The organism is Arthrobacter sp. MAHUQ-56, from assembly GCF_019710585.1.
Lineage (GTDB): Bacteria > Actinomycetota > Actinomycetes > Actinomycetales > Micrococcaceae > Arthrobacter.
Map to the genome: position 1 here is coordinate 1 of NZ_JAIFZQ010000007.1, position 57,671 is coordinate 57,671.

Annotated in this window: 46 protein-coding genes and 3 pseudogenes (1 of these 49 running past the window's edge); 17 read left to right on the top strand and 32 right to left on the bottom strand. The window is 63.1% G+C overall.

Annotated elements, in window-relative coordinates:
• The 6 genes from K4G53_RS03395 to K4G53_RS03420 all read right to left on the bottom strand — a co-directional run.
• The coding region (locus tag K4G53_RS03395; RefSeq protein WP_221383443.1) for an ROK family protein at window positions 1-760 on the bottom strand (760 nt) is incomplete at its 3' end.
• A 373-nt stretch (window positions 761-1,133) separates the two neighbouring features.
• Window positions 1,134-2,063 carry an NADP-dependent oxidoreductase gene (locus K4G53_RS03400; RefSeq protein WP_221384103.1) on the bottom strand — a complete coding sequence of 310 codons (930 nt, stop codon included), beginning with the start codon at window positions 2,061-2,063 and terminating at the stop codon, window positions 1,134-1,136.
• A 29-nt stretch (window positions 2,064-2,092) separates the two neighbouring features.
• Window positions 2,093-2,509, bottom strand: coding sequence for a biotin-dependent carboxyltransferase family protein (locus K4G53_RS03405; RefSeq protein ID WP_221384104.1), 417 nt, complete (start codon window positions 2,507-2,509; stop codon window positions 2,093-2,095).
• A gap of 182 nt (window positions 2,510-2,691) precedes the next feature.
• Window positions 2,692-3,315: an NADPH-dependent F420 reductase gene (locus K4G53_RS03410; RefSeq protein WP_221384105.1), complete on the bottom strand. Its 624-nt coding sequence runs from the start codon at window positions 3,313-3,315 to the stop codon at window positions 2,692-2,694.
• Window positions 3,316-3,320: 5 nt separating this feature from the next.
• Window positions 3,321-4,532 carry an FAD-dependent monooxygenase gene (locus tag K4G53_RS03415; protein ID WP_221384106.1) on the bottom strand — a complete coding sequence of 404 codons (1,212 nt, stop codon included), beginning with the start codon at window positions 4,530-4,532 and terminating at the stop codon, window positions 3,321-3,323.
• A gap of 114 nt (window positions 4,533-4,646) precedes the next feature.
• Window positions 4,647-6,023, bottom strand: coding sequence for an MFS transporter (locus K4G53_RS03420; protein ID WP_221384107.1), 1,377 nt, complete (start codon window positions 6,021-6,023; stop codon window positions 4,647-4,649).
• A 143-nt stretch (window positions 6,024-6,166) separates the two neighbouring features.
• On the opposite strand from K4G53_RS03420, the gene K4G53_RS03425 reads away from it, so the two are divergent.
• The gene (locus K4G53_RS03425; RefSeq protein ID WP_260323167.1) at window positions 6,167-7,072 is read left to right on the top strand and encodes a LysR family transcriptional regulator; all 906 of its coding nucleotides are present in this window, start codon (window positions 6,167-6,169) and stop codon (window positions 7,070-7,072) included.
• A gap of 364 nt (window positions 7,073-7,436) precedes the next feature.
• Here the strand turns inward: K4G53_RS03425 and K4G53_RS03430 are convergent, their stop codons facing one another.
• The 7 genes from K4G53_RS03430 to K4G53_RS03455 all read right to left on the bottom strand — a co-directional run bounded on the left by K4G53_RS03430 (window position 7,437) and on the right by K4G53_RS03455 (window position 14,410).
• Window positions 7,437-8,186, bottom strand: coding sequence for an SDR family oxidoreductase (locus K4G53_RS03430; protein ID WP_221384109.1), 750 nt, complete (start codon window positions 8,184-8,186; stop codon window positions 7,437-7,439).
• A 254-nt stretch (window positions 8,187-8,440) separates the two neighbouring features.
• Complete coding sequence (locus K4G53_RS03435) at window positions 8,441-9,049, bottom strand: DUF4352 domain-containing protein (RefSeq protein WP_221384110.1); 609 nt, start codon at window positions 9,047-9,049, stop codon at window positions 8,441-8,443.
• Window positions 9,050-9,665: 616 nt separating this feature from the next.
• A complete protein-coding gene (locus K4G53_RS03440; RefSeq protein WP_221384111.1) occupies window positions 9,666-9,893 on the bottom strand; it encodes a hypothetical protein in 228 nt (75 codons plus the stop codon).
• 135 nt (window positions 9,894-10,028) lie between these two features.
• Entirely contained in the window at window positions 10,029-10,742 is a 714-nt protein-coding gene (locus K4G53_RS21505) for a hypothetical protein (protein WP_374226143.1), read from the bottom strand.
• 880 nt (window positions 10,743-11,622) lie between these two features.
• Window positions 11,623-13,281: a thiamine pyrophosphate-binding protein gene (locus tag K4G53_RS03445; protein ID WP_221384112.1), complete on the bottom strand. Its 1,659-nt coding sequence runs from the start codon at window positions 13,279-13,281 to the stop codon at window positions 11,623-11,625.
• A gap of 109 nt (window positions 13,282-13,390) precedes the next feature.
• Complete coding sequence (locus K4G53_RS03450) at window positions 13,391-13,816, bottom strand: SRPBCC domain-containing protein (RefSeq protein ID WP_221384113.1); 426 nt, start codon at window positions 13,814-13,816, stop codon at window positions 13,391-13,393.
• A gap of 90 nt (window positions 13,817-13,906) precedes the next feature.
• Window positions 13,907-14,410, bottom strand: a complete 504-nt coding sequence (locus K4G53_RS03455) for an Lrp/AsnC family transcriptional regulator (protein ID WP_221384114.1) — start codon at window positions 14,408-14,410, stop codon at window positions 13,907-13,909.
• A 93-nt stretch (window positions 14,411-14,503) separates the two neighbouring features.
• Here K4G53_RS03455 and hisC point away from each other — a divergent pair, with 93 nt between their 5' ends.
• Both hisC and K4G53_RS03465 read left to right on the top strand, forming a co-directional pair.
• The gene (gene hisC, locus K4G53_RS03460) at window positions 14,504-15,601 is read left to right on the top strand and encodes a histidinol-phosphate transaminase (protein ID WP_221384115.1); all 1,098 of its coding nucleotides are present in this window, start codon (window positions 14,504-14,506) and stop codon (window positions 15,599-15,601) included.
• A 53-nt stretch (window positions 15,602-15,654) separates the two neighbouring features.
• Complete coding sequence (locus K4G53_RS03465; protein ID WP_221384116.1) at window positions 15,655-17,067, top strand: amino acid permease; 1,413 nt, start codon at window positions 15,655-15,657, stop codon at window positions 17,065-17,067.
• A 408-nt stretch (window positions 17,068-17,475) separates the two neighbouring features.
• On the opposite strand, the gene K4G53_RS03470 is transcribed toward K4G53_RS03465, so the two are convergent.
• Together K4G53_RS03470 and K4G53_RS03475 are read right to left on the bottom strand one after the other, a co-directional pair.
• Window positions 17,476-19,662: a DEAD/DEAH box helicase gene (locus K4G53_RS03470; RefSeq protein WP_221384117.1), complete on the bottom strand. Its 2,187-nt coding sequence runs from the start codon at window positions 19,660-19,662 to the stop codon at window positions 17,476-17,478.
• Window positions 19,647-20,498, bottom strand: coding sequence for a DUF1837 domain-containing protein (locus tag K4G53_RS03475; RefSeq protein WP_221384118.1), 852 nt, complete (start codon window positions 20,496-20,498; stop codon window positions 19,647-19,649). The genes K4G53_RS03470 and K4G53_RS03475 overlap by 16 nt, the downstream gene beginning before the upstream one ends.
• Before the next feature lie 364 nt (window positions 20,499-20,862).
• On the opposite strand from K4G53_RS03475, the gene K4G53_RS03480 reads away from it, so the two are divergent.
• Both K4G53_RS03480 and K4G53_RS03485 read left to right on the top strand, forming a co-directional pair.
• Complete coding sequence (locus K4G53_RS03480; RefSeq protein WP_260323204.1) at window positions 20,863-23,982, top strand: DUF3427 domain-containing protein; 3,120 nt, start codon at window positions 20,863-20,865, stop codon at window positions 23,980-23,982.
• A 482-nt stretch (window positions 23,983-24,464) separates the two neighbouring features.
• Window positions 24,465-24,719: a helix-turn-helix domain-containing protein gene (locus K4G53_RS03485; RefSeq protein WP_221384120.1), complete on the top strand. Its 255-nt coding sequence runs from the start codon at window positions 24,465-24,467 to the stop codon at window positions 24,717-24,719.
• Between the two features lie 30 nt (window positions 24,720-24,749).
• On the opposite strand, the gene K4G53_RS03490 is transcribed toward K4G53_RS03485, so the two are convergent.
• The gene (locus K4G53_RS03490) at window positions 24,750-25,208 is read right to left on the bottom strand and encodes a helicase associated domain-containing protein (RefSeq protein ID WP_221384121.1); all 459 of its coding nucleotides are present in this window, start codon (window positions 25,206-25,208) and stop codon (window positions 24,750-24,752) included.
• 588 nt (window positions 25,209-25,796) lie between these two features.
• Here K4G53_RS03490 and K4G53_RS03495 point away from each other — a divergent pair.
• Window positions 25,797-27,608: an N-6 DNA methylase gene (locus K4G53_RS03495; RefSeq protein ID WP_221384122.1), complete on the top strand. Its 1,812-nt coding sequence runs from the start codon at window positions 25,797-25,799 to the stop codon at window positions 27,606-27,608.
• On the opposite strand, the gene K4G53_RS03500 is transcribed toward K4G53_RS03495, so the two are convergent.
• Both K4G53_RS03500 and K4G53_RS03505 read right to left on the bottom strand, forming a co-directional pair.
• Entirely contained in the window at window positions 27,600-28,478 is an 879-nt protein-coding gene (locus K4G53_RS03500; protein WP_221384123.1) for a hypothetical protein, read from the bottom strand. The genes K4G53_RS03495 and K4G53_RS03500 overlap by 9 nt on opposite strands.
• A gap of 806 nt (window positions 28,479-29,284) precedes the next feature.
• Window positions 29,285-30,232, bottom strand: a complete 948-nt coding sequence (locus K4G53_RS03505; RefSeq protein ID WP_221384124.1) for an FRG domain-containing protein — start codon at window positions 30,230-30,232, stop codon at window positions 29,285-29,287.
• A 163-nt stretch (window positions 30,233-30,395) separates the two neighbouring features.
• Here K4G53_RS03505 and K4G53_RS03510 point away from each other — a divergent pair, with 163 nt between their 5' ends.
• Together K4G53_RS03510 and K4G53_RS03515 are read left to right on the top strand one after the other, a co-directional pair.
• Window positions 30,396-31,088, top strand: a complete 693-nt coding sequence (locus K4G53_RS03510; protein ID WP_221384125.1) for a hypothetical protein — start codon at window positions 30,396-30,398, stop codon at window positions 31,086-31,088.
• A 220-nt stretch (window positions 31,089-31,308) separates the two neighbouring features.
• Window positions 31,309-35,553, top strand: coding sequence for a DUF3883 domain-containing protein (locus K4G53_RS03515; RefSeq protein WP_221384126.1), 4,245 nt, complete (start codon window positions 31,309-31,311; stop codon window positions 35,551-35,553).
• A 636-nt stretch (window positions 35,554-36,189) separates the two neighbouring features.
• On the opposite strand, the gene K4G53_RS03520 is transcribed toward K4G53_RS03515, so the two are convergent.
• The 4 genes and pseudogenes from K4G53_RS03520 to K4G53_RS03535 form a co-directional block, all read right to left on the bottom strand.
• Window positions 36,190-37,287: a HigA family addiction module antitoxin gene (locus K4G53_RS03520; RefSeq protein ID WP_221384127.1), complete on the bottom strand. Its 1,098-nt coding sequence runs from the start codon at window positions 37,285-37,287 to the stop codon at window positions 36,190-36,192.
• 13 nt (window positions 37,288-37,300) lie between these two features.
• Window positions 37,301-37,603, bottom strand: a complete 303-nt coding sequence (locus tag K4G53_RS03525; protein WP_056393993.1) for a type II toxin-antitoxin system RelE/ParE family toxin — start codon at window positions 37,601-37,603, stop codon at window positions 37,301-37,303.
• Between the two features lie 271 nt (window positions 37,604-37,874).
• Window positions 37,875-38,342, bottom strand: a pseudogene (locus tag K4G53_RS03530) (GNAT family N-acetyltransferase); the annotation flags it as partial.
• Between the two features lie 20 nt (window positions 38,343-38,362).
• Complete coding sequence (locus K4G53_RS03535) at window positions 38,363-39,232, bottom strand: ribokinase (RefSeq protein ID WP_221384129.1); 870 nt, start codon at window positions 39,230-39,232, stop codon at window positions 38,363-38,365.
• A gap of 149 nt (window positions 39,233-39,381) precedes the next feature.
• On the opposite strand from K4G53_RS03535, the gene K4G53_RS03540 reads away from it, so the two are divergent.
• The 6 genes from K4G53_RS03540 (at window position 39,382) to K4G53_RS03565 (ending at window position 43,828) form a co-directional block, all read left to right on the top strand.
• Window positions 39,382-40,827 (top strand): MFS transporter, encoded by a 1,446-nt coding sequence (locus tag K4G53_RS03540; protein ID WP_221384130.1) that lies wholly within the window; start codon window positions 39,382-39,384, stop codon window positions 40,825-40,827.
• A 30-nt stretch (window positions 40,828-40,857) separates the two neighbouring features.
• On the top strand, window positions 40,858-41,874 hold the full coding sequence (locus tag K4G53_RS03545) for a nucleoside hydrolase (RefSeq protein ID WP_221384131.1): 1,017 nt from the start codon (window positions 40,858-40,860) through the stop codon (window positions 41,872-41,874).
• Window positions 41,875-41,999: 125 nt separating this feature from the next.
• Window positions 42,000-42,152 carry a nuclear transport factor 2 family protein gene (locus tag K4G53_RS03550; RefSeq protein WP_221384132.1) on the top strand — a complete coding sequence of 51 codons (153 nt, stop codon included), beginning with the start codon at window positions 42,000-42,002 and terminating at the stop codon, window positions 42,150-42,152.
• 8 nt (window positions 42,153-42,160) lie between these two features.
• Window positions 42,161-42,397: a hypothetical protein gene (locus K4G53_RS03555; RefSeq protein ID WP_308287809.1), complete on the top strand. Its 237-nt coding sequence runs from the start codon at window positions 42,161-42,163 to the stop codon at window positions 42,395-42,397.
• 141 nt (window positions 42,398-42,538) lie between these two features.
• Entirely contained in the window at window positions 42,539-43,276 is a 738-nt protein-coding gene (locus K4G53_RS03560; RefSeq protein WP_221384134.1) for a hypothetical protein, read from the top strand.
• 36 nt (window positions 43,277-43,312) lie between these two features.
• Window positions 43,313-43,828 (top strand): SRPBCC family protein, encoded by a 516-nt coding sequence (locus K4G53_RS03565; protein WP_221384135.1) that lies wholly within the window; start codon window positions 43,313-43,315, stop codon window positions 43,826-43,828.
• On the opposite strand, the pseudogene K4G53_RS03570 reads toward K4G53_RS03565, so the two are convergent.
• From K4G53_RS03570 to K4G53_RS03580, 4 genes and pseudogenes are all read right to left on the bottom strand, one after another.
• Window positions 43,825-44,606, bottom strand: a pseudogene (locus K4G53_RS03570) (GntR family transcriptional regulator). The gene K4G53_RS03565 and the pseudogene K4G53_RS03570 sit on opposite strands and share 4 nt — an antisense overlap.
• 289 nt (window positions 44,607-44,895) lie before the next feature.
• Window positions 44,896-45,438: a DUF559 domain-containing protein gene (locus tag K4G53_RS21425; protein WP_308287811.1), complete on the bottom strand. Its 543-nt coding sequence runs from the start codon at window positions 45,436-45,438 to the stop codon at window positions 44,896-44,898.
• Window positions 45,439-45,459: 21 nt separating this feature from the next.
• Window positions 45,460-46,353 (bottom strand): annotated as a pseudogene (locus K4G53_RS21510) (zinc-ribbon domain-containing protein); the annotation flags it as partial.
• 132 nt (window positions 46,354-46,485) lie between these two features.
• Window positions 46,486-47,061 (bottom strand): HNH endonuclease, encoded by a 576-nt coding sequence (locus tag K4G53_RS03580; RefSeq protein WP_221384137.1) that lies wholly within the window; start codon window positions 47,059-47,061, stop codon window positions 46,486-46,488.
• 239 nt (window positions 47,062-47,300) lie between these two features.
• Between K4G53_RS03580 and K4G53_RS03585 the strand changes: the two genes are divergently transcribed.
• Window positions 47,301-48,539, top strand: coding sequence for an FHA domain-containing protein (locus tag K4G53_RS03585; protein WP_308287812.1), 1,239 nt, complete (start codon window positions 47,301-47,303; stop codon window positions 48,537-48,539).
• Between the two features lie 16 nt (window positions 48,540-48,555).
• On the opposite strand, the gene K4G53_RS03590 is transcribed toward K4G53_RS03585, so the two are convergent.
• From K4G53_RS03590 to K4G53_RS03610, 5 genes are all read right to left on the bottom strand, one after another.
• A complete protein-coding gene (locus K4G53_RS03590; RefSeq protein WP_221384139.1) occupies window positions 48,556-49,038 on the bottom strand; it encodes a DUF4231 domain-containing protein in 483 nt (160 codons plus the stop codon).
• Window positions 49,039-49,064: 26 nt separating this feature from the next.
• Window positions 49,065-50,204 (bottom strand): toll/interleukin-1 receptor domain-containing protein, encoded by a 1,140-nt coding sequence (locus K4G53_RS03595; protein ID WP_221384140.1) that lies wholly within the window; start codon window positions 50,202-50,204, stop codon window positions 49,065-49,067.
• A 56-nt stretch (window positions 50,205-50,260) separates the two neighbouring features.
• Complete coding sequence (locus K4G53_RS03600; protein WP_221384141.1) at window positions 50,261-51,562, bottom strand: ArgE/DapE family deacylase; 1,302 nt, start codon at window positions 51,560-51,562, stop codon at window positions 50,261-50,263.
• 91 nt (window positions 51,563-51,653) lie between these two features.
• Window positions 51,654-52,982 (bottom strand): MFS transporter, encoded by a 1,329-nt coding sequence (locus tag K4G53_RS03605; RefSeq protein WP_221384142.1) that lies wholly within the window; start codon window positions 52,980-52,982, stop codon window positions 51,654-51,656.
• 168 nt (window positions 52,983-53,150) lie between these two features.
• Entirely contained in the window at window positions 53,151-54,344 is a 1,194-nt protein-coding gene (locus K4G53_RS03610; RefSeq protein WP_260323175.1) for a helix-turn-helix domain-containing protein, read from the bottom strand.
• Window positions 54,345-54,504: 160 nt separating this feature from the next.
• Between K4G53_RS03610 and K4G53_RS03615 the strand changes: the two genes are divergently transcribed.
• Together K4G53_RS03615 and K4G53_RS03620 are read left to right on the top strand one after the other, a co-directional pair.
• Window positions 54,505-56,199, top strand: coding sequence for an amidohydrolase (locus K4G53_RS03615; protein WP_221384143.1), 1,695 nt, complete (start codon window positions 54,505-54,507; stop codon window positions 56,197-56,199).
• A complete protein-coding gene (locus K4G53_RS03620) occupies window positions 56,196-57,449 on the top strand; it encodes a M20 family metallo-hydrolase (protein ID WP_221384144.1) in 1,254 nt (417 codons plus the stop codon). Before K4G53_RS03615 ends, K4G53_RS03620 begins: the two co-directional genes overlap by 4 nt.
• A gap of 34 nt (window positions 57,450-57,483) precedes the next feature.
• Here K4G53_RS03620 and K4G53_RS03625 read toward each other — a convergent pair whose 3' ends face one another.
• Window positions 57,484-57,671, bottom strand: the end of a protein-coding gene (locus tag K4G53_RS03625) for an SDR family NAD(P)-dependent oxidoreductase (RefSeq protein ID WP_221384145.1). It continues 598 nt past the right edge of the window; 188 of the gene's 786 nt are visible here — the last part of the coding sequence; the start codon falls outside the window, past its right edge; the stop codon is at window positions 57,484-57,486.

Here is a 57,671-nt window from a genome sequence, read left to right on the forward strand (position 1 = left end):
TGGCTATCGTTTCAAGCCGCTGCAGGCGGCCGCCGCCGATGCGCGGGCGGCTCAAATCTCCCGCACCTCCGCGTGCTCCGCGGTAGACGGCGCCGTCGAGGACGAAGCCCAGCCCGATCCCGATGCCCGCTTTGACGCCCACAATGTCCCGGTATCCCACACCGCCGCGCCTTGCTTCGGCCATCGTCATGACGTTGACGTCCCGGTCGACCGCAAGGACGGCATGTTCGTATCTGCTTGCGAAGTAGTCGCGGACAGCGACGCCGTCCCACTGCCCATCGACTTGCGGGGATGCCAGGCGGCCGGTTGTGACATCGACCGGACCGGGGACTCCCACACCGATCCCCAGGACGTCGGCCCTGGTCTTTCCGAGGCGTTGCAGCATGAGGTCAAAGACCTGGCCGGCCCACTCGAAAATCTCAGCCGGGCCCTGGCTTGGACCGATGTCCGCTTCGTCCACGGCGAGGATGGTGGACACCAGGTCCGTAATGGCCACCTGGCTGTGTGAACCGCCGATGTCCAGGGCCAGCAGCACGCCTGAATCCGGCTTCACGGCAAACTTTTCAGGCGGGCGTCCTCCCCGTGAATCGAGCTGGCCTACGCTCCTGATGATGGACGCGTTCAGCAACTCCTCGAGCCGCCGGGCAAGGGTGATGCGCGACCATCCCAGCCGCTCCAGGAGGTCGGTCCTGGTGGTGGCCTGCCCGGACCTGATCAGATCCAGGACAACACCTGATCCTGTCGAAAGTGATTGCGCCATTCCAACCTCTCGTGATTCGGTCGCTGCCCGGGGATCCTTACCGACCCGAATTATGCATACTGGTATTCGAAAGCCTACCCCGTCTTTACCCCGGCTACTTGAGCTCAAACAGTGGCGGCAGGCCTAACCTTCCAGTTCCGATTGTGACTGGTCAGCGCCGTTGTTTGCGCCAGTACGCGTTCATGGCCTGCCTCATCGTGGGGGCACTCAACTCGGTCGCGGCGCCGCCCCTGGCCGGTGCGATGATCCCAGGCCGTGATTAGCCGATGGCCTCGATGCTCTGCCGCTTGAGGCGAGCGAGGCTTTGTACGAGGGCTTTGTACCAGGAAGGCTCCGTCCCACGGGACGGAGCCTTCCGCAACCAGCAGTCGGATCAGGAATCCTGGTCCACCGCAACCACGATCTTGCCGCGGGTATGCCCTTCCATGTTGGACCGGAAGGCATCCGCGGCCTTGTCGAGCGGGAAGACTTCGGCAACTTCCACATGCATGTCCCGGTTGTCCACCAGGTCCGCGAGTGCCTGCAGGTCGGCCGCCACCGGATTGACCCACATCCACTCGCCGCCATGCTCTTCAACTTCGCTGTCGGCGATCGAGGCGTGCCGGCCTCCCTCAGCCAGCACGGCCAAAGTCGCTTCGAGATTGCCGCCAACGAAATCGGCAACGACGTCCACGCCGTCGGGACGAAGCGCGCGCACCCGGACGGCGAGTCCGTCCCCGTAGGCGACCGGTTCGGCGCCCAGGGAGCGGAGGAATTCGTGGTTCTTCTCAGAGGCGGTGGCAATGACGCTGGCGCCGAGCGCCACCGCGATCTGGATGCCGAGGGAGCCCACGCCTCCTGATCCGCCGTGGATCAGGACACTTTCACCGGCCTTCAGGCCCAGCCGGTTGAGGACCTGGTAGGCGGTGAGGCCAGCCAGCGGCAGGGCCGCCGATTCGTTCCAGCCAAGCGAGGCAGGCTTCCGTGCCAGGAGGCGCTCCGGCAACGCGATGTACTCGGCAAAGCTTCCCCCGTGGACGTAGTCCTTGCGGCCGTAGGCGATGACCTCGTCGCCGGGCTGGAACTGCCGGGAATCGATCCCCACCGATTCCACAACCCCCGCTACGTCCCAGCCGGGGATCGCGGGAAACTGCAGGTCCATGACGGCGTCCAGGTAGCCCGCCATGATCTTCCAGTCCACAGGATTCACCGCGGCTGCCTTGACTTTGACCAGGACCATCCCGGGACCCACCTTTGGCATCGGCTGGTCGCCGTATTCCAGGACGTCGGGGTTTCCGTATTCGCTGTAAGTGATTGCCTTCATGGTTGCGACAACGGCGTGGTCACGTCTGGCTATTCCGAATACAGCGGGGGAGTGTCGTATCGCACGCCAAACAGGCCGGCATCCCCTGCGGGACGCCGGCCTGCTTTCTGATTCGAATCCGCTTCAATGATGCGCTGGACCGCCGCTACCTCGTCAGCGGGGCTGGCATCCAGTGCCGCCCATGCATTGTTCCGGTCGTACCCGCCAATCGTGCCGACGCCATACGTGGACCGGCTGCCGAGCACCTCGGGGATGTCTACGTGCCTCCGGGAACGCTCCACCGCCTCCTCAATCTTGCCGGCCCGGAGGGCTGTCAGCAGCGTGATCTGGTTGAGGCTTGATGTGTGGAGCTTTTTGATGGGGTAGGGGATGAAGTAGTGGTACAGCTCGGCGGCGGTGCCCAAGCATGATGCCGTGCCCACCAGTTGATGGAACTGCTCGTCCACCGGGTGGCCAGGCGCCTTCCACCACCAATATTTCGCCGGCCCGGCCGCGCCTCGAACCACGGCACCCTGCCCGCCGGCCTCGCCAGTGTACGCGGGGTCGTTATCGGGCTGACCCCACTAGTGAGATTCTGTCCTCATGAGCCAGATTTCTCCTACATTGTGTCCAGTTAGGTTCTGGACTTTCACGGCAACAGTGCGAAGCCGGACTCGTAGCGCGTCTTCCCGATTGCTGCCAAAACGATCTGGAGAAAACCCATCGCCTCGAGTTCCCTCGCGCGGGAAAGAGGGCCAGCGTCCACCGCGCCGAGTCCTGCCGCTTCAAGGAGCGCAGCCAGTGCTATTTTCGCCTCTGGATCGTCTCCCGCGAACAGGACGGTGGTGCGCGTTGTGCCATTGGTGCCGGTGCTGAGCGTGTCGCCGAGATTGACGTTGAAGGCTTTCACGACTGACACGCCAGCCGGGAGGGCCTTGGAAAGTTCAACTGCAGTGGAGGAGTTAGACGGGACCAGTAGCTCATCGTAGGTGGTGAAATCGATGGGGTTGCTGATATCGATGACGACCTTGCCGCTGAGTCGATCCCGGTAGTGATCAATGATGTCCGGGTACGCCTCGTACGGAACTGCGAGGACGACAAGGTCACCTGTGAGTTCGTCACCGACAAACCCATATTCGGCATCCGAACGCTCCGGGGCCGAGCCAGCGCCCGCCCTGCGCCTGATGATTTGGATGCCCGCTCCGGCCCGGGCCGATACTTCGGCAATTGCTGAACCCATCTTGCCGGTGCCAATGATGCTGACCGATGTCATGTGCACTAAATCCTCCTGAATCGTTTGAGTGCCTTTTCCGCGGCTGCCACCGCGTCGAAGTCGAAGAGCACGCTTCGACGGAAATCACGTCCTGCGCGCAAGTCAGCATCACGCTTCTCGGTGTCCTCAAATTCATTCCGCGCGTCGAACTGAGAGCCGCTTCTGCGGGAGCTGTTCTGCAAGATCGCTGTGCGTTGCATTCGAACGGCGGTGTAGCGCTTGAAGGCTTCGGCAATCTCATCGGGGCCTTCGGCTTCCCTGAGAAAAAAGGCAAGAGTTATGCTGTCCTCCATTGCCTGGTTCACTCCTTGGCCTGCGTGCGGCAGCATGGTGTGTGCTGCATCGCCGAGCAACGTCACGCGACCACGAGACCAATTAGTGAGGGGCTCGTGGTCGTAGAGGCCCCACCAGAAGGTCTTGTCAATGAGACTGATGAAGTGACGAAGCCTCGGGTCCCATTTCGCACCCGCAAACTCGGCGGCGATCTCGCCCACGTCGCCGGGGGCCGACCAGGTTTCCTTGAGGGGCCTGTCACTGGGTACGAACCCGACATAGTTGAACAACTTCCGCTGCTGCAACGGATAGCACATGAAATGCTTTCCCTCCCCCATCCACACCTGGCTGATCATCGGCCAGTCTTCGGGAAGGAGGGTCGCGTCGATTACCCCTCGAAATGCGATGAATCCGGAATAGACGGGGGCGGGGGGTTGCATTAGGGAATCCCGCACCACCGAGTGGATGCCGTCCGCGCCGACCACAGCATCAAACTCATCGTGTACGCCGTTTTCGAATTCGAGGCAGACGCCCGTGGGGAGCGTCTGAATTGACGTCAGGCGGTGGCCAAGATGGATCGTGCCGGGCGGGACCTCCCCAGACAAAACGTTGACCAGGTCGGGCCTGTACATGCCGATATTTCGATATTGCTTTGCTGAGTCTTCCCAGGCTGCTTCGGCTACCAGGTTGCCCATGGCATCCTGGTAGACGCCGTGTCCGTCTGGGGTCGCGCCTGCGCGCTTGACCTGTTCAAGCACACCGAGTTTGTCGAGGACGCGTTGGCCATTCGGGGCGACAGTGACGCCTGCGCCCACGTCGCCCAGCTTTCTTGCTTGTTCGAATACCGTGACCTGGACGTTGGCGATCCTCGTAAGGGCAACCGCCGCGGTGAGCCCGCCCATCCCTGCGCCAATGACCGCGACTCTGGTGGTGTGATTTACCAATGGTTCTCCTCGACTACTTTGCGTAATCCTCGAATTTGCCGGCCATTACGGGCCATTAGGGGGCATGGCGGCATGCTGAATAGTTGCCTGAACGCCAAGATGGGACGAGGGTTGCTACGGCTTGGCGGCAAGTTTCCTGTGGGCCACATTCGGGGCGAACATCGTGGCGCCGCTGGCCTGTTCGGCCTCGTGGTCAGGTCCGAGGGGGATACCTGGACGGTCGCGCAGGCACAGCGTCGCGGTGGCACCGATGAGTGTGGCTGCGAGAATGTACCACGAGACCGCGGACGTGGTGCCGGTGGCCTCCAGCAGGGCCTGCGAGATGGTGGGCGCGAACGCCCCACCCAGGATCGACCCGATGGCGTAGGTGACGGCCACGCCCGAGAAGCGTACGGAGGCCGGGAAGATCTCCGCGTACCATGCGGCCAGTGGCCCGTATGTGAGGCCGAGGCCGATCGAGAGCAGGACCAGGCCGGCGTAGAGCCCGGGGAGCGTGGCGGTGTTGACGAGCCAGAACAACGGGAAGGCCATGACCGCCTGCACCGCGAAGCCGATGAGGAAGGTGTTCCGCCGGCCGAGCGAGTCCGCGAGGCGGCCCGCGACGAGTGTCGCCACGAACCACACCGCCGAGGCGACCACGGACCCCATAAGTACCACTGTGGTGTCCATCCTGAGCCTGCCGGTCGTGTAGCTCTGGAGGAAGCCGCCGGTGGTCATGTAGCCTACGGCGTTGTTGCCCACAAAGACGAGCGCGGCGAGGATTACGAGGTGCCAGTGCTTGCGGAACAGCGCCACGACCGGGACCTTGGCCTGCTGGCCACGCTCGGCGATCTCGGTAAACACCGGGCTCTCCTCGACGGCGCGGCGGACCAGGTAGCCGACGACGATAAGCACGACGCTCAGCAGGAACGGCACCCGCCAGCCCCAGTCGAGGAAGGCCTTGCCAGGAGAAACGAGGCCGGTCATGAGGGCCATCATCCCCGAGGCGAGGAGAAAGCCGAGCGGGACGCCGAGCTGCGGGAAGGAGCCGCGGCGGCCGCGGCTATCCGTAGGGGAATGTTCCACGATCATGAGGACCGCCCCACCCCACTCTCCGCCTGCGGATACACCCTGGAGGATGCGGAGCAGGAGCAGGAGAATCGGCGCTGCGATGCCGATCTGGGTGAACGTGGGCAGGACGCCGATGAGTGTCGTCGCAGCACCCATGAGCAGGAGCGTGATGACCAGCATCGCACGGCGGCCGATCCTGTCACCGTAGTGACCGGCGAGGAACGCGCCGAGCGGGCGGAAGAGGAAGGAAATGCCGACCGTGGCGAAGGAGAGCAGGAGCCCGATGTCCTCGCCGGCAGGCTTGAAGAAGAGCTGGGCGAACACCAGTCCGGCCGCGGTGCCGTAGATGAAGAAGTCGTACCACTCGATCGTGGTGCCGATGATCGTCGCAAACGCGACGCGACGCTGCGTGGCTGCATTGCTGACGGTGGTTGAATTCATTGCCTGTCCTTCGGAAGAAGTTGACTGTGCCTCCATGGTGAGCCGGATCACTTCTCCGTGTAAATTTCAGAAAATTGTGGATAAAGTTCTGTTTTACTTAAGAAACCCTTCTGCGGAGTTGAGGCCCGATGGTCGATGTGAGCATGAGGCAACTTGAGCTGTTCGCAGCCCTGCCGGACTTCATCACGCTTAGCGCAGCGGCAGCCCATCTGCATATCTCGGAGTCGGCGTTGTCCCAGGCCATCACAGGGCTGGAGAAGGCTGTGGGGGAGCAGCTATGCGTGCGTCGAAAGGCCCGGGGCCTCACTCTGACTCCTGCGGGCCAGAACTTTGCAGTGCAAGCCCGCCGGGTCCTCTCGGACACCCGGGAACTCATCTTGAGCTCCCGCATGGGGGCGGAGTTGCGGGGGCCCGTTAAGCTTGGCTGCTACGCGAGCTTCGCCACGAGCGTGGTGCCCGAACTGCTCGAAGGCTTCCCGCGTAAGCATCCCGGGGTGGACCTCGAGATAACCGTGGGCACCAGTGACGATCTGCTGCCAGCGCTCCAGTCGGGACGCCTCGATGTGGCCATCATGTACAACCGGTTCCTGCCCGTGGGCTACCGTCGCCGCGAGATCTACCCGACCGAGCTGGAGGTACACCTGCATCCGGACCACCCGCTCGCCGCAGCCAGCACCGTGGATCTCGCCGATCTTGCCGGCGAGCCACTCATTCTCTACGACGCCGCCCCCAGCACCATCAACATTGTCGAGGCGTTCGCCGCTCGTGGGCTGGAACCCAGGATCGAAGCCCGGGTCACCCAGATCGGCCTCGTCGAGGCGCTGGTGGGCCGCGGCGTGGGCTACGGCCTGCTCATGTCCCGGCCCAACGTGCTCCCCGTGAGCGCCGAGGGCCGGCCTATCGCCATTCGCCCCTTCGACCCGCCCGTAACACTCTCCCACGTGGTGGGAATCTGGCCCGAGGACATGACTCTCACGTCGCGTGCCGCAGCCCTGCTCGATTACGCGGTAGAAAAGCTCGGCTCCTACGGCAGGGGACTGAGCTCATGACAAAGCCACGCATGAGGGCGGCCGCTGACTCAAGCAGATGGCAGCGCTTCCCGGTGCGGTGCAGCCTTCATGCCGGACCACGGGCGAGCCGGACTCCCCGGGGAGAGCTTCCGCTCAGCAGGTCGTTGGATATCCGGCTGAGCAAGACGAGCAGGCAGCAAATGAAGAATCTGGAACCGGGCTGGGCAATGGGTCCACTCGGGCATGGGGTGACAACACGTGAGGTGACAACAGACGATGGCCGGGGCAGGCCGAACGCTCCCATGTTCCGGAAAAACAGTAACCGCCCTCGCGTAACCGCCGTTATGACCCGGTGCCTTTTCGCGAAGTACGGCGATTTCAGTGCTACCCCTCAGGCAGCGCTTTACCCGGCGTCGATGGCTTCGAGCCACTCCAGGAACGTCTGGCGTCCGACGGCGGAACCCGGCGCCGGGATCAGCTCGCCTTTGCGCATTGCCTTGCCCATGGGGCCGGGGACGTGCAGGGGAACGATCCGTTTCTTCTGCCGCGTCCTGGCCAGATAGGCCGAGACGAGGTCCTTCAGCCGTTCGGTCCGCGGGCCGCCGAGGTCAGGGATGCGGCCCTTCGGCCCCGCCTCCGCCGCGTCCACCAGGGCCGCGGCCACTTCCAGTGCCGCCACAGGCCGGGTGAACATCGTGGGCACGAAGACCAGCGGGCCCACCGAGGTGGCCTTGACGGACATCGGCACGAACTCGTGGAACTGGGTGGACCGGAGGAGGGTCCAGGGAATGCCGCCGTGCCTGACCTCGTCCTCCTGCACAAGCTTCCCGGCGTACAGTCCCGAGTTTGCGTTGTCGATGCCCACGATGGACAGCGCCACATGGTGTTTCACCCCGGCCTGCTTCCCGGCCGCCAGCAGGTTCTGGGTGGCGTTGGTGAAGAAATCCACGGCTTTCTTGGTGGACATGGTTTCGATGCCGGCGACGTCGATGACTGTTTCGACATCCTGCAGTGCCTGATCGAGGCCGCGCCCGCTGACCAAGTCCACCCCTTCGGCGCGGCTGAGGCTGACCACGTCGTGCCCGCGCTCCCTGGCGATGGCCACGACGTGGTGGCCCACGGTACCGGTTCCCCCTGCAACGGCAATCCTCATGGAAGTGATCCTAAGCCGGTCCTACGACAAAACAGGTGCGTCCGGCGGCCCGGCGGTGTGGATCGGTCCGGCGACATAGGCTTGGCCCTTCGCCAGCCCCATGAACATGGTCCGGTGCAGGATGTCCACGTGCTTCCGGGAAACCTCCACCGCTTCCTCAACCTTGCCGGCACGGAGGGCTGCCGGGTGCGGGAGTCGTTCCCGATGTTCCGGCAGCGGCGGCTATAGGGGCGAGGTCCCCTAGTACAGTTCCTTCAACGTACCGTGCCCTTGAAGATCGCGGGTTTGTCGCTGAAGGTTGGACCCGATACTTCCATGCGAACGTTGCCAAACTCCGCGGCGGGAATACCGAAGCCAAGTTTCACGCTCTGGGTCTCTCCAGGCAGGATGGTGGATAGGCTGCTTGCTCCAATGCCGGACTGAATGTCAGTTGCGTTTTGGGCTTGGGTGCCGGATGCACCGTAGCTGACCTTGGGAAAGCCCATGAGACCTGCGTTGATCGGTTCCGTCCCTCCATTGGTGACTGAGAGGTCGAAGGTGACGATCTTTCCTTCGACGCCGCCTGCCGAATACTGAGGGGCCGGAACAGCGGCCGGCGGAGCGACCTTCACTGCCACTCCGCTCGGGAAGGTGATGGTATCCCCGAAGCTGCCGGACAGCTTCACCTCAGCGTTCGGCGCAGGTGGAGCTGCCGATTTTGTGGCAGGAGCGCCTTCAGCGCCAGGAGTTATGGTATTTGAGCCCCCATCGCACCCGGCCAGGGAACCGAGCGTCAGAGTGGCGGCGGTGACGACTATCGAGCGGGCTGTGCTGGACATAATTTCCCTCTTGTTCCGAGTACAAGAATTGATGATGTGAAGCATAGGCTCGAGCGTTAATTTTTCCACCAAAATGTTCCATATTAGGGGCCCCCTGATTGCCAGCCTCGGGAATCGGGGATGTCGAAGCGAAATCAGGATCCGGATAGAAATGTCGGCCCTGATGCCCCTCAGCCCACGAGTAGTGACTAAGCCGCCATTCATCTATCCCCACCGCAGCCTTCGCCGCTCGCGTGGCGTTGATCCACTCCATCAGCCACGGCGCCCGGACAGTGGATGTGATCCGGCAGACGGCCACGAAGGTGCCCTGGGCCCGCGGCGTCGATCCAGTCCTGCAGTGCGGCAAGGTCATCAAGCGATCTGATCACGGCAGACTCGGCACCCAGAGCCCGGACAACACCGCTGAAGTCCACCTCCGTGATCAGCACCGGCTTCTCGGTCAGGCCCTGCGACCGTATTGGTGGATCTTGGCTCCGTACGCGGCGCCGTTGTAGATCACCACAAGGGCGCTGCGTACCCTACTGGAACGATGGCTCAAAAAGAGTTGCCCGACGGCGGCACCTGGCTGGGACCGAATTTGGTCAAGAGCGCACTAAAGCGGCGACTTATCTGCGAGATGTTCCGGATGCGGCAATATGACGCGGAAGCCGTACGCCAGTACTCAGGCGGGCTCGGGGCGGTCGTGTACTGTAAGCACCGTGCTGCCCCCAGCCCACTTGATACAGCAGGTGGGGCATCCGATGTACCATTCGTCACTCCCGGATCGCTGGATGACCCGGCCGAAGTTCTCACCGCCCGACGGGCACTGAGCCTTTATGTCTTCTTCCAGCTGCAGGACCGCCACTTGGACCTTCAGGAAATCCGAGTCCTCGTGCTCGCACTTTTCCACGCTTCGATGCTAAACAGAAGCGCTGACATGGAGTTCCTCATAGATGCAACTGGTCGGTCGAAGAAGATGAAACAGACGATAGCCCTAAGCTGCATGCCCGATCTCCCGCCGAGCCTCCCAACACTCAGCGTGAAACTACCGACGCTTCCTCCACCCCCTGCCAGCCTCGAAAGCCCAGCGCTCAACCTCATCGGCGCCCACAGTGCGCTCCGGTGAAGAAAGCTCTTCGGCCCAAGTGCGCATAACGGCGCAAGCGGCCGAATAGGTGCTCACGGAGTAATTCGTGTACCGGGGACGCAAACTAGGTTTATCAGTTATTTCGGCAAGAGTACCAAGTACTCGGGCGTCGACGATGAGACTGGAGTGATCGATGGCCCCGCCTCCAGCGAAGTACAAGTACTTAGTAAAGAAGTTTGGCCCCCAAGACTTGAGTGCTGGTCGGTTTGGTTGAAGCTGGAGAAAGGCTTGTTCCGGGCTTGTCACGGCCAAGCGCGCTGAATCGCGTAGTAGGACAGCCGTCTGCTCTTCGTTCGATGAAACCGATGTGATTCGCCCAGGCGTATTACGGTGACTGTTTCCGGTTCCCCAGGCAAGAGATTGCCAGAAGAGATGACATGCTGCACGCCCGGTTTCGTCCTCTCGCGCCCGGCGAGCGAGCTTGAAGAGACCGCCTCTGCTGATTAATCCAGTTTCTAATCCTCCATCCTCACTGACGAGAGGAGAACCTTTTAGCGCGCCTACGCGCTCGTTCCACTTGGCGATCTTGATGCTGAAACCGTGGCGATCAATTGCTTCACTTCGCGGATGCGACATGACCCATGCGGCCAATTCTTCGGGTGCGGAAACCATAGACACAGCCTATGGGTGATGGCGCACTGGGGTTACCAACCATGCCGTCTACGGATAGCGACGATCAGCGATTCCAGAGCTGGGACCGATACTGAGTTATCAGGCGCCCTTCCAGCTGGAGCGCTTCCGCTCTAGTCGAAACAGTCTGCCACCGGACTTCAAGCCCTAGGTGATCTATTGCTGACCTTGCAGCTTCCTTGGCCCTCATCGGCTTGCCAGCACGAGCCTCATCCAGTCGCGCTTGAAGCCACTTGGGATCTTCCAACGCGCGGTCAAATGCATGTTCTCCCAGTCCTGAAGCAGCCCCTTTGCCGCTTGCGTAGATAGCAAGCCGCCCACGTACGCCGTTACCTTTTCGTTCGCCGGCCATTCCGATGTACACGGGCCCACGTGCAGGGTCTTTCGCAAGCCGGAACATGTAGACGCCAGGATAGCGGGGCGCTAGCGGCAGGGCGTCGCTAAAGGGGACCCACTCTGACCAAACGCCGTGCGGGAGTTCAATAGAATCCTTCGCCCGAACAACCCGGTGTTTCGATGCTTGCTCTACAGCGGGGACAAAGTCAGTCGGCTTAGCTCGCGAACGAGTGGCCCCTGGGGCTATCGTCCGCCCACGCTGGGCCGCGAGTTCGTCAACATAGCTTGGCTGCAGAAACCAGTTTCCCCCTATCTGGGGAGGAACTTGTCGCGCGCCGGAGGGTCTGAGGTCACGTAGTATCTGCCGCAGTGTTTTCGCGCTCATGCCTAGCATCGCAGCAGCTTCCTCTGCGCTGACACTGTAATCGTCCATAAAGGACATCTTGCAGCAGACAGCGGCGCGGATCCGTAGGCCCGATGGCATAGCCTGGGTCAAAAGCGGGGGAGCGCGGACTGGGTATTGTTGCTACCCCGCAGCCGCCGTCTTGACCGCCTTCGTCGCGTTCATCCACTCGGTCAGCCATGGTGCACGGACGGTGGATGTGATCCGGCAGTCGGCCACAAACGTCCCGTGGGCGCCGGCGTCGATCCAGGCCTGCAGCGGAGACAGGTCACCGAGCGACCGGACCACAGCAGACTCGGCCCCCAGAGCCCGCGCAATACCGCTGAAGTCCACCTCGGGTATCAGCATCGGCTTCTCGGTCAGGCCCTGGGAACCGTACTGGTGGATCTCGGCCCCGTAGGCGGCGTCGTTGTAGATCACCACAATGGCGCTCCGGGCGGCACCGATCAGCGATTCGAAGTCGGACAGGCCCATCAGGAAGCCGCCGTCGCCGGAGGCCAGCACCAAAGTCCGGTCGTCCTCCACCGCACGGGCTGCCCCGACGCCACTCGCCAGACCCAGCCCGATGGTCTGGTACGCCGTTCCCACCATTACCAGGTCCTGCGGCCGCGGGATGTTCCAGTACATGGGCGCCCACCCGATGAAGTGCCCGCCGTCCTGGACCACCGTGCGGCGCTCCGGCAGCACGGCATCCAGCGCGGTGGCGAGAGCACGCGGGTCCAGCCGGCCGTCCGACGTTTGACCGGATCCCTGCTCGTGGCCCGGTCCTTCAGCCAGGCGCCGTGCAGCTTCAGCCCGCCATGCTCCGGCAGCAGCCTCAACGTCCAGCAAAGACAGCAACCGCGAAGCAGCAGCCTTCACGTCCGCCTGAACAAATACATCCACCCGCGGATTCGTCGGCTCCACCGCACTATCAATCTGAATAACAGTCGCATCCGGCCCCAGCAGGTGTCCGAACCGCATGGTGAACGGGCTCAGGCTCGCCCCGGCCACCAGGACCACGTCGGCCTCGCCCATGAGCCCGGCCGCGGTGTCGGTGCCGAAACCGCCGGCCACGCCCAGGTACCCCTCGCCATTGAGGAGGTTGAGCGCGAGGGCGGTTCCGGCGGTCAGTGCGCCGAGCCGGTCGGCGAGTTCGCGGAGCTCCGGCCCGGCTCCAGCAAGGTGCGCACCCCGGCCGGCAAGGATCAGCGGCCGCCGTGCCCCGGCCAAAAGGCGGGCCACCCGCGCAAGGTCCGTGCCGCCGTCGTCCGTCACCTCCAACGCCGCCGGCTCCGGAAGGTCCTCGTCCGCAGCCTCGAGTGCGGCGAGGTCGTAGGGGATGGCAAGCACGACGGCGGTGCGCCGGGTGAGTGCGTACTCCACGGCCTGCCGGGTGACGGCGCCGGCGGCGTCGCGGGTGACGGTGAAGGTTGCCGCGCCGAGGCCGGCTGCGATGGCTGCCTGGTCCACGTCCCAGGGCCGGGCGCCGCTGGTGGGCGCGTCGCCGGTGACCAACACGACTGGGATCTGCGCCTGGACGGCCTCGGCCAGGGCGGTGAGTGCGTTGGTGTAGCCGGGGCCGTAGGTGGTGGTGCCCGCAGCGAGCCGGCCCGAGGCCCGGTAGTAGGCGTCGGCCGCGGCGATGGCTGCACCTTCATGCCGGACGGCGGTGAAGCGCAAGCCCTGCTTCTCCGCGGCGTCCAGGAAGTAGACGTTGCCGTTGCCCATGACGCCGAAGAGGTCGCTGACATAGCTGCTGAGAACCTGCGCCACACGGCCGGAGACGGTAAGTGAAGTCATGCAGGAATCCTGTGACGCAGACCTCAGATCGGCAAGAGAAGAGTTTGCGGCTGGGACTTTTGGCAGCATAAGGAAGGAGAACTGACAAATCGCCCAGCTGTGGCACCAATCACGTCTCTCGCTCGACGAGTTGTCGAAACGTCTCCAGCTCGCTCTGGAAGCTGCCCCGGTAAGAGCCCGTGGCGAAGATCCGGGCGAAAATCGCGGACACGAATCCGCGGGTCATGATTACCTGGTCGATGCGGGTACCTGCTGCATCGGCGGTGAACGTCACATCGGACTCGCCCTTCAGGATGGCGTTGCCGAAGCGGCTGCGGATGTGGCGGGGCCGCTCGGCCGCGAGGACCTCGGTGGGGCTCGTCATCCGCCCGAACTGCACCGTGTAGCGGCTGCCGGCCTGGTCGGCAGGGCCGACGCGGTCGGTCACGCCGCTGACACCGCCGATCCATTCATGGAACCTGTCGGCATTGGTCCAGGTTGCGAAGACGCGCTCCGGCGGCGCTGCGACAAACGTGGACAGCCGGAATGTTGGCATGCGTTCAGTATGCTCTCGCCGGCACGCGGAGGCGAGGGGCGTGGCCCACCTGTAAATGGGGAAGCCGCGGAGATTCGCCGCGGGCTGTCGTCAGTCCGCCGTGCGGGATTCCTGCTCCGACAGTCGGCTGATCAGGCCGTCGTACCGGGGCGGCATGAGTTCGAGGATGGAGATGGCCGTGCTGGTCCGCTCGATCCCGTCGATCTCCAGGATCTCGTTGGTGATGCGGTAGAGGTCGGCGGTGCCGCGGGCCACCACCTTGGCCATGAGGTCCGCGTCGCCGGTGGTGGCGTGCACCTCGATGACCTCCGGGATCGCGGCGAGCCCGTTCTCCACCGAGCCGGTCCGCGTCTGGCTGATGGACAGCGAGAGGAAGGCCATCAGCTCGTAGCCCAGCGCGGCGGGGTCCAGCCTGCGGCTGAAGGAGCGGAGCGCGCCGCTGCGCTCCAGCCGCGCCAGCCGGGCGTGGACGGTGTTGCGGGCGACGCCGAGTGTCCGGGAGAGTGCCAGGGCGCTGGCTTCGGGGTCCTTGTCGAGGGCAAGGATGATCCTGCCGTCGAGCGAATCGAGGGTGCGAGGGTTCGCGATGGTCATATTTTCACCAGAGGTACTAGAAGTTGAGCAGAAGTCCCAAGCACCAGAGCGTACCTTGCAATGTGGCCCGGGTCACTTCCATGATCGGTCTTCATGAGCCCTGATCAACTCCTGGCCGAACCAATAAACGCGTTGCCCACCCTACGCAGTGCCGTTACCGGCCTTCCCGCGTACGTCCCGGGGCGGCGCAGCCTCGGTGCCGACATCGCCGCCCTCGCCAGCAACGAAAGCCATTACGAGCCCCTGCCCGCGGCCACCGCTGCGGTGGTCGAAGCGGCAGGCAGGATGAACCGCTACCCGGACATGGCCGCCGTCGAACTCCGCGAAGGCATCGCCCGGCATCTGGGCGTCACCGCGGAGGAAGTGGCGGTGGGTCCCGGCAGCGTGGGCGTCCTGCAGCAGATCATCACCGGACTGTGCGACGCCGGGGACGAGGTGGTCTTCGCGTGGCGCTCCTTTGAGGCCTACCCCATCCTGGTGGAGCTGGCCGGCGCCCGGCCGGTCCGCGTCCCGCTGGACGACGCCGAGGGCCACGATCTCGACGCCATGGCCGCTGCCGTCACCGACCGCACCAAGGTGGTCCTGCTCTGCACGCCCAACAACCCCACCGGCGTGCCGATCAGCCACCGCCGCCTCGAGGCCTTCCTGCAGTCCGTCCGCTCCGACGTCCTGGTGGTGATCGACGAGGCCTACGTGGAATACGCGGACGCCGGCAGCGGCCCCTATTCCCTGGCGCTCTACCGCCGGTACCCGAACGTCTGCATCCTGCGCACCTTCTCCAAGGCCTACGGGCTCGCCGGCCTGCGCGTCGGGTATGCAATTACGACGGCGGCAATCGCCGAGGGTTTGCGCCGCACCGCCCTGCCGTTCGCCGTGAGCGCGCTGGCGCAGAAGGCAGCCATCGCGTCGCTGGACGCGGGGGAGGAGATGGCAGCGCGGGTTTCCTTGGTCAAGCAGGAGCGCGCCCGGATGGCCGCCGAGCTGAAGGCCCAGGGCTGGAACCTGCAGCCGAGCCAGGGCAACTTCCTGTGGCTCCGGGCCGATGACCCGCTACTCGCGCGGCTTGTCGAAGCCTTCGACGCCGCGGGCATCCTGGTCCGCGCGTACCTGGGCGACGGCGTGCGGATCACCGTGGCCGACCCCGCCTCCAACAACCGCGTGCTCCGGCTCCTCGCAGCACGCGCCGCCTGACACCTTTTTAACCCCTTCCCAATACGTTCCACCTACAAGTAAGAGGAATCCCCATGGAACACCAGACAACGACGTCTGCCCGCCCCCTCGGCGCGGCACTGAAACCCCGCCAGCTCACCATGATGGGGCTCGGCAGCGCCATCGGCGCGGGCCTGTTCATCGGCTCCGGCGCCGGCATCCAGGCCGCCGGCCCGGCGGTGCTGATCTCCTACCTCGTGGCCGGCACGCTCATCATCTTGGTGATGTGGGCCCTCGGCGAGATGGCCGCGGCCAACCCGGACAGCGGAGCCTTCTCCGTCTACACCGCCAAGGCCTACGGTCCGGTGGCCGGTGCCACGGTGGGCTGGCTTTGGTGGATCCAGTTGGTGGTGGTCATCGCCGCCGAAGCACTTGGTGCGGCTGGCCTGCTGGCCACCATCTTCCCCGCCCTGCCGGTATGGCTGATGGCCTTGATGTTCATCGTGGTACTCACCGCAGTGAACCTGACCAGCGTGAAGAACTTCGGTGAGTTCGAGTTCTGGTTCGCCCTGCTGAAGGTGGCGGCGATTGTCGGGTTCCTGCTGGTGGGCTTTGCCCTGCTGTTTGGCTTGATTCCGGGCCTGCAGTCGCCGGGCCTGACCAACTTCATGGGGGAGGGCTTCGCGGTCAACGGGTTCGGCGGGATTGCGACGGCTTTGTTTGTGGTGGCCTTTGCGTTCGGCGGCACCGAGATTGTGTCCGTGGCTGCCGCCGAGACCGCTGAGCCGGCCCACAGCGTGAAGAAGGCGGTCCGGACGGTGCTGTGGCGGATCCTGGTGTTCTACATCGGCGCCATTTTTGTGATTGCGGCAGTGGTTCCGGTGGGCTCAGCGGGGCTGAAGAGCCCCTTCGCCGCTGTGCTGGACGCCGCCGGCATGCCGGGTGCGGCCACGGCCATCACTCTGGTGGCTGTCGCGGCACTGCTGTCCGCTCTCAACGCCAACCTCTACGGTGCCTCCCGAATGGCGTACTCCCTGGCCGAGCGGGGCGAGGCGCCGCGGTGGCTGGCCTCTGTGTCCAAGGCCCGGGTCCCGGTGGTCGCGGTCCTGGCCAGCGTTGCCTTCGGCGTGGTCACGGTTGTGCTGGAGCTGGCTTTCCCCGAGATGGTCCTTGGCGTCCTGCTGAACATTGTGGGTTCGACCTGTCTGCTGGTGTGGACGTCCGCGCTCCTCGCCCAGCTCGCGCTGCGTCTGCGTGCCGACCGCGAGGGGACGGAGCTTCCCCTGCGGATGCCCGGCTTCCCGTGGCTGACCGTGGTGGGGCTGCTCATCCTGACCGCAATCTTCACGGTGGGCTTCATCGGCGAAGAGTCCCGGCCCCAGCTCCTGAGCACTTTCGGGCTCGTGGCACTGCTGGCGGTGGCTAACTGGGTGAACCACAGGAAGCGTGGCGCTCTGCCTCACGTCGAATCTCCTGACGGTAACAAGCAGCCGGTGTTCATCGACTGATTCAGGCGTTGCCGAATTCCTTCGCGGGTTCAGGGCACACGAAGGGCGCGTCCGGGTTTAGTCGGGCGTGCCCTTCGTCCTCGATGCCGGTCGGGCAAGTTCTATGACAGGCGACGGGCAGCAACGCCGGGTGGTCCGGTTTCGTTCCCGAAGAGGACGTGAATCCAGAGGAAGGACAGTCTGTTATCTTGGTTATCCAGTTACCTGCACGAACGTCGCTCGTTCTAGTAAGCCGCTTCAAGAGCCGAAGCCCATTCCTGAGGGCTGCTGACATCGTCCTCTAGTCCTATTTCAGGCTGCATACACTCGTGGAGTCCACTTCACCAAGGAATTGCAGGGTCAGGTCTTGGGGTGCCTTGCCCTGTTCAGCCATGACAATAAACCAGTGTATGAGGACGGACAAATGCATCACTGCATCCAGATTCCGAGCTGTTGCGGCCCACTGCTCGGCCTCAGGCTTTGCATCGTGGCGAACACAGTTTCCCGCTCAAAGGAGTCCAGCCCGGACAGCGCTTCTGACGGGAGGTCTGCAATCCGCTCCAACAGTTCATCAAGGGATCGGTAGCCGGAGATCCAACGAGTCAGTTTCTTGGAAATCTGAACAGGAATCCCATACTCCTCCAAGGTCAGGAGCAGGTGAGGTTGGAAGCCATCCTCCATCCGGGAAGCGAAGCCACCATACTTGCCCGGAGTGATGCCACGGCGAGTAAAAACTTCCTCAGCAATCCTGTCCACTGCACGGACCAGCATGGGGAGATTGTGGTCAATCCAGAAGCGCATGAAATCGAAGGCCTTATCGACCTTGTCGTCATGGGTCTCTTTGCCATCATATTGCGGGTTCGGTTGCGTGAACCGGTCCATGACCTCCCGAAGATTCCCCTCAGCACCAGCCACCCAGAACGTGTATAGGGTCAACTGGGAAGCGGACACAGCACCGTGGCGTGTTGCTCCGTCAGGAGGGATGTAATCCCAAATCAAATCCATCAGCGCTGCCAACTGGCTGTGGTTGGGATATGCGGTGGTCCAGATCAGATTCCTCGTGCGTGAAACCGGCAACTGCTGCAGGTGCTCGGCTAACTGAATCTGGGCCTCAGGAGCCACACCCTGATTCGCCCTCATCGTTTCCAGACTCAACACCCGTTGGGAAAGGACAGGATTAAGCCGTTCGTTGGTGCGCTCGGTCCAGTCCTCAGCCTCAATGGAAAGCAGCAGGGAGGTTGGAGCATCCTCGCTCTGACTCAGCCCCGGAATGTCCACCGCATTGATCTCTGGCTCTGGGGCATCGTGGAACAAAAAGATGTCGCCAACGAAGTGCTTGAACATCCGGCCACCCCGGCCCCTGATGTTCATAAACGTAAAAAAATTGTACGTGCGTCGGGCAAGGGTGCGGTCAAGGACGATGACGTTCTTGGCAGTGGTGTTTACGCCTTCAATCAAGGTGTTATTGCATACCAGCACTCCAAGCCTCCGTTCATTGAAGCCAGAAACAACTTTGTGGGCCAACCAGCGCGGGAGCCGTCCGTGATGGGAACCAATTCCCTTCCGCAAAGCCTTAGGTAAGGCCCAGTCCTCGCTATATTCACGCTCCAGCCAATCAGCCGCCTCCGGCATTCCAGCCCCGTAAGTACCGTTCTCATCCTCTGTCAGCCAGCCCACTACTTCCCGGACGCGTCTAGGACTGCCGCAATATATCATGGTGCCGCCAGTCAGGGTGGATGCCAGCATTTTCACCATCGCTTTACGTTGTTCAGCGCTGTTTGACGGAAGCCGGTGCACGTTCGCCGCCACGGTGGAAAAATCCGTAACCCGCAAAGTCCGCGACACGTTGGTTGGCACCATGGCGGAAAGTTCGTGGATGTTCGGGCCAGCGAGATAGAACTGAGCCCCGGTTTTCATCAGTTGATAGAGGGCTTGATTCAGGAGGGCTGCACGGCCACTGACTTTGCCGCCGCTGCGCTCATCTAACTTGTAAAACTCATCAACGAAAAACAGGTCCGGGCGGGGCGGATTTTCTAGGGCAAGGTAGCGCTCCTGCGTTAAGACAAACAGGTTGCGCTCTGCGTAGGCCTGACCGGGATGCGTGTAGATCTTGTGGCCCGTTTGATGGTCGCTCAATCGCCGTCTCGTCTCGTCAATGAGAGCGATGGTCGGCACAATGAGCACTACATTGTCATACTTTCCACTGGCTATAAGAGCATCCACGATCAGAGATTTGCCGAACGAAGTGGGAGCGGACAGGATAACGTTCCGGCCCTCCATCAAGTCCAGATACACCGCCGCCTGAATGCTGGAAAACACCACGCCATCAAGGTTGTCCGGGCGATGCATTTCCACGGCCAGTGCATCAGTGAGGGTCAGCCCTTCCTGCTCCATGTAGGGATACAGGCCAAATTCCCGTGCCAGTGCCATCAGTAGCGGCTTTTCCTTTTGGAACTGTTCAGTCTTGTCCAGCGCCCGGACAACCAGTTCCCGCAATTCAGGAGTATGACCGTGAGTAGCAGTAAGGGTAGTGATGGAGTGCAGCAGGCCGAACGGGTCAGGAACAGGCTTCTGGGAATTCAGGACTTTCTTGATGTCCGTCAGAGTTGCTGCCATGCTTTCAGCCTCCTATCGAACTCGGACTGCAACTTTTCCTTGGTGGCAAGAGGCATGAGAATCAGGTGAACCCGGATGCTTGCAGGCAAATTCCTGTCTGCAATGCGCTTTTGGAATCCTGAATACTGTTGCTTAACGAAGGCTGTCATCTCGGCTACATACTCCGCGGTGTGAGTTCGGTGCCGCTCCGTGATTTCGGAGTCGAAGGTGATGAACACGGGGATGACAACCCGCTTGAAAACCTCATCCAGTGAAACGCTTTCGTCAAGCAATTTGGCCAGTTGCGAGGCATGTTCCCAGTCGGGCTCGATCTTGTCTGTGATAGCAGCAAACTCAGTGCGCAAATAGTCCGTGGCTAAATGCAGTTCCAGTTCTTCGAGCACATCACGGACACCACGGGCTGAATCCTTGTAAAACTTGGACTCTCCCAGCCACAGTTCCAGTTCCGTTTGGCCAGCCTCATCCTCAACAGGAACCACGAATATTCCGTCGAAGCCCTTGACCGTATCGTTGGGGGCGTCCTTGAAAAAGATGCGGCTGATGGCCCTGTCAGCGCCCATGAACTTGCGAAGAATCATGTGAAGCAGGAGTTCCCCGAGTTCGCCACGGTGCTCATACTTCTCGCTGATGTAAATCCGCTTCAAAGCCTTGGCTGCGAGGTCCATCATGTTGTGGCCTCCCAGGTCCCTGATTTCGGACTTTTTCAGGATCCAGTCAGGTGCCCAGCGGATGAAATCGCCCACCAGTTGCTTATAGCGCCACTCCTGGCTTTCGTAGCCAGCGCAGACGCCAAGCAAGCGGACATCTGTTTCGACATCCGAGACGATGACATCCAAGACGGTGCTCGGATGCGACGGCCCTGCCACTGGTTCCCCCACTTATACGGTGCTTTTGCTTGTGCTTATGCTACTTGCGCTTAGTGAGGATCCGTGGCACGACGTAGCCGTTTCCATATATTGGCCCAAAGAACAGGCTTGCAAGACCCTGCCCTGAGCAGCAAATTGGCGGACAAGTCCTATTACGTGCTGATGGCATTCTTTATCTTGGTTCATGTTCGTTTTGGTAGCGAATGCAACCTGTCGATCATGCTTCTACGGCCACCGGCGGGCCATTCCTGGCGCGGTCCTGCTCGTATTTAACACTCCCGCCCAATACCCTGGCGAAGTGAACAATGTCATTGGGGGCGAGGCCGCCGAGAGGCTGCCCGAAGGATTGTACGAACTACTCAGCACAGATCTGCTCAATTCGCGCCTAAACCAATCCTCCGGACTGCAGCCGATCTTCGCGGACATAGAAGATGACGATATTCCGGACGTCCTCGCCCGCCACGTAGCCGATTCCGTTCGCCAAGCCCTCGCCGCTGCCAAACCAACGGACAGGGTCACCCTCGCAAACCGACTCCTCCAGGAACTGCAAACACCAGACCGCATCGCCGCTGGCCCGACCCAGCTCCAGTCACTCCACCGCACGAATGCACTCAAGCGCCGGCATCTCCGCCGACCAATGACAAGACTAAGCGACTCAGCGCTTCTCACCAACGGCAAGGACGAACCCAACCTCTCCGCCGAGCTTCGGGCCGAAATGGAATCCGCCAACACTGTCGACCTCCTCTGCGCCTTTGTCCGCTGGACCGGCCTCAGGCTTCTGGAGCCTGCCCTTGAGCAACTCAAGGAGCGCGGCGCCAAGCTCCGGGTCATCACCACAACTTACATGGGCGCCACCGAACGCCGCGCCATTGACGAGCTCGTCAACCGGTACGGGGCCGCAGTGAAGATCAGCTACGAGACGCAGGCAACGCGGTTGCATGCCAAGGCCTGGCTGTTCCGCCGCAACACTGGATTCGACACCGCCTACGTAGGCAGCTCCAACCTGAGCCAGGCTGCCCTTCTCGACGGGCTGGAATGGAACGTCCGGCTCAGTTCCGTCGCAACGCCTGCCCTGCTGCAGAAGTTCGAGGTCACTTTCGACAGCTACTGGGAGCAGCGTGCCTTCCAAAGCTACGATCCGGAACGCGACGGCGAGAAGCTGGACGCGGCATTGGAACGGAACGGCGGCCGCCGTATCGCGGCCCCGGATGCCGCCACTGGGCTTGAGGTTCAGCCGTTCTTGCATCAGGAGGAGATGCTGGAGGACCTGGAAGCGGAGCGGCTCAAGGGTTTCAACAGCAATCTCCTGGTCGCTGCCACGGGCACCGGCAAAACAGTCGTCGCCGCTTTGGACTACAAACGGCTAAGCGAGACTGCCGGCCGTGACCTCAAACTGCTCTTCGTCGCCCATCGCCAGGAGATTCTTAAGCAGGCGATGCGCACCTACCGCGACGTCATGCAGGACGGCGCCTTCGGTGAGCTCTACGTGGGGGACCACAAGCCGCAGGAGTGGAAGCACATCTTCGCGTCCGTCCAGTCGCTGTCTTCCCTCGGCATCGAGCAGCTGGAGCCTGACTTCTTCGATGTCGTGGTCATCGATGAGTTCCACCATGCCATGGCGTCCACGTACCGCCGCCTGCTGGACTATCTGAAACCGCAGCAGCTCCTCGGACTCACGGCGACACCGGAGCGCGGCGACGGCGTCGACGTCGCCCAGCAGTTCTTCGATGGCCGGACAGCCAGTGAACTGCGGCTCTGGGATGCCCTCGACGCCGACCTGCTGGTTCCCTTCCACTATTTCGGCGTCTCGGACGACGTCGACCTGAGCCAGTTGGAGTGGAAGCGCGGCAACTACGACACCACCCAGCTGAGCGCCCTCTACACCGGAAACGACGCCCGCGCCGCCAAGGTGATCCGCGAACTCCGCGACAAGGTCACCAGCACCGACCAGATGCGGGCCATCGGCTTCTGCGTTTCGGTCCAGCACGCCCGCTACATGGCCGAGGTGTTCAACCGGGCCGGCATTGCCTCCGTCGCCGTCGACGGCACCACAGACAATGCTGACCGCGAGGAAGCCCTCAGGCGCCTGGGCCAGCGGGAGCTCAACTGCATCTTCGCCGTCGACCTTTTCAACGAAGGCCTGGACCTGCCGCAGGTGGACACAATCCTGCTGCTCCGGCCCACGCAGAGCGCCACGGTCTTCCTCCAGCAGCTGGGACGCGGACTGCGCCGTGCCGAGGGCAAAGCGGTGCTGACGGTCCTGGATTTCATCGGTCAGCAGCGCCGTGAGTTCCGCTTTGACCTGCGCTACCGGGCGCTGACCGGCTACGGGAGAAAGGAGCTGGAGAAGGCTGTCGAGGACGAGTTCCCGTACCTGCCGTCGGGCTCGCAGATCGTGCTGGACCAGGTGGCGCAGAAGGTGGTGCTGGACAACATCAAGGCACAGCTCCGGTTCAACCGGGCACAGCTGGTCCGGGACATCGCCTCGTATGCCGAGACCGAGCTGGAGTCCTATCTGGAGCGGTCCGGGAACGACGTGAAGACGATCTACCGGTCCACCAAGGACTCGTGGACCGGTTATCTCCGGCAGGCGGGGCTGATCGAAGGGTACTCACCCCTTGAGACCGTGCTGCGGGGGAAGCTCGTGGAGCTGTCGGACGCGGAGGAAAAGAAGCTGCTGGGCCGGATGGCCGCGCTGATTCACGTGGACGATCCTGAACGTTCCGCCGCCTATTCCATGCTGGTCGCTCCCGACGCGCCCCGCTACGCGGAGCTTGGCATGCGCGAGCAGGCCTTCGCACGCATGCTGTTCTACACGCTCTGGGATGACGGCGGAGGATTCACAACGTACGACGACGGGCTGGACCACCTGCGCGGTTACCAGTTTGTGTGCCGCGAGATCCGCCAGGTGGTCAAGCTTGGAGCGGCCGCATCAAAGCATGCAGCAAAGAGCCTAGGCGCAGGGCTGCAGCACATCCCGCTGCTCTCGCATGCCACATATCGGCGCGAGGAAGTTCTGGCGGCGCTGCAGTACGGCTCGCTGGAACAGGGCAAGAACGTCCAGCACCGTGAGGGGGTTGCCTGGTGCCCTGCGACTTCTACAGACGCCTTCTTTGTCACCCTGAACAAGGACGACAAGAAGCACTCGGCGACGACAATGTACAAGGACTACGCCATCAGTCCTGAGCTGTTTCACTGGGAGTCGCAAAACGCTACCTCACCGAACAGCCCGACTGGTCGGCGCTACTTGGACCGGGCATCCCACGGCTCCAAGATTCTGATCTTCACAAGGGACACGGCAGACGATGAGACCGGGTTGACGGTTCCTTACACGTGCTTGGGGCAGGTGGACTATGTTCAGCACTCCGGGGAGAAGCCGATAGCCATTACATGGAAGCTGGATCGAGCGATGCCGGCGGATGTGTTCGCGACGGCTGCTGCCGTAGCTCAATAACCGAGCCTCAGATCCTGCGGACGACATACGTCCGCCCTTGTGTTCCATCCCGGATGATGCGGCAGGACCGTCTTACGGCGGTATCTGTATCGCAAAACCGGTATGATGTCGATCTCCAAGGTAAAGCCGAGGGCACCAAGTCGTATTCATCGGACCGAGCCCATGGCGGTTCCCGAGATAGGCCCAGGGACAGGATGGCTGGGTGACTGCTGATCCGACCCAGCCACGATTCTTGACCCTGGCGCAGATTCGATGAGTTATATGCGAAACAAGGCCTCGTTCAAGGTCTCATCAGGGCGGGGGAGTTGCGCGCTTTTCAGGTCGGTGGGAGGGGCTGTTTTGCCCGCTAATTGGCGCTGGTGCGATTTGTTCCCGGGATGACGGGGAGGCCTCACACCCTGCTTCTGGTTTTGAGAGAGGTTCGTGCGGATGGGTGGTTCCAGCAACAGCAACCCAGCAACCAACCCCCATAGGATAGGCCAGTGACTGCTGAACTAAACCAATCCCGTTTCCTGACCCTGGCGCAGGTCGCAGATGAGTTGAACGTGAAGCAAAGTCTTGTTCAGGGCCTTATCAGGACAGGGGAGTTGCGGGCTCTTCAGGTCGGGGGGAGGGGCCTGTGGCGCATCGGCCGCCAGGACGTGGAGGACTACATTGAGCAAGCGTACCGGCGCACAGCTGAGCGGATTGCTGCCGGCGAGCTCGAAGATGGCACGGAGACCGGCGAGCAGGAGTAGTTAGGTGCAGTTAGGTGTTATGAGTGCTTTTTACCTATCCTCCGAAGCAGGCTCGATGCCCACTGATCCCCCCGTTACTGGTGATTGCTGGTTCTTTGGTCGTCTGTGCCTGCCCCTGTGAGCCCGGCCCTGCCGCCAGCCCGGTATGACTGTATTGAGTTCGGCTTCTTTAGCTGCCGTTAGCTTCCCGGCGCGGTAGTCGATGCGCTGGGTGTGCAGCCAGACCCCCAGAACGCGTTCGTCGCGGTCCTCGGTCTTGTTGTGTCGAGGCCAGTCGTTGCCCCCGACTTTGCGTGGGTGCAGTTCGCGTGAGACGTCGGTGCCCTTCTTGGCTTTCGGTTCTTTCTTCGCCTTTTGGGTTCCGTTCGCTTCGGCCTCAAGTTCGGCGATGGCGTCGGCAACCTCGTCTGTGGGAGCTTCGACATCCATTGCAACCGATTCAGCGGCTGCGGCTTCGCTGGCGAGGGCCCGGGATGGAAGTTCGGTCATTTCCCCGGTGAGCTTGGCGGGTCTTGCGTGTGGTGATGTTGATCAGTCCTTTGTCGTTTCAGTCGTTCCCGCTGGAGCGACGAGATGACGCTAAGAAACTTTGCTCAGCGGTCCCAAGGACGACTTCTGCTCACGATGTGACCCAATCCCATGCGACATGCCTGTCCGCATCCCCGCTAAGACATACACGTCGTGTTAGCGTCGTGCATGAAAAAACTAGTCACGGAGGATCACTTGGTTCAGACGATCATTGCCAGCCTTACTGATAGGGGCTGGTCCCCAGCCGCCCTCGCCGCCGAGTTGGACGTGTCTACAGACAGCATAAAAAGGTGGGCCAAAGGAGGCGGCGGCATAAGAGCAGTTACAGAAGGAAAACTCCGTGAACTAGCACGGGCCGCAGATTCCGAGGTCGCCACTAGAACGGACCGACAACAGGCCCTCAACCAAACCTTGGGCGGGATCCGTGAGGCTTTTCATCGGAGAGGGCGTCTCTCTTCGCGCAATGAAGCGCTAGATGAAATCGGGCGACTCATGTTTGCTCACTCGGTCTCGGTCCGGCATAGTGGGTCCGGCATCGGGAGTCATCTCATGATCGAATCAGAATTCGGGGGTCGAAGCGCTGCCAAGGTCCTGATTGCTTTCGTCGAAGAAATGGTTTCCCTACACCTTCCCGTGTCGTTGGCTCACGAGATGACGCCAGCCGATTTTCATCTCACTCTTCGCGAGGATGAAGACTTGTTGGCCGCGGATGTGCTGCGAGCATTTGACGGGTTTCAGGCGATATCAACGGGACCGGGTAGCGACGCCGACCTAATAAACGACGCCTTCGGTCGGTTCCTTGCTGACTCATTCACTGATGAAAAAGAACTCGGGCAGTACCTCACTCCCTCCGAGGTGGTCTCGTTCATGGTCAACCTTGCCCTGGAGGAACTCTCTGAAGATGAAAGAAAGTCGCTGGCGGAGGGGAACTTTGATGAGTTCGGCCAAGTTCTAGATCCCTCATGCGGAGTTGGATCCTTTCTAGCGGAATTTGTCCGCTCGGCTCACGCCGAACTGGAAGGCTCGTTTGGCCCGTTACCCGAATGGTCGTCTTTGGCGGCTCGCGAACTCGTAGCAGGAATAGACAAGAGCGAGCGTATGGTTCGGCTTGCAACAGCTAATCTCGCAACTTTCGGGTCTTCAGCAACACGGCTTCATCTAGCCAACGGTTTGGCGCGGGAAGACCAAGACGGTGAGATCTCGGATGCCTTGTGCGGGAAGGTCGGACTTATTCTCACTAATCCACCCTTCGGCGCCACCTTCGAAGCGGATGAGATTAGGGCCTACCGAATCGCCAGCGCCTGGAGCACACGTCGTCCGAGGGCTGTAGATTCCGAGCTCTTGTTCATGGAACGCTATATCGACTGGCTACGCCCAGGCGGCCAACTTTTAGCTGTCGTGCCCGACTCCATTCTGACGAACAAGGGCATATTTGCGGATCTGCGGAAGGGGTTGGCTCCGGATATCGAAGTCAGGACTGTTATCTCCCTGCCTTCTGTCACATTTGCCGCCGCGGGAACAACAACAAAAACATCCATCCTCCACCTCAGAAAATCGTCGGCGGCTCCCGTGCCAGCGAGATTCGCTGTCTGTCATGACATCGGATACTCAGTGTCGACCAGGGGGTCCCAGCGTTCCAAGTCCTATCATTCATCTGGTGACTTGCCCTCTCTGCTCGAACTGCTTAGGACAGGTACGTCTAACGACAAAGTTGTGACCAAAAATATTGACGAAGCGGGACGGTGGGATGCTGGCTATCACGCCTCTCCGGCAGCCGCCCTTATTCAACAGGCCGTGTCGATGGGGCGCGCCGTCGGTGTGCGAGAGCTTGCGAACCTCGCTTCCGAGCGCCAGGATCCTAGGAGATCTGGCGCTGAAACCTTCTCATACATCGAGATATCCGATGTCGATGGCCAGCAGGTATTTGTCGGCAGTAAATCTGTGAGGTGTGCCGATGCTCCAAGCCGGGCTCGTCAAAGAGTCAGAGCCGGCGATGTTCTGGTGTCCACTGTTCGGCCGGAACGCCGCTCGATTGGCGTCGTTCCCCCTTGGTTAGACGGGGCAATCTGTACCACAGGCTTCGCAGTATTGCGCCCCAATGGTGTAGACGGGATAGCTCTGGCCGCCCTGCTGAAATCCGACTTGGTGACGGAACAATTGATGCAGAACAATGTTGGGATCGCATACCCGGCCATAGATGCTGAATGCCTCCCGGAGGTCTACTTGCCTTTGGCCGTCGATGATATTGAGTCTCTCAACTCTCTCAGCGAGCAGATGCGTTCGAAGCTGATCGAACTGCGTCAAATCGACGGACAGCTCCAGACGGCCGTTTTGCAGGCCGGTCCGGGAACGTCAGGGTAAGTCCCACACATCGTCAAGTGACGAAAACCAAACTCCGGTGCCCAGGGTACACAATGGATTCTGATTGACGTGGTCAGGAAACTTTCGTGCCCTGGGTAGCCCGAGATGGTTTGGCGATTCGTCGTCAGGACGACTACGCGCGAAGGCAAAGTCTGAGATGTCACCAGTCCTGAGGAATAGACTGACCGCGAAAAAATCTTGCGTAGCGAACTTGCAACTACTCGTCGGGTAGTCCCGGCCAGTGCTGTGAATAAGGCGAGCGTAACGCGTGTCTGTCCCCCACAGCGACTTCACTTCAACCTTCTTCGTGACGCCGTCGCGGGTGACTTCGAAGTCGTAGTTAGCATAGTTTCCAATGTGCTTGGCCGTATCTTCGGGCATACGCCTAACTGCATAGCCTGCCTCCTCAAGGGAAGTCGCCAAGGAAGATTCAGCCAACGCGCTTAGGATTTTCGCTGAAGCACCAAATTGGTCTATCTCCAAGAAGTCGGCTTCACAAAGCTCCTGTACCGCAAGTTCAAGGTCGCTGCGTTTGCTGCCAACATACACTTCACCGATTGCCGTTTTCCCGTCGGACGAAATCGACAGGATGCGCCCCTTTGCAACCTCTTTCCAGGCCGCGCCGTTAAGGTGGCCAGCTGCGATGAACTTTCCGGTCCTGCCAACGCTTAGAACACTCTGCGATTCGCTGGTTATCGCGGCAGTGAAGGTAGCTCTCCAATGCTGTTGTCCGGGCAACTTATGTATGGTCTTGTCTAATGTTGCGATTGGAACGTGCATCGGACAGAGAACTTTTATAAGCGCTTCGGGAGAAACATCCCCATAGCGTCTAGTCAGTGTCTTGTACAGTTGCTCATAGTCGTAGGCCACGCCCTTAGGCTAAACGCTGTCTGCGTTGCATCCTAATTCGACGTTGGTATTTCCAGGGGCTGCATCTCACTGGCCCCATTAACATCTACTAAGCGGCGTCTCAGCCTCGTAACATTGAGAGCGCATTTGGCACGAACGCTGCGACGAAGGGCGTGGTCCCGTTGGGGCAGCGACCATCTGTTCCACCGGAATGGCCGGGTCTTGGTTTAGGTATTCGAGTTCCGGCGGGAAGTCCTAGGTGCGTCCGTCAGTTGGTGGCCCACGGTGCGGGTCGGGGGCACAAGTTCCGCGCAGTAAGGGCAGTTCATCGTGACTCGATCAGGTGCGTTGGAGCGCAACAGAGCTTTTATCCGCAGGTCTGTCGAACTCGGCGCGGCACATACCCCAGCACGCCTGGGCAATCACGCGGTGTACCCGCAGATCCCTGCCCCGATAGCGCAACCGGCCGAACCCTCGTACGTTGTTTCCTGTCCATAGAAGGCAGCCGCCGGGCGCAGCAGCGGACAGTCTCCGTAGGGCGGCCACGATCTCTGCGGCGTCGTTCCTGTCAAGGGCCAAGGTCAATGCCCCGTCTCGCCGATGGCGGCGTGGCCTGTACTCAACCGTGTACCTGACCTTTCGGCCAATGCGGTGCTCGTATCTGGCTTGTCCATTTGCTGCTTTGCCCTTACGCCGGCATTCGGCTGAACACAAACGACCTTGCGCGCTTACCAAGCAGCCCGCCGCATACCCGCCAGCGCTTCTCTAATGCAATCGATCCCATACATTGACGCTAGGAGGGAAACCGGAGAGGGAGCGTTGGGAGACTAATTCGGGTTCAAGGGTGCTTCCGGTCCTGTCTGCCGAGAAACGTGGTTCGTGCCCTCGTAGGTAGCAAAGCCAGAAAAATCGGGGTACATGGTGCGATACGAGCGGTTGAAACTTCCGTTCAACACAGGCAATATGGCGTTTTTGATTTGAGGAGTTATGGTGAACCCCACCATTGCGAAGACACTGCGGAGCATCGTTGGCGTTGTTCGCTTTCCCTCTATGAGAAACTTCCCCAGGTCTGCGCGGTACTCCATGCTCTTGGGCTGGAGTATTCCGGCGACCGGCGCGTCATGGTTCCTGCTCTCTGGAACGGCAGACGTTATGAAAAGGCCCTCCTGTGCAACCATACGAGCATCGCGGACTGCAGGTTCGACCAAAAGCGGCAACCCTGTTTCCAGGGTTTGCCCGAGAGAGTGCTTATATTGAAATCCGTATGGATCTTGCATTGAACCATACGTTGGTGGTTCTGCGGCGGGGACGGTTTTGATCAACTGAGCGGACCCCACCATGAAGCCCACCAAAACTCCTGTAGATAGCGAATGTCTTATGTCTGAGCATGCAAACCATAACGCGGTTAATGGGTTATAGGTGACGTCAATAAGTCTTGTTGGAACACTGTGATGCTGCATCATCGCCAACAGATGTAGGTCTGAGGCATGCCCATGTTCGGAGGTTCCAATACCCCATTCGCGAACATTCTGAATGGAAGCTTCTTCGGCGGACCGCACGGCATCCTCGGTAGCCCGAACACCCCGTTTCTCTAGTTCTCGTACTAGCGAGGAAGTGACCTCGAAGGCTTCATTCGCCATTCCGCGCCAAACAATGCGCGTATGGTGCCCTGTGCTCATGTTCAGCGTGCCAATGTGGGTCCAGAGACTACTAACGTCCTCTGGATGTATTGCCCAGCGGTTGTTTTGCCAAGCGCTGCGTGGCGACTCGTTCATACTTCACCCTAAGCGAATGGGCAGCCCGAATCGTCCGATTTTTTGTTACACGTCAATCACTCGCGAACGTCGATGTCAACGTCTGCTACCGCCACTGCAAGCCCTGTCGCGGCATCCCCAGCGCAATGATCGATTGCATAGGTGTACAAGCTAATGTTGCGCCATGAGAGTTAATGCCCACTTCGATGCGCTGGACGCCGAATCGAGAAACGCGGTGAGCCTGGCCAAGTCAGGGTTGAAGCTCCTTGGCGAGATGCGATATCCGACGATCGGCTTGCCCGCAGTTTTCTCCTGTCTGGCGCTTGGGTCTGAAAAACTTCTCAAGCTCACTTATGGGGTGAGCCAACAGGCGCAGGGCCACAGTTGGCCAACTAAAACTGAGATGAGGGAATACGGACATAACATCTGGAAACTCGACACGATGGGGCGGAGTTTGGTCCTTCAGCGCGCGCACCTCGCCGCTGACCAGCTGGTTGTTGCTGAATGGGTAGAACGAGTGCAAACCAACCCGTGGATAGACCAGCTCCTGGACATACTTTCGGAGTACGGGTCAAGAGGGCGCTTTCATTATCTGGACCGACTCGCCAACCCAAGTATCGACCCCAAAAGCGAACCATCTGAACAGTGGAAGAGGCTCGCTGTTGAGGTGCTCAAGGGTGATGATCACAGTGAGCACAGTGAAGTACTGACCCGAAAGATAACCGAGCGCCTGGACGAGGCCTTCCGAGACTGGTGGACCATGTATACCCGGGCCTGGGTGTTCGGTGTCTTCGGCGGAGGCACCACAAGAAACCACGGCTACACGCTAGAGATCAACTCTCGAACGTCACCCGGTCTAGCGCATCACGATCGCTAGTACCGGCTATCCACCGCGACACCCCGTACCTAGTGCAGGTACGTACGGGGTATCGCGGCCTATAGACGGTTAGTGCCCCAAAGCGCTGGCCGCAGATTTCTGCCAACCAACAAGGTCTGTCTCAAGGCGTGGCCTGCATATGGGGAGCAATGTCGGGGCAGGCAGTGCCGGGCTTGGGCAACAGATAAACTCCCCTGAGAAGCCAATAATAGGGGGAAAAATGGACGTCACGACGCGGCTTCGCGAAAGCGAACTAGCTTCCATCCGTGTCCAGGTGGACAACGATTTGCGGGACAATGTCCTGAAGAGCTTGGATGAACGTGGCGGCGCGCAGGAATTGGTGCGGCAGCAGTACACCGGACGATATCCGTTTGAGTTACTGCAAAATGCTAACGACGCCGCACGTGGCACTGGGGCCCGGGGCCGCGCGCACTTCCGCCTGACAGAAACAGCATTGATCGTGGCCGATAATGGCTCCGGCTTCGGAGAGCCCCAGGTCGAAGCCATTTGCTCGTTGGGGAGGTCTTCCAAAGATCCTTCCGAATCAGTCGGCCACAAGGGACTGGGATTCAAATCAGTCGGCGAGATTACTGACCATCCCCAGATCGTTTCGGAATTGTCTTCGTTCCAGTTCAACGGTGCGCGCGTTGGTGCGGAAGTCAATCAGCTGCTCGGGCCTTTGCCGCCGCGTCAGAAGCTGCCGGTTTACGCTTTTCCGTTCCCGGTGGAAAAGACGGACCTTGGGCCCGATGCTGCTGCGATCGAGATGCTTCGTGCGAAGGGTTTCACCACGGTCATCCGACTTCCGTTCCGGGACGGCGTCGAGCGTTCGACTGTTGAAGCTGCTCTCATAGGGAACCTCGCGTCCCGACTTCTGCTTTTCCTGCCACATGTTGATCATCTGGAGCTGCAAGGAACACACGGCGACTTCACTTCCGAAATCTTCCGCGAGGCGGATGGTGGCGTCGAGCACGTCCTGCTCGAAACCAATGACAGGAATGAAGAGTGGTTCATCTATCGAGGGTCCGTAGTGCCTGACCCTGCGGTCTTCGAACATCTCGGAGAAATGTGGAAGGAGATGGACGAGGTACGTTTCGCGGTCGCTGTGCCTGTAGATGAACAGGGACAGCCGCTTGTAGACGCGACATTCCCACTTCACGTCTATTTCCCGACTGACGAAGAACCGGGGCTTCACGTGGCTATCCATGCCGAGTGGATGTTGAGTATGGACCGCCGTCAGATCGCGACGACGCCTGAAGCCGCGCCGTTCAACCGCATGTTGGTCAACGCGGTGGCAGACCACCTCAAGTCCACCGTCGCTCCTGACTTGGTGCGTCGAACTCGAGCCAGTTCGGCCGCCATCGAGGCTCTCGTTCCGGCAGTCGACCAGCCGGTCGGCGGGGGCGGAACGGCCGTTCGGAACCAGTGGAGGGAGGCGCTGCTGGATTCTCCTTTCCTGCCTACAGCAGATGGTATATTGCGTCGTCCCGCGGATATTTCCCTCCTGCCGCGAAGCCTGCCGGATGCCGTGACGGCCCATGAGCTGGCAAACCTTGACCTCGCAAGCACCCTGCGGCCGGACGTCGAAAGACTCACTCCGATCAAGAACTTTCTCGCTGGCGTGCCTGAGACCGACGAGATGGGGATGGGTGAGTTCATCGCGCTACTGGCAGCGCCGGGACGGGAAACCGTCGAGCACTACTACCAATTCCTGGTGGACTGGCGCGAAACAGCTGGCACCAAAATCATCAACGAACTCAGGAAGGCTCCGGTCGTCTTGGGTACGGCGGGACAGCTTCTTACGCCAAGCGACGACACGATCTTCTTCCCGCGGGAGCGCGGTGACATCACCATTCCCGACGACCTGCCGGTCCCCATTGCGCATGTACCAGAGGTCGAGGACGCGCGAAACCTTCTTCGCGACCTGGGTGTCAGGTCCTTCGAGTGGCGCGAACTCATCCGTGAGTACCTCATCAAGATTCTGAGCAATCCCGAAGCTGAACAATCGGCAAGGGCTGGTGCTATGGCCGGTCTTCGCGCCTACCATCAAGTTCGACTGCAGGGGAGCGAAGATTTCGAGCCGCTCCTAGGGGGAGTGCTCCTTCCTGCCCGAACAGCAGACGGCTCCGTCCAGCAGCTTCGACCATCAGCGGAAATCTATTTCAGTTCACCGTGGACCGGATCCGATGATTTGGAAGTTATTTACGGTCCATTTGGAGACGCCGAATTCCTCGACATCACGCCTCCGCGGGATTCCGAAAGTCGCCAGGATGACCTCGACTTTTACCGCATGCTGGGCGTGATTGAGTACCCCCGTCTCTCCAAGGCTGAAACGAGTACCCTTACCAACAACAGCGGCAGGCACCCTCACCGCGGTCCACTGTTTCAGGAGTGGTTGAAGCTTCCGGAGGTCATGGCAGCTGCGAAGTGCCCGCACGGACACACCCAGTCCCAGCAGCTGCGTGAGTCATTCCGCTTAGACCGCCACGCTGAACTCACAGCGTGTGGCGATCCTGTCCGCCTCATAGAGCTCTGGAACCAACTGGCCCGGCGATGGGGGTCCGTGTATGAGGACGGAACGCAGGCACTCTTCTACTGTGTCCATAGCAGCCACGCCGGCGATCGTGGACGCCGGGCACCGTCCTTGTTTGATTACACGCTGCGGTCGCAGGCCTGGGTGCCTGTCGACCGGGGCAACGTGCCGGAACTCGTTCCGCCGTCAGAGGCATGGATCGAAGCCGCGCAAACGCCGCGCCGAATCCAACAACGTGTTCCGCGAATCAGCGAGGCAATGTATCAAACCCGGGGAGGTGCAGGCCTGGCCGCCGCACTGCGCCTGACAGACGCCGGCCGTCCACGCGTCGCCGATCTCCTCATGCTGTTGGAAGGGATCGCCGAAGAGGCGGATGCAGCCGGGGGGACGAACCGTGAGATCGACCAGGCAGCACGCTGGGTGCAGCGCACCCTGCATGATGTACTTCGCGAAGAGCCCGAGCCGCACCCTGCACCGGAAACTGTCCGGCTTCTGGCCAGCCAAGACGGAGTAACGCAGTTCGTGACACAGCCGGCCTATGCCGACGATCCTCTCCTTCGGGATACCTTCGAAAAACAGCGCCCTTTGCTTTCCGCCGAGGCCGGTCTAACGAAACTGGCCCGGTATCTCGCACTAAGCAAGCTCGACGACAAGGTAGTTACCTCCCCAGTCCCGTTCGAGGAGGATCACGGAGCAATCGCGGATAACGTCAGGCGGCGGGTAAATGCCATCAAGCCGTACTTGTTGGCGTTGGTTCGGGCAGAAAATTCCAGCGCCGAAAACCGCGTCCGACCGGCGCTGCGAAGGCTGGAACTCGTCGTATGCGAACGGCTGGTCCTAACCTACGAATTTGATGGTGCGACGGCGACCCGTGAGGATGCAGTCTGCTACATCGCGAGCCGCGCGGAGAAACGAGGGCGCAAGCCCTTTAACGTGGGCACAGCCTATCTTGAACTCGACGCGGCAACGGGTGAGCCGCACTGGTTCCCGCTCGGGCGACAGCTGGCCCAGTACTTGAGCGTGCCGAACCTGGCGGATGCTTTCACCATGTTGCTGACAGCATCACGCGACGACCGCAGCCGAATGATGGCGGACCGCCAAATTCAGCCTCAGGACATCACAGAGGCCGCCCAGCTGCTGAGGCTCCAGCAGGAGGACGAGGAAGAAATCATCAATATCCTCGATTCGCTTCTGCCCGATCTAAGCGCCGATGACGGCGGGTCTTCTGGTGTGGCGGCACTAAGAACACAGCAATCGGGAGTCGTGGCGGAGCATGTCCCGGAGGCCAGCAATCACGCGAAGGATCCGACGCGCCAGGATTCGGCAGGGAATGAGCAGGAGGTGCCAAGCCAGCCCTTGCCGAAGGCTGACCCTCCAGCAATCGACTACTCAGCCGTCAGGATAGTGGACGGAGTACCGGGCGAACGTCCTTACGCCGGGAGTACCAAAACCAACGGTTACGGCGCAAGCGGTAGAAACGGCCACAGCACAGCGCCGAGCATTCACACGGACGAAGAGAACCGCCGGATCGGCAAGCGGGGTGAAGAAGTTGTTTATAATGCCGAGCGCGAGCGGTTGAACAAGCTGGGTAAGAACCCGGACATGGTCCGGTGGGTGTCAAAGGTGGATGAACTGTCGCCATACGACATCGTCAGCATGGATGATGACGGCCAGCTGATCTACCTCGAAGTTAAGTCGACGCAGGGGACTGATCCTACGGACACGTTCTACATCTCACAGCGCGAGCTCATTGAAGCAACGGTGCGGCGGAGTCGGTACTACATATATCGGGTCACTGAGGTTGACTCGGCTGTTCCCGCCATTACCAGGTGGTCGGATCCACTCGGATTGATCAAGGATGGCAAGGGACACCTGCTGCTCGCGAAGGCGCAGATGGCGCTGTCACTCGCCGACGGTGCCGCGGGAAGCTAGGGCAGACGGTGCATAGCTCGGCTCACGGGTTGCCACATGAAAGCGACCTTTCAAATCGTCGTTGACTGTCTGAGGGTCCGTCCCGCGAGGAACCCGATTCGAGTGGAGTGGTTCAACTGATGGGGAAGCCGGGCACTTTCCCAGCACCCCGAATAAGAGTTTTCAGTTACACTTCAAGAAGGTCGCAGGCCGGATCTCTTGTTGGAGATTAAACCGGAATACGCCACGGACGCCAGATAACCGGGCCATCCCATCCATCCGGCAGACTGGACGATGATTACTCAGTCGAATCAGACCGGTCCTTCATGCGCAGGCGGGACCGCCCAGGAACCCTGCACGAACTCTACACGCGCGGGGAGGACGATTACCCGGACGCGCACCGATGGCTGAGCGCCACAGGTGTTGCGGGGACACCACGTGGTGGACGCCCCGAAGGGATTCCTCGAGCAGGGGAAGCGCCTAACGGTAGCAGGAATCCCTGCCATGCCTCTGCATGCCCAGGACCTCCTGAGCCGCGGTCGAAGCAGAGAACAGGGCTGCCCCTTCAGGGCCCTGTTCAGCCAGCTTCTCCGGAGCCCGCATATTGGTGTCGAGGAGGACCCGCCTCAGGGTCACCGCGCGTCGAATCGAGATGAGTCACTCAGTGAACGTCCCTGTGAGGTCGACGCAGAGGCCGTTGCCGAACTTGTACTCCAGCAGCCTACGTCGGTGCATCTGATGCACGGCCACGCCCGGAGCTATGCCGATTTCCCGGGCTTTTTCAGCGATCTCGCCATCGTAGAACAAACCACGAAACTGTGAGACGCCAGCCTCGCCGAAGAGGAGGTCCATTGCGAACGCGTTGGCACCCTTCTCGGCTTCGCTGCCGCGCTTCTTCTCACTGCTGTATTCCAGATGCATCTCGCCTCGGGGGTCGTTAAGAACATGGCCGATTTCGTGGAACAGCGTCCAGATCACGAACCCGTCCTTACCCCAGCGTCCTGTCTGCTGGATAACGGGTACTCGCTTATCGATCCAACGGGTCATGCCGAGCAGGGGGAGCTTTTTCGGTGGCTCAACCACCATAAAGACGACGCCGACGTCGGCGAGCATGTTCGCAATGTCGCGGAGCATAGTGGAGTCGGGCGTTGCGGCCCGCGCGCGGAGGTCGGGCAGGGCTGCCCGCAGCCGGTCAGGATCATAGTCGAAACTGCGCCCGCGCTCGAACGGCTCTGCAAGCTCAGCGGCCCTTAGCCAGATCGTTAGGAGAGACCGGTCGAGCGTTGCTCCCGAGTCCTTCAGGGCTGCCAGCGCGTAGTCGCCGGTGGCCGCTTCCTCGTGCAGATGGAGGTAGGCCTCCCACGTTCCACAGCGGTGAAAGGCAAGGAAATCCGACACGAGCTTCCCTGGTGACCGCCTGGTGGCTGCGGTAGCACCGATGCCGCGGAGGTAGGTGATCGCGGACGACGCGACCTCGTCCGCGTGACCGGCGAGTCGCTCCTCGTCAGCAATCCGTGCGAGATCGGCCCTGTACAGCGCCTCGTACTTGAGCCACGTTTTGGCGGGGATCCCGACGACGCGCTCGAGGCGCATTGCGGTATCGCTAGTGATCGGCGCACGGCCGTTGATGATCTCGTTAACCTGCTTGCGACTGCTTCCGAGGAGCTCGGCCACGCGCTGCTGGGAAAGGCTATGATCGTCAATCCATTCCTCCAGGTACTCCCCGGGAGCGACGGCGTAGTTGGTGGCGGCCATGGTGTCTCCTTCCTTAGTGGTAGTCCTCGATGTCGACAACGGTCGCATCGACAGCGCTCAAGGAGTTGGGCGTCGGTTCCACAAGGAGTCGCCAGTTGCCGCTGAGCTCGCCAGCCCAGGTCCCGGCGCGCTTACCCTTGAGATCGTGCCACGCTCCTCCGGGGTCGTCCTCGGGTAGGTCGCCAAATGTGTCTGAGTTCTCGAGCGCCTTGATTCGAAGGCGGAGCTTTTTCTTCAAATCCGGCCGCTTCTTCTGCATCTCGCGTTCGTCGGTGCACAGCTTCTCGAGCTTGTTGTCCTTGTACTGTACTTTCAAGTATATGTCACCGATCTCGTTACAGTCTATGCGCGCCTCGCTAATCTTATGCCCGGATTTGTCCTATCTGAGGTTGCGCCACGCCAAGGGCGGCCTTGCGCGGCCATAACCATTCCAGCTTTCAGGCGACTTGGATCGCCCGGAAGGCAGCTACGGCGTAGCGAATTGGGAGGAGACTCAATCGATTGTAGTTAGGTAGAGCGTGTCGACGGAGACCAGTCAAGGAGGCCCTTTTTAACGCCGCACGCAGGCCGGGATCCGCTGACCTGGAAAGCTCCACCGTAAACACCCACAGCAGCACGTCCTCGCCTGGCACGTACCAGTCCCGTTCCGGCGCACGGCGGAAGCCCAGCGACTCGTACAGGGCGTGGGCACGTTCCATGAAGGTGGCGCTGGTGATGCTGATCGCCTTGATGCCGGGCAGCTGCTGCGCGTGCTCCGTAATCTCCTGCACCACCGCCCGGCCGACACCGCCGCCCTGGCGCGCAGGGTCAACGGCCAGCATCCGGAATTCCAGCTCCCCGTCCCGGGCGACTTCGCTGTACGGCTGGCCGGCGAACGTCAGGGTCACCGCCGCGACCACCTTTCCGGCAGCCTCCGCCACCCAGACCTGCGCATGCTCGGCGCGGTGCTCCACATCCTCCAAAACGCTCATGTACGGATGGTCGGCGGCAAAGTGTCCCGCCCGGAGGTACGCGTCGCGGGTGATGCGCCGGACCTCCGCAAAGTCCGCCGGCACCGCCCGCCGGAATTCAACAGTCACGAGGAAGCGCCCGAAACCGCGGCGGTCCGCTCCACGTAGTGGCCCAGCTGTGCCAAATCCGGCTGTGACGACGGCTCACCCACGGCATCCCCGCCGACGGCATTAGCCACGGCCAGAGCCCGGGTGTAGTCCAGTCCGCTCCGCAGCGCCAGGACCAGGGCGGCACAGAACGCGTCACCCGCGCCCACGGTGTTCGCCACCGCCACCGCAGCAGACGGTGCTTCGGCCACCTTGCGGCCATGCTCGAACATCGCCGAACCATCCTTTCCGTACGTCACCGCCACCAGCTTCGCCTCCGCGAGTGCCGGGATCAGGGCGTACTCGCTCTCGTTGACGATCACCAGGTCGCACCGCTCCAGCAGCTCCGCCGGCAGGTCCATGGCCGGCGCCGCGTTCAGCACAAAGAACCCCTGCGCCTTCCGGGCAGCCTCCATCACCACGGGCAGGCCCACCTCGAGCTGGCACAGCACCGTCTCGTCGGGGGAGAACTCCACCCCGTCCAGCGACAGGTGCGAGTTGGCCCCCGGGCACACCACAATCTGGTTCTCGCCCTCTCGGTCCACCACGATCAGCGCCGTCCCGGTCGGCTCCGGCAAGACTGCCACGTCGGAGGTGTCCACGCCGGCAGCAGCCAGCGCATCCAGCATCCGCTGCCCGGACGCGTCCTTGCCCACGGCGCCGACCATCCGGGCACTGCCGACAAGGCGCGCCGCGGCCGCGGCCTGGTTGGCGCCCTTGCCGCCGGGCTGCTCGGACAGGACGGCGCCGCCGATGGTTTCGCCCGCGGTCGGAAGCCGCTCGGCGGTGGCGATCAGGTCCAGGTTGATGCTGCCGACCACGGTGACGGCAGGACGTGTTGTGTTCATGGGAAAACTCTCTGAAGGGGGAGGGCCGGAAGCGGCCGGGCTTTCGAAAAAGTGTAGCGCACGGTTGTACTTGTGCGTCATACATGGTTGTATAACAACTCGAATCGCTACGAAAGACGATCCCTTCTGCTCGAACAAAGGAGTTTGATGTGAACACCCCGACCCCCGCCACAGCCGCGCCTCCCGCCCAAGGAGGCGCCGCCGTCGTAGTCCCCGACGACGACGCCACCAAGCTCTCCGGCCGCCGCGCCGCCCAGCTGATCTCCACCCTGCTGTTGGGCGTGCTGTCCTTCCAGCTGAACGCCAGCATGGTCACCCCCGCGCTGCCGCAGATCGCCGCGAGCTTTGGCGAAAGCGCGGACAGCGCCGCCCCCATCCAGTCCATGTTCTTCCTGGCCGGCGCCATCGCCGGGCCCGTGATCGGCCGGTGGAGCGACTTCATCGGCCGCCGCACCGCGCTGCTGCTGGTGCTGGGCATCATGGGCGCCGGCACCATCCTCTGCATCGCCGCGCCCACCCTGCCGCTGCTGGTCACCGGCCGATTCCTGCAGGGCGTCTCCAGCGCCGTGTTCGCGCTCGCCTACATCGTGCTCAGCGAGAACCTGCAGGCGAAGGTCTTCGGCACCTCCGTGGGCATCATCGCCGCCATCAACGGCGGGATCGGCGGCGTGGACGGCTACGTGGGCGGGCTCATGGCCGAGACCCTCGGCTTCCGGTCCATCTTCGTCGTCGTCCTCGTCCTCACCGCCATCGCCGCTCTCTGCATTTTCCGCCTGGTGCCCGCCGGACGGCCTGCCGGGGTGCGCGGCGCCATGGACTGGTGGGGCGCCGGCTCCCTCTCGCTGTTCCTGGTGTTCCTGACGTACTTCGTGTCCGACGGTTCGGCCGCCGGCTGGACCTCGCCCACCGCCCTGGCCCTGCTGGCCGGCACTGTTTTGTCCTTTGCCGGATTCTGGTTCATCGAGAAGCGCCGCAGCCACCCGCTCATCGCCGTGCACCACCTGCGCTCCCGCCAGGTGTGGCCGGTCATCGCCACCACCGTCCTCACCCTGGCCGGCATCTTCGCGGTCATCAACTTCACCGTGGTGCTGCTGAGCCAGGATTCCGACGGCGGCTTCGGGCTTTCCGCCTCCATCTCGGCTTTGCTGTTCCTCACTCCCGCCGCGCTGATTGGCGTCTTTGCCGCGCCTTTGGCGGGCTGGCTGGCGGACCGGCGCGGGTGGGTGCGTATCTTGCGTTTGGGGACTTCGCTGAGCCTGGTGTGCGCCGTGGTGGCCGCCGTGTTTTCGTCCAGCCCCGTGGCCGTGTTTATTGCCATTGCGTGCCTGGGGATCTTCTACAACGGCTTCTTCCTGACCGCCATCAACGGACTCTCGGTGCTGCTCTCGCCGAAGGAGGCCCCGGCGGCGCTGCCCGGCATCAACGGTGCGTCGTTCGGGATCGGGGCGAGCCTCGGCGTCGTGCTCGTGGCACCGTTCGCCGCCCAGGCCACGGCCGCCGGGTACGCCACCGCCCTCTGGATCTCGGTGGGCATCACCGCCGCCGCGTTCATCGTCAGCCTCTTCGTCGCCGCCCCCAAGGGCGAGACGGTCTAACCCCTCTTATCTCATCTAAGGAAATCTATTGTGACTGCCCCCGTTTACCTGGACTGCGACACCGGCATCGACGACGCCCTCGCCCTGGCCTACCTGCTCGCCTCTCCGCTTGCCTCCGTGGTGGGGATCGGGACGGTCAGCGGGAACGTGAGTGCTGCGGTTGGCGCCCGGAATACTTTGGACCTGCTTTCGTTGGCCGGTGCCGGTGCCGCTTCCGTGCCGGTGGCTGTGGGCGCCCACGATCCTCTTGCTGGTTCTTTTGGCGGCGGGTCGCCGTGGGTGCACGGGTCCAATGGCATTGGTGAGGTTTCGCTTGCTCCTGCTGCCGCTTCTGTTGTTGCCGAGTCCGCGGCGGAGATGCTGGTGCGGCTGGCCCGTGCCTATCCCGGTACGTTGCGGGTGGTGGCGATCGGGCCGCTGACGAACATTGCCGAGGCCTTGCGGCTGGAGCCTGCGCTGCCGTCCCTGGTGGAGTCGGTGACCGTGATGGGCGGGGCCGCGCTGGCGCCGGGGAACATCACGCCCGTGGCCGAGGCGAACATCTGGCACGACCCCGAGGCCGCCGCCCTGGTGCTGGCCGCCGACTGGGACGTCACCCTGGTGCCCCTGGACGTGACCATGGCGTCTGTGCTGGAGGAGTCACACCGGCAAGCTCTGCTGGCCTCTGCTGCGCCGGTGCCGCGGGCATTGGGGGAGATGCTGGGCTACTACTTCCGGTTCTACGAGGGCATCTACGGCCGGCCCTGCTCCGCCATGCACGATCCTCTCGCGGCGGCGCTCGCCGTTGGCGCCGTTAAGCCTGCGCTGGCACCTGTGGTGCGTGCCGCCGTCGACACCTCCGACGGGCCCGGCCGCGGGCAGACCGTGTGCGACATGCGCGGCCTGCACGCCGGGTACCCGGAGGTGAAGGGCGCGCGGTGCCGTGTGGTGCTCTCGCTCGAGGAGGACGTCGCCCCGCACCTGGTGGAGACGCTGCTGGGGCACTTCGAAAGTGTTGGCACAGACAGTACGACGCCGGGAGTGCAGCAGGTGCCGGTGGTTGCCTGAGCCGGCAGGCGGGTCGGGACCGGACAGGATTGAGCGTTGCGCACCGGTCCCGGGCGGCACAGACTTAAATCCCAATGACGCGGCCCGCGCCCTGCCCCCGGCTCCCGGATGCGGAAGGATGGCTCATGAGTGACGTAGTAGACAAGCTGGCGGCCGCACTGAATGGCCACGACCTCGAAGCGGCGGCAGCGCTTATCCACGAGCACTACCGCAGCGAACAGCCAGCCCACCCCGGCAAGCGATGCTTGCCGGCATTCCCGATTTCCGCGCTGACCTGATCCGATCCGTGGATGACGGCGACACCACGTGGAGCGAATGGTCCTGGTCAGGACACCGCGTTGACGGCCAGGACTTCCAGGTCCGCGGAGTGACGCTCTTCGAGATCAGCAACGGCCAAATCACCGCCGGCAGGCTCTATCTGGAGGACGTCGAGCAGGAAGCCGTAGGCATCGACGAGGCCGTACAGAGGCTGTCCGGATTGCGGCCGGACCGCGTCGAGCGGCCCGACCGGACGGACCGCTGATTCAGTCCCCTGCTGGCGACGGCGGGAGTGCAGCAGGTGCCGCCGGCCCCGTGGATGATGCATGGGACAGGACTGCGACCATATTCCCGCGCCGGGCTTAGCGATTAGACGCAGGTCACTGGCAGGTGCAAGGGTGGACGGGTGGATGCCGACATCAACTTCTACTTCGACCCGGTCTGCCCTTTTGCCTGGATGACCAGCAAGTGGGTGCGCATGGTGCAGGCGCAGCGCGGATACACCGTGCACTGGCGGTTTATCTCGTTGCGTCAGATTAACGCCGCGGTCGACTATGACGCCCATTTCCCGCCTGAGTACGAGGCCGGACACACGGCCGGCCTCCGGCTGCTGCGCGTGGCGGCCAAGGCCCGAGCAGAGCACGGCCCCGAGTCGGTTGCCCAGCTGTACGAGGCATTCGGGACGCACATCTTCGAAGCTGCCCCGGACACGGACAACCTGCCCACCGAGCTCGCGGTGCGTGAGCGGCGCGGGACGCGGGAGTTCGTGGAGCCGATCCTCGCCGAGGCCGGCCTGCCCCTGCAGCTGGCGGAGGCGCTGGACGACGAGTCCTGGGACCGCGAGATCCGGCAGGAGACGGATGAGGCGCTGGGACTGACGGGCAAGGATGTGGGCACGCCCATCATCCATTTCGAGCCGCCCACCGGGGTGGCCTTCTTTGGGCCGGTGATCAGCCGGCTTCCGGACGAAGAGTCGGCCGCCGAGCTGTGGGACCACGTGGTGGGGCTGGCACGCTTCCCTGGGTTCGCCGAGCTCAAGCGAAGCCTGCGTGAGCAGCCTCAGCTGCCCGCCTTCGGAGTCACCGCCGGTGCGGTAGGCCGGCAGGAGGACTGGCACGGCGGCAGCCGGCGGCAGAAGAAGTGACCCCCAGTAAGAGTGACTCTCAGTAAGGATGGACCCATGAACCAGAGCAGCACCCGCACACATCAGGAGTCCGTTACGGTCCATGCATCGGCCGGGACGGTCTACGACTTGGTCTCCGACATCACCCGAACCGGCGAGTGGAGCCCGGTTTGTACATCCTGCTGGTGGGACGACGAGAACAGCGCCGGCCACGTCGGTGCCTGGTTCACGGGGCGCAACGAGCTGCCCCACCGGACCTGGGAGACGCGGTCGCAGGTAGTGGCCGCCGAGCGCGGCCGCGAGTTCGCCTGGGTGGTGGGCGGCAAGTTCGTCCGCTGGAGCTTCACCATGGCCCCGGCTGATGCGGGGACCACCCTCACCGAGTCGTGGGAATTCCTTCCGGAAGGGATCGCCATGTTCGAGGAGAAGTTCGGTGACCAGGCCCCGGAGCAGATCGCTGACCGAACCCAGCAGGCGCTCCACGGCATCCCGGTAACGCTCGCCGCGATCAAGCAGATCGCCGAGTCCGTCGCTGCAGATCAGGTCGCTGCAGATCAGGAGGTCCGGTCCTAGGACTGGAACTGCTGCATCACCGAGAGGTGGCCGGCACGGGCAGCGATGAGGCATTTGGCCAGGTAGAACGGCCGGTTCGCGTGCCGGACGTACTGCGTCAGCACCAGGACCGGGTCGGACGGGCGGAGGTCCAGCAGTTTTGCCCGGCTGGGCCCCACCTGGCTGAGGCTGATCTGGCACTCGCGGGGCCGGCGAGGCGTCCCAGCTGGTTGTTGAGCGTGGCAAGTAAGGTGGTGCCGCCATCGTCCTCTATCTCGAGGGGCGCGGCGGCGCCCTTGCCGAAGCTGACCGGCTGGGCGGTGACGTTCTCCTGCAGGTGGGCGATGGCCTCACCGTCGCGGATGAGGACGGATTCCCAGAGCCAGCAGTCGGTGCCTGGCACGACGCCGATGCCGGGGGCGACGAATTCGGAGGCGGCCTGACGCAGCGCCTGGGTGCGCTTGACCTCGAGCGTCTTCCCGGGCCCTTCGAGGACTTCCTCGAAGGGCCGGATGCGTTCGATGCCGATGCGGGGGAGCGTGTCCGAGACGAAGCGTCCCACACCGCGGCGGGCCCGGATCAGCCCGTCCTCTTCGAGGAGCATGAGGGCTTCGCGGACCACCGTGCGGCTGACCTTCATGTCGGCACCGAGCTCGGTTTCGGTGGGGATCATGGAACCGGGGGTGAGCAGGCCATTACGGATCGCCTCGGCGATGCGCGAATAAACCGCCACGCGCAACGGCGAGCCGGGCTGGGCTGCCACCGGTTGGGACAGGAACCGGGCGGCGTCCTGGTGCACGATTGGCCTCGCTTATTAGTGACTGGTTTTAGGCTTCCAGCCTAGAACAAGTAGCACGTGTTTGTTGGACAACAAGGGTTGCATAAGCCTGCCAGTCGCCCAGAGAGTCTCTCCTGGGCATACGCACTTCTCGGATGAGGCATACCGCTCAAAAGTAGCTCCAGCTGTAACGCCTTTCCAGTACTAAGAGGAGGGATGAGTGGTTCGAGCGGAAAATGGGACGCTGGCAGGCGTTTTGGGACGGATGAGTTGATCCAGAGACGGACTGCAGCTTGCAGGCACAGTCTGATTAGAAAAGGGTCGGCGGATTTCCGGCAACGTCCTTCCGTTTTCTCGAGGCCTTTGCGCTCAGGGGCACGAATTTCTCCGAGGAAGGCAGAGACTCATAGAGTGCGGAGGCCTTCTCTGCGACATCTGCGGCGGACGACTTGAGATAATCAGCGGCGATGTGTGGGCGGACCCAGTCAAGCTCGACCATACGTTGGAGGACCTTACTTGTTATGGCCCGTGCATCCGGAACCCTCTCGAGCGAGACGGCGATGTCATGCTTGTGGTCCAGCAGGGGTAGGGGCGCTTGCCGAATACGAATCACTCGAAACCCGGCGTCCCAAAGCTTTTTCGTTTTTGAGGCGTCGCGTTGTTCATGCGATTTTCCCTGGTGAGAATAGGAGCCATCAAACTCGACTACAAGCTTCAGTGATTCGATGAAAATGTCCACGGTATGCGGTCGGTTGTGGCCCAGATCAAGCCGCTTCTGTATTTGAGGGTCCACTTCTCCCGGGAAGGCTGCCTCGAACTCACATGCGAGTGCGACGTCGATTTTGGACCTCACTGCCGGTGCACACCATTTACAGCCATCCTGATCCCGTGCGCGACCAACGACAGAGCTTGACCAGATATGCTCAGCGTTTTGGGGGCACACCCACCAAACACGGCGACTGCTTCCTACGGACACATCTGCGGGTGTAAGTTTTCCGTTTTTGGTTGGATGCCATTGTTGGGCCAGCTGAGGTCGGTTGATGCTTAAGCGGTTCTCATTGGTGGGGTGCCTGCCACTGCAGAAGGGGCAGCCTGCTCCGTCTGCCGGACGGGAACTGACGACAGCCTCCCACCTGTGCGATGCGTCTTTTCGACAAATCCAGGATGCTCTGTAGTCGCTTCCGTAAGCGACCTCGCGTGGTCCTTTTGCATTTCGGGGGTCCCACTCCATCGCTAAGAGCGGCCTCACGCCAGCGACACTATTGGAATCGTTGACCTTCTTTCCAGCACAGAACGGACACCCGCCACCGCGAAATCGCGCGGCCGGAGAAGCTTGGTAGTCATGGCTGCTATCTTTCGGGCATATCCACCACACCTTGCGGTTAGATTGGGGCGTCGTGTTAGTGATAGACATGCCTAGCTGCGTCCAATTTCGCTGGTGGTGCCATGTAGCTGCAAGGTCTGGACGCGCCTCGGCCAAGTTGTTTTCATCGGTGGCCTTCATTCCACTGCAAGCCCCGCAGCCGTGACCTTTTGCCCGTACATACGGCGTCGTTAGCCACGTGTGGCCCTTTTCGCAAATCCACCACACCTTCCTGTTGCTTCCCGGACGCACATGTGTCGGGGGAAATGCATTCTTATCTTTGTCCCATTGCGCCGCGATGGCGGGAAGAAGGTGCGCCAGGGATCTCTCACCCTCATCGCGAACAAGGTTCTTCCGCTTCGGGTTTGCGTTATGGGCGGATAAAGCATTGTCGTTTGTGGTCACTTTGCCTTCTTGTCAGGGCGTCATCGAGGTAGAGATGGTGGAAACTGGCAGACTAATGGCTTGTCCGAGGAGGTGCATACGCAAATCCGGGCGGCGCGCCCCTCTTCTTCTGACATCGTGTTGACTGGTCGGTTAGGCGAGCGGCTGCCGTTCGCCCACGCTGACCGAGGCCGACGGCGGCAGGTACTCCCGCCGTCGTCGTTCCATCCGCCGCTGCTGGCCTGGCGACGGGATGTTCGCACGCTTGGCGCGGTTACATCTGGCACAGGCCGCGACAAAGTTCTGCAGGCTGGTGGAACCGCCCTTGGACCACGGAAAAAAGTGGTCGCCGTGCTCGGCCGGTCTGCCGCAGCGCCGCCCGAACCCGGCTTCCAACTCGCACAGGCCGCCGGCGCGGGCCATCCCTTCGCGGCGCTGCTGGCGGGTGAAACGCCGCACCGGATCCCGGCGTCGGACATCGCGGCCGGTGACGACGGCAGCGGCAATGCCCAGCACCACGAGGGCCACGCCGGGGACTGCCACCGCGGCGACGACGCCCTCGAACAGGCCGCGCAACACCCCGGCCGTGGAGGACGGCCCCGCTCCGACAGCGGGTGCTGGCTTCGAGCTGAGCGCCGACACCACCGCCACAGCGAGCCAAACCATCACCGCCGTGTAGGCCAGGCGAAGGCCCTGCCGTGTCCAATAAATGCGGCCGAGATCCGGCATGGATTCCCCCAATTCCCTTGCGCCGGAACCCGCTGGTCCCGGACATCAAAGGAATCCTATAGACAGAGCGAGGCCCGGTGTCCCAGGTTTGGCCCAGTTTTCGCTGAGTTTCCGTATGCGGTCACGGGGGCAAGGCTGTGGCCGGTCAGGGTATGCGGAACAGCGGCGCTTCGGCAGTGGGCACGTCCTTGTCAGGAATTTCCCCCGGGAGCAAACCAGGCCTACGGAATCCTTGGGGCGTGGCAGGGCGGGAAGCCATGGATGGGCCTGGTGCCAGGAATGAGTTCATCGTCGTCAGCGGGGAGGCGGCGGGGAACAGGCTTGTGATTCCGCGCGGGGAGGTCACCGTGGGCAGCCAGGACGGCTCCCGGCTCCGCCTGCCGGCCTACGGTGTCAGCCGCCACCACGCCCTCCTGAGCTCCGTCGACGGCCGGACCATCCTCACCGACCAGCAGTCCCGGAACGGCAGCTGGGTGAACGGGCACCGCATCACCTCACCCACGGAACTGGCGCACGGGGACCTGGTCCAGTTCGGCGAGGTCAGCTTGCGGTTCATCGACAGGAACGCCGACGGCGGCACGCCCCGGGAGGACGGCGGCGCGCCCCGGGAGGGCGCCGGCAAGGACACCGCGAAGCCGGGCCCGCAGCAGCCCAAAGAGCGGCTGGGCACGGCGCTGATGTTCGCCGCGGGCATCAACGTCATTGGGCTCCTGGGGAACAGCCTCACCTCCTTCCTCACCGAACTGACGCCCACCTGGACCTGGTTCGCCACGCCGCTCGTCGGACTGCTGGTGGCCCTGGCCATCGAAATGCTCGGGTTCTACCGGAAGAACCAGGCCGCCGCGAGGCAGCAGCCCGCCAGCCACGGCCACGCGCCCCAGGCCGGGCCGCGGGCGGAGGCCCAAGCCGGGCCCCGGCCCGAACCCCGTGCCGAGCCCCGGCGGCCGCTCGCCGCAACGGTGCTGCTGACGCTGCTGCTGCTCGGCGGCGGCGGTTGGCTGGTCACCGCCGGGGCGAGCTACGCCGTCGGCTATTTCTCCGGCAACGAAAGCGGCGTGCAGCGGCTGGAACGCCAGGTGGTGGCGGAGGCGCAGGGGGTGCGGGTGACCATCCTGGGCGTCCAGAGCACGGCGCACTTCACCCGCGCGGAGATCCTGGTGAACAACGGGACCACCAGCACCATCACCCTGCCGCTGTTCCAGAACGCCATGCTCACCGGACCGGACGGCACCACGTACGACGCCGACTCCTTCCGCAGCAACTGGCAACCCCAGATACCGCCCGGCGGGCAGCGGAAGGGCACCCTCAATTTCGAAAGCCAGCTGCCGGAAGGGGCAACAACGGTGTCGCTGAGCTTCGCCACCGTCTTTGTCCAAGGCTTTGACGGCCCCAGGACCATTACGGTTCCGGACATCCGCCTGAAACCGCTGGCCGGGTCGGAACCGGCGGCGCAAAGCCACCAGGATGCCGGCCGATAAACCGTTGCCGCCCGGCCTACCGCCCCTCCGACCGGCCCGGAACCTGCTGCTGGCTGCTGGTCCATTTGGCGTGCTCCTGCGAGATCAGGCCCTCGATCCGCTCAGCCAGCTGCTGGTGCCGGTCCGCGCGCAGGTAGGGCCCCGCCTTGGCCAGGTACAGGTACCGTTCGTGCTTGAGCGCCTCGGCGGTGGAGCGGTAGGTGATCCACCGCTCCTGGAACTGGTAGAGGTGCTGGGCGCCCTCGAGGACCACGATGACGGCGGCCAGCGCGCCGGTCACCAGCACCGGGCTGCCCACGCCGGCCACAACCGGCAGGGCCGCGGCCACCGCCAGTTCCAGCAGCTTGAGCCACTTGTACCGGCGCTGGTTGTCGCTGCTCCTGGTGTCGTACCAGTGGATCTGGTCCTCCAGCCGGTCCCACGTCGGGTCTTCAGGGGCAGGCCGGGGCACGGCCGCGATCGCCTGTGCCGGTCCCGGATCATCCTCGCGGCGCACCATCGGCTTCCCCTTTCCACTGCAGCTTGCTACTGGGCCAGGACGAAGAACACCTGCCACTTATCCGGGCAGAAGCGTTCCCCGGTCAGCACGTAACAGGGCCACATCTCCCAGCTCCCGGAGCTGTTGAGCAGCACCCGGCCCTGCGCGTTGACGGTTTCCCCGGGCGCTAGGGCCCGGCCTTCATTCATGTCCTCGGTATCGTGATGGTTTCCCGACGCATCCCGCACTCCCACGAACGTGTACTCCAGCTGCAGCGGCTGGTCGGTAGTGTTCGTCAGCGCATAGCTCACCGTGACCGTGTCGCCCACCCGGGGAGCGGCCGGATCACGCCGGCTGGTGGCCTGCAGCCCGGAAAGGCGGATCCCGTCCCCGCTCGTGACGGGCGAACTGTCGACGTCGATGCCGCCGCCCCCTGCCTGGACCGGAGCCTGCCCCTCCGCAGGGTTGGCGCTGGGTGAGGGTTTCTGGAGGCTGGTGACCAGGAGGACCACCAGCAGGATCACAACGACGACGGCGGCCGTCCCGCCCAGGATGAGCGTCCGGGGAGAGAACCGTCCCCGTTTCCGGGGCAGCGCCTCCCGGCCCCCAGGCGCGCTGTCGCTCGCTCCCGTTGCGGCCGCCGTCGGGCCCTGCTCCTCCGCGGTGCCCTGTTCTCCCGCGGTGTCCTGGCTCCTCCGCATCTCTGCGAGCGTCCCGTCCAGCACCTTGAACAGCCGGCTGGTATCAAACTCAAACCGGGCGGGACTGAACTCCAGGGCCTGCCGGCGCACCAGCTTCGCAATGCTTCCGGGCAGCTCATCGGCGCGGGGCATCCGCGCCCCATCCACCAGGATGGGGATCACCCGCACATTGCGCGTCAGGGCCGCCTGGACCTCCAGGCGCACAAAGTCGTCGGGATCGTCGAGCCTGCGCCGGCCACCGTCGTCGGCGATGGTTGTCCACTCGTCGCCGATCAGCACCAGCACCACGTCGCAGGAGCCGACTGCCCTGGTGATGGCCTCCACGAAGTCGTCGCCGAGCTGGATGGAGTCGACGTCCTTGAAGACCTGGCCGCCGCCGTAGCGGTCAGCCAGCCGGTCGTACAGCCAGCCGGCAGGGTACGCGGTCTCCTCGCGCCGGTAACTGATGAAGATCCGGCCCGACGCGGCGGGGGTGGAAGCAGCCATGGCGCACGCCTTTACGACCAAGCCCAGACCCCGAGGGCATTAGAGCGCTGCGGGCGTTACTGGCGCGTTACAGCCCGGGGGAGGGGTCCACGTTCGTCGACGCCGCACCAGCCGGCGATGAACAGGGCGATGCTCTTGGTGATCCGGCGGACGGATTCCACCGAGACGCGCTCGTCAAACCCGTGGATCGACTCGGACACGGGGCCGTACACCAGCGCCGGCGTATCCGCGTAGAGGGCAAAGACCCGGCCGTCGAGGTAGCCCGGTGTGGTGAAGCTTTCCAGCCCGCGGCCGAACACCTGCGCGTGGGTGCGCTCCAGCAGTGTTTCGGCCTCGCTCCCGGGCTCCAGCACGTAGCCTTCCGAGAAGAAACCCGTCCGGACGCCGACGGCGTTGATGGGCGCCGGGCCGTGGCCCAGGGACTCGAGGCACTCCTGGAGTTCGTGCCAGGCCTGCTCCGCGGTGATCCCGGGATAGATTGCGGCGCGCACATCGAACTCGCACCAGGCCGGGACACTGGAAGGCCAGTCGCCGCCCGCGATCCCGCCAAAGTTGAAGTTGATCGGGTGGTCCAGGTCCTCGAAGTAGGGGTGCTGCCCGCGGTCCGCGTTCCACTTCTCCTCCACCTCGCGCAGCGCCGAAATCGCCGTGTAGGCGGCGTCGATGGCGTTGAAGCCGGTGCCCATCTCGCGCGGATGGGTGGGGTTGCCGGTGACCCTGACCCTGAACCAGATCACGCCGACGTTGGCGCGCACCAGCATGTCCTCCTCGGGTTCGGGGATGACGACGGCGTCCGCGCGGTAGCCGCGCATTAGGGCCGACAGCGAGCCGTTGCCGGTGCACTCCTCCTCGACGACGGACTGGAAGTGGATGCGGCCTGCCGGCTCGAACCCGGCGGCGCGGACGGCGTCGAATGCGAAGAGGTTGGCCGCGAGGCCCGCCTTCATGTCGCCGGCGCCGCGGCCGTACAGCCAGCCGTCGATGATCGGTGCGTCCCAGGCGTAGCGGGACCACGCCTCGGACGGGCCTTCGGGCACCACGTCGATGTGGCCGTTGAGGATGAGGGACCTGCCCCGATCGTCGGCCGGACGGTAGGTGCCCACCACGTTGGTCATCCCGTCATAGGAAACCGTCACGGGCCCGAATCCGGGATGGGCCGACAGGTCCTCGGCGTCGAGCTCCCACCGGTCCATCTCCAGGCCGCGGCCGGCCATGGCCCCGTACATCAGGTCCTGGGCGCTGCCCTCCCGGGTGCGCAGCGACGGGTGCTTGACCAGATCCTGGGTGAAGGAAAGCTGGGCGTCGAAGGCGGCATCGACGGCATCCAGGATGCGGCGGGTTTGGTCGTCATTGAGCAAGGTGGTCTCCTAACGGGCAGGGGAGCCGTCCGCCGGACGGCTCCCCTTGGTGATTGGTACCTGTGCTGCCGCAGGTCCGCGGCCGCCTGTGTTAGCTGGCGACGAGCTTCTTGTCCTGGACGCGCAGGCGCTCGCCGAAGAACCCTCCCACGGCGGTCAGCAGGGAGATGATCGCCAGGATCAGGGCCGCACCCCAGGACTGGTTGCCGGAGACGCCCAGCATGGCGGTGGCCAGCAGGGGCATGAAGCCGCTGGTGGCGCCGGCGATGTTGTAGCCCAGGGCCACGCCGGAGTAGCGGAGCTTCGGCGGGAACAGCTCGGTGAGGAGGGCGCCGTTGACGGCATAGGCGACGGCGATGAGCATGATGCCGATGGTGATGGCCAGCGTGATCATCAGCGGGGACTTGGTGTCGATCATCGCGAAGAGGGGGAAGGCCATGACGGCGCTGACGACGCCGCCCCACATGGTGACCTTGCCCGGCCCGATCTTCTCGGCGAGCCGGCCCATGAGGAAGGTGACGCCGATCTGGGCCACTGCGGCAACCAGCGTTGCGTTGACCATCACGTTCCGGTCCACCTTCAGGGTGTTGGAGCCGTAGCTCACCGCGAAGGTGGTGATCATGTAGAAGCCGCCGACGCCGAGCAGGGCGGCGAGTACGGCAATGAGCAGGCGGCCGCCCGCGTGGCGGAACACCTCGAAGGCCGGGACCTTGGCCGTCTCGCCCTGGGCCAGCAGATCCTTGAAGATGGGGGATTCCTCTACCTTGAGGCGGATCCAGAGCGCGATGCCCAGCATCGGGAAGGCCGCCAGGAACGGGATTCGCCAGCCCCAGGCGTCAAAGGCCTCGGACGGGAACAGCAGCACCAGGGAGAAAGCGCCGGAGGCCAGCAGCGTGGCCACAGGCGAGCCGACCTGTACCAGCGCCGCGTACCGGCCGCGCTTTTCGACCGGAGCGTGCTCCACGGCCATGGTTACGGCACCGCCCCACTCGCCGCCGACAGCCAGGCCCTGGACCAGCCGCAGAACCGCGAGCATGGCGGGGGCAGCCAGGCCGATGCTGCCGAAGTCGGGCAGCAGGCCGATGAGGGCCGTGGCAGCGCCGATCATGACGATGGTCATCAGCAGCGCCGGGCGCCGCCCGTAACGGTCGCCGACGAAACCGAAGATGATGGCGCCGATTGGGCGGGCTGCGAAGCCGACGCCGAACGTGGCAAAGGAGGCCAGCAGCGCCGCAGTGGGGTCCATGTTGGTAAAGAAGAGCCTGTTGAAGACAAGCGCCGCGGCCGTGCCGAAGAGGTAGTAGTCGTACCACTCCAGCGCCGTCCCGACGAAGGCGGCACGGGCGATCTTGCCGGCGTCCTTGCCGGAGATGACCGGAGGAGCACCTGCGGCGGGGGTAAGTGAATTTGAGGTCGTCACTGTTTGAGCCCTTTCGAGCGGGTTGAGTTTTACATCCCGGATCCCGCGGCGGTCGAAAGGCCATGCCTGCACTGCAGCGGTGGTTATTCGAGAGTAGATCAGTGATAAAGCCCTAAACAATGACAATATCCACCCACTTTTTGCCGGTTAAATGGGCATCTTCACAAATCAGTCTGTGAACTCGCCGTAGCGGCTGAGGGCAACGAGGGCCCGCGCTGCCTCGGCCGGCACCGTCAGGTCCAGGCCGATGACCTGGTGCAGGCTGTGCAATCGGTTGACCACCGTGTTCCGGTGGCAAAAGAGTTCCTCGGACGTTTCCTTGATGGACCCGGTCCGCGCGTAGCTGCGCGCCACCTGCAGCAGGCGCTGGCGTTCAAGGGGCGTGCACCTGTCCAGGGCATCCTTCACGGGAGCGGAAAAGCCTGGAAACTTCTGTTCCAGGAGCCTGCCGGCAATCCCCATCCAGGCATCCTCCATCGTCGCCAGCCCGGTGCCGCGGCGCTTCTGCTGTGCGAGCACCAGCGCTGACGAGGCGGCGGCCGGGACGGCGGCCAGGCCGGCGACGCCGGACATGTAGCCTGCGGGGAATCCCGGCCCTTCCTCATGCCAGGTCCGTCCTTGGCGCTGCTGGCGGAAGAGATACAGGACCCCCGTGTTCTCGTACAGATAAACGTTGTGGTCCGACTCGAACTGCCGCTGGGCCTGGGGCACGGCGTCCGAGGTAACCGCCAGCACCTCAAAGGTCCCGTTGGCCTGCAGCCCGAGCGCCTCGGCAAGCTCCTGGGCTTCAGCCGGGCTGCCCAGTTCGGCGTTGAACAGCCGGGACAGCAGGCGCTGGCGGTAGAGCTGCTTGTTGCGCGTCAGCCTGGCCTCTTCCTCGGCGTAGGCCTGCTGGATGCTGCTCACATAGCCTTCGACGGCGTCGAGGACGCGGTCCATGTTGGCCACCAGGACGCTGATTCCCTTGTCCCGGGCGACCCGTTCGAGCCCCTTCCAGAGAACACGGAAGTCATTGCGGATTGCTTCAAGGAAGGCGTCCAGGGGGACGCCCTGGCGGGCCCGGCGGGCTGCCACCTCGCGCGGAAGGGTCTGCAGGTCCGGGGGGAGCTCCAGCCCGGCCATCTGGTACAGGAACATGTCCATGGTGTCCGCCGCGGTGCGGTAAACGTCGTCCTGGGGAACCAGTGCTTCACCGTAGGAAATGGCTGAGAAGCGGTCCAGGAAGTCGCTGACGAGCAGGGAGCGTTCCTTCCACAAACTTTCCAGCAGCTCCGTCCACTCCGGTTCCATCGGCCGGCCCGGACGGAACTCGCGGGGTGTGGTGCCGGAAGGGCGGGCGGTAACGCCGTCGTGTGCTGTCATGCATCCATTTTATGCAAACGCCTAAATTTTGGCACCAAGGCCGCGTTTGATGTCTCTTGAAGGCAGCAATCGTACAGAGTTGAATGGACCGCAGCCCCACTTCCAGGCCCCTGACCCGAACCCTTCCGCACGGTTGAAGGGGCCATACCAAAGAGGATTCATGCCCGTCGATCTCCTGATTCGCAACGCCCACATCCTGACCCAGGATGCCTCCCGCCCTGCGGCGACCAGCCTGCTCATCCACGACGGCAAGATTTTCGACGTCGATCCCGACGCCGACCTTGCCAGCCATGCCGCCCTGACCATCGATGCGGCCGGGACCACGATTGTCCCCGGGTTCAACGACGTCCACGCGCACAGTGTGTGGTTCGGCCTCGGCCTCATGGAAGCCAACGCGGGGGCAGCGGCAAGCCTGGACGAGGTGTACCGGATCATCGCCGAGGCCGCAGCCGGGAAGGCCCCCGACGAGTGGGTCATTGCGTCCGGCTACAGCCCGCTGCTGCTCGGCGGCCAACAGCCTGACCGAGACCGGCTGGATGCGGCCGCGGGGGGACGCCCGGTGTGGATCAAGCACTCATCAGGCCATGCCTGCACACTCAACGGCGTGGCACTGGACCTCGTCGCGGCCCAGGCGGACCTCACTGCGCCGATCGACGGCGGCGCCGTGGTGGTGGACGAAAAGGGCCGGCCGACAGGGCTGCTGGAGGAGAATGCCATGCGGCTGGTGCACGACCTCCTGCTTCCCTATCCGCTGGAGACCATTGAGCGCGCGCTGGACCTCGCGACGTCGCACTACCTCTCCGAAGGGATCACCAGCGTCACGGATGCGGGCATCGCCGGCGGCTGGATCGGCTATTCGCCCCGCGAGTTCGCGGCGTACCTGAACGCCCGCGACAAGGGACTGCTCAGCGTCAGGATGCAGCCGATGCTGGTCGTTGATGCCCTCCACGATGTGCCGGGCCATGCCGACGACCCGGCGTCCAGGAGCCTGGACGCCGGAATCCGCACCGGACTGGGGGACGACTGGCTGCGGCTGGGCCCGGTGAAGATCTTCAGCGACGGCTCGCTCCTGGGCAGTACGGCCTACATGACCGAGGAATACGCAGGCTGCACCCACAACCACGGCTACCTGCAGATGGACCCGGACCAGCTGCGCGAATCAGCCCTGGGCGCGTACCGGGCAGGCTGGGCGATCGCGATGCACGCGATCGGCGACCACGCCATTGACCATGCGATCGACATCATCACCGAGGCGCAGGAAAAGTACGGGCTCAATTCACAGCCCAACCGGATCGAGCACGGCGGGGTGGTCCGCCCCGACCAGCTGGACCGGATCGCCAATGCCGGCATCGTGCTGGTCCCGCAGCCGCACTTCATCACGGAATTCGGGGACGGCATGGCCCGCCTGCTGGGCCCCAAACGGACTGCCTGGTCCTATCCCGGCAAGAGTCTGCTGGATCGTGGCGTCACCCTGCCGGGAAGTTCGGACCGCCCGGTGTCCAACGGCCGGCCACTGGACGTCATGCAGTCCTTCGTGGAGCGGCTGACGCCGTCGGGCGAGGTCTACGGGCCGGACGAAAGGATCACCGCAGCCGAGGCGCTGGCCGCGTACACCACGGGGTCGGCCGCGGCGACGGGAACCGGGCACATCAAGGGGCGCCTGGCGCCGGGGTACCTGGCGGACCTGGTGTTCCTCGACCAGGACCCTACCGCCGTCGACCCCTCCAACATCTCCGCCACCCGCGTGCTGGCCACCATGGTGGGCGGGAACATCCGTTTCGGCGCCGACAATCTGCCAGCCCCGGCCCGCGTGGCAGACCTTGAGGCAGCACTGACAGGGAAGGAAACCCCATGAGCACCACCAACGACCAGTTCCTCGCCGACTTCGCCACGATGTCGGGCTTTGGCGCCACCCCCGGCGGCGGCGTGGACCGGCAGGCCGGCACACCGGCCGACCATGGCACCAGGGCCTGGTTCAGTCAATGGCTGGCCGGGCACGGCTACACCGAAGCCGTGGACGAGGCAGGCAACCAGTTCGGCATGGTTGAACTGGTCCCGGGCGCGCCCTACGTGCTGGTCGGCTCGCACCTGGACTCCCAGCCGCTGGCCGGCCGGTACGACGGAGCCTACGGAGTGCTCGCCGCGGCGCACGCCGGTGCCCGCGTCGCGGCGGAAGCCAGGGCCGGAAAGCTGCGGCCCACCTACAACCTGGCGGTCGTGAACTGGTTCAACGAGGAAGGCAGCCGCTTCGCGCCCAGCATGATGGGAAGCGGCGTGTTCACCGGGAAACTGCGCCTCGAGGACGCCCTCGCCACCGCCGATCCCGCAGGGACAACCGTTGCCCAGGCCCTTGCCGCAGGACACGCTGTACCGGACGGGAACGCACCCGTCCTCGCCCAGGTTGCCCGCTACGCCGAAATCCACATTGAGCAGGGCCGGAACCTGGAGGAGAGCGGGACCCAGGTGGGGATCGTGGACAGCACCTGGGCCGCCAGCAAGTACCGGGTGACCGTGGACGGAGCGCAGTCGCACACGGGCGCCACCCGCATGGAGGACCGCCGTGACGCCCTCTTCGGGGCCGCGCTGGTGATCGCCGCCGCACGTGAACTGGCGGCCGAATTCGAGCCCGGGCTGCTGCACACCTCCGTCTCCGAGCTGTATGTCCTGCCGAACTCGCCGGTCACCATCGCCCGGCAGGTGCTGATGAACCTGGACCTGCGCTCCCCGGACGAGTCCGTGCTGGGCCTGGCCATGGAGCGGCTGGGCAAGAGGATCATCGACGCCGGGACGGACTCCCGCACGGACATCCGCCTGGACCTGACGCACAACTGGGGGGTGGTGTCCTACCAGCCCCGGGGGGCAGCCTTGGGCAGGGCCAGCGCGGAGAGCCTTGGCTATACCCACGCGGACGTGATGACCGTGGCCGGGCACGATTCGACCAACATGAAAGACGTGGTTCCCACCGTGATGCTCTTCGTGCCCAGCGTGGAAGGCATATCGCACAACGAGGCTGAGTACACGCACGACGACGACGCGCTGCGGGGCGTCGAGCTCCTCACCGACGTCACGCGGCGCCTTGTCCGGGGCGAGTTGGAAGAGGACTAGCGGGCCGGGCGGGAGGCCGGGTGCCCTCCGAGGCCTAGGCGGTGTTCCGCCCGCCGCTGAGGTCCAGCACCTGCCCGGTGGTGTAACTCGCCTCCGGAGACAGCAGCCAGGCAGCAAGTGAGGCAAACTCCGCCGGTTCGCCCACCCGGCCCATCGGCACCCGGGCCAAAAGCTCTGCGTTGCGCTCCGCGGAAAGGTCCTCCAGGAGCCGTGTCCGGAACA

Bases quoted from the DNA above. Each gene is read 5' to 3' on its own strand.
- K4G53_RS03400 (WP_221384103.1), bottom strand. From the start codon at position 2,063: ATGAAGGCAATCACTTACAGCGAATACGGAAACCCCGACGTCCTGGAA.
- K4G53_RS03410 (WP_221384105.1), bottom strand. From the start codon at position 3,315: ATGACATCGGTCAGCATCATTGGCACCGGCAAGATGGGTTCAGCAATT.
- K4G53_RS03420 (WP_221384107.1), bottom strand. From the start codon at position 6,023: ATGAATTCAACCACCGTCAGCAATGCAGCCACGCAGCGTCGCGTCGCG.
- K4G53_RS03425 (WP_260323167.1), top strand. From the start codon at position 6,167: ATGAGGCAACTTGAGCTGTTCGCAGCCCTGCCGGACTTCATCACGCTT.
- K4G53_RS03430 (WP_221384109.1), bottom strand. From the start codon at position 8,186: ATGAGGATTGCCGTTGCAGGGGGAACCGGTACCGTGGGCCACCACGTC.
- K4G53_RS03435 (WP_221384110.1), bottom strand. From the start codon at position 9,049: ATGCTTCACATCATCAATTCTTGTACTCGGAACAAGAGGGAAATTATG.
- K4G53_RS21505 (WP_374226143.1), bottom strand. From the start codon at position 10,742: ATGGTTTCCGCACCCGAAGAATTGGCCGCATGGGTCATGTCGCATCCG.
- K4G53_RS03445 (WP_221384112.1), bottom strand. From the start codon at position 13,281: ATGACTTCACTTACCGTCTCCGGCCGTGTGGCGCAGGTTCTCAGCAGC.
- K4G53_RS03450 (WP_221384113.1), bottom strand. From the start codon at position 13,816: ATGCCAACATTCCGGCTGTCCACGTTTGTCGCAGCGCCGCCGGAGCGC.
- K4G53_RS03455 (WP_221384114.1), bottom strand. From the start codon at position 14,410: ATGACCATCGCGAACCCTCGCACCCTCGATTCGCTCGACGGCAGGATC.
- hisC (WP_221384115.1), top strand. From the start codon at position 14,504: ATGAGCCCTGATCAACTCCTGGCCGAACCAATAAACGCGTTGCCCACC.
- K4G53_RS03465 (WP_221384116.1), top strand. From the start codon at position 15,655: ATGGAACACCAGACAACGACGTCTGCCCGCCCCCTCGGCGCGGCACTG.
- K4G53_RS03470 (WP_221384117.1), bottom strand. From the start codon at position 19,662: ATGGCAGCAACTCTGACGGACATCAAGAAAGTCCTGAATTCCCAGAAG.
- K4G53_RS03490 (WP_221384121.1), bottom strand. From the start codon at position 25,208: ATGACCGAACTTCCATCCCGGGCCCTCGCCAGCGAAGCCGCAGCCGCT.
- K4G53_RS03495 (WP_221384122.1), top strand. From the start codon at position 25,797: ATGATCGAATCAGAATTCGGGGGTCGAAGCGCTGCCAAGGTCCTGATT.
- K4G53_RS03505 (WP_221384124.1), bottom strand. From the start codon at position 30,232: ATGAACGAGTCGCCACGCAGCGCTTGGCAAAACAACCGCTGGGCAATA.
- K4G53_RS03510 (WP_221384125.1), top strand. From the start codon at position 30,396: ATGAGAGTTAATGCCCACTTCGATGCGCTGGACGCCGAATCGAGAAAC.
- K4G53_RS03515 (WP_221384126.1), top strand. From the start codon at position 31,309: ATGGACGTCACGACGCGGCTTCGCGAAAGCGAACTAGCTTCCATCCGT.
- K4G53_RS03520 (WP_221384127.1), bottom strand. From the start codon at position 37,287: ATGGCCGCCACCAACTACGCCGTCGCTCCCGGGGAGTACCTGGAGGAA.
- K4G53_RS03535 (WP_221384129.1), bottom strand. From the start codon at position 39,232: ATGAACACAACACGTCCTGCCGTCACCGTGGTCGGCAGCATCAACCTG.
- K4G53_RS03550 (WP_221384132.1), top strand. From the start codon at position 42,000: ATGAGTGACGTAGTAGACAAGCTGGCGGCCGCACTGAATGGCCACGAC.
- K4G53_RS03565 (WP_221384135.1), top strand. From the start codon at position 43,313: ATGAACCAGAGCAGCACCCGCACACATCAGGAGTCCGTTACGGTCCAT.
- K4G53_RS03580 (WP_221384137.1), bottom strand. From the start codon at position 47,061: ATGCCGGATCTCGGCCGCATTTATTGGACACGGCAGGGCCTTCGCCTG.
- K4G53_RS03590 (WP_221384139.1), bottom strand. From the start codon at position 49,038: ATGGTGCGCCGCGAGGATGATCCGGGACCGGCACAGGCGATCGCGGCC.
- K4G53_RS03595 (WP_221384140.1), bottom strand. From the start codon at position 50,204: ATGGCTGCTTCCACCCCCGCCGCGTCGGGCCGGATCTTCATCAGTTAC.
- K4G53_RS03610 (WP_260323175.1), bottom strand. From the start codon at position 54,344: ATGACAGCACACGACGGCGTTACCGCCCGCCCTTCCGGCACCACACCC.
- K4G53_RS03615 (WP_221384143.1), top strand. From the start codon at position 54,505: ATGCCCGTCGATCTCCTGATTCGCAACGCCCACATCCTGACCCAGGAT.
- K4G53_RS03620 (WP_221384144.1), top strand. From the start codon at position 56,196: ATGAGCACCACCAACGACCAGTTCCTCGCCGACTTCGCCACGATGTCG.